Genomic DNA, 57,671 nt, shown 5'->3' on the forward strand with positions numbered 1-57,671 from the left:
ATGGGCCGCAGCGCTTGACGGGCATCCATGCCCGTCACCTCCCTTCGCAAGACCTGCGCTCGGCCTCCTGAAGTCGCAATCTGCGGTGCCTGTACTACCGCGCTCTGAAAAGCAAAAGCAAAAGCAAACAACGGCAACGGCAACGGCAACGGCAAGCAAATCGTGACCTACGATTGACGCAAACCCTGCCCCGTGCTCTCCTTGCACCTTGCGTTCAGGTGCCCCCTCTGGGGGTGAAACGGGAAACCGGTGCGTCGCAGGCCCTCGATCAGGGCCGGACAACCCCGGTGCTGCCCCCGCAACGGTAAGCGAGCGAAGCGTCTAGACCACTGTGCCACAGCGTACGGCATGGGAAGGTGACGCTTTACCAGGAGCCCTGCTCCTCCTCGCAAGCCCGGAGACCGGCCTGGCGTTCATGAACACCCCGCGGTGGGCGGGCGCTGTCGCATTTCCCTGGGCCATTCAAGCCCGGGGTTGCCGCGCTTGCCTGTTGCTCAATCGGCACAATGCCCTACAAAGCAGAGGAATGCGTCATGCCCGTCACCAGCGCCAAACACGGTATCGCCACCCCCGTCACCCTCAGCCAGCGCGTGGTCATCGCCGCCGCTGCCAGCCTGTTGGGCCTGTGCCTGATCTACTTTGCCGGCTTCTCACACATCGAAGCCGTGCACAACGCTGCCCACGACACCCGCCACAGCGCCGCGTTCCCTTGCCACTGAGACCGCCCCATGATCAAGCGCATTGCCCGCACCGCCGGGTTCAGCGGGCTGCTCGCAGCCTTGTTGTTGACCTTGCTGCAAAGCTTCTGGGTCGCACCGCTGATTCTTGAGGCGGAGACCTATGAATCGACAGCCCCCTCCACCGAGCACCACAGCCACGATATCAAGGCATCCGTTGGGCATGAACATGCTACGGCGCACGAACACAGTGCCGATGCCTGGTCACCGGAGGACGGCTGGCAGCGTATCCTCTCCACCACCGGTGGCAACCTGGTCGTAGCCGTCGGCTTCGCCCTGATCCTTGCCGCGCTGTACAGCCTGCGTGAGCCCAACCGCGTCACCACCGGCGCATTATGGGGCTTGGCCGGGTTCGCCGTGTTCTGCCTGGCACCCACCTTGGGCCTGCCGCCAGAGCTGCCAGGCACCGCAGCCGCAGACCTCGGCCAGCGCCAGAACTGGTGGATTGGCACCGCCGCCGCCACCGCGCTGGGGCTTGCATTGCTGGTGTTCGCTCGTCATTGGCTGCTCAAGGCCCTCGGGGCAGTATTGCTGGTAGTGCCGCATGTGATCGGCGCTCCGCAACCCGAAGTCCATGAAAGCCTGGCCCCAGAAGCCCTGGAAACACAGTTCAAGATCGCTTCGTGGGCAACCAACGCTGCCTTCTGGCTGGCTCTGGGCCTGCTCAGCGCCTGGCTGTACCGCCGTTCCAGCCAGGCTTGATGGCAAGCCACCACCCGCTGCCGGCGCTTTACGCCGGCTTTGGTTGCCGCCGGGGCTGCCCGGTTGAGGTGCTGGACGAGCTGCTGCACCAGGCACTTCATGGCCACGGGCTGACGCTGTCGGCGTTGCGCGGCATCGCCAGCATCACGTCGAAAGCCGACGAACCTGGCCTGCAACAACTCGCCGAACGTCACAACCTGCCCCTGCTGGTGTTCGACACCTCGCAACTACAGGCTTACGAGCCACAACTGAGCCACCGCTCTGCGGTGGCATTCGCCCACAGCGGTTGCTGGGGCGTCGCGGAGAGCGCAGCCCTGGCAATGGCCCATCATGAACGCGGCAACGCCGCGCTTGTGGTGACGCGGCAAACGCTCGGCGCCGCTACCCTGGCCCTTGCCTGCGGCGGATAATTGCCCCACCCATTCACCTGCAAGGATTTTCCATGACGGTCTACTTCATCGGCGCCGGCCCCGGCGACCCGGAATTGATCACGGTCAAAGGGCAACGCCTGATCCGTCAGTGCCCAGTGATCATCTACGCCGGCTCCCTGGTGCCCGCGGCAGTGCTCGACGGGCACCAGGCCGAGACCGTGATAAACAGCGCGGAACTGCACCTGGAGCAAATCGTGGAGGCCATGCACGCGGCCCATGAAAAAGGCCAGGATGTCGCCCGTGTTCACAGTGGCGATCCCAGCTTGTACGGCGCAATCGGCGAGCAGATCCGCCATCTGCGCGACCTGGGTATCGATTACCAGATCATTCCGGGTGTAACCGCTACCGCTGCCAGTGCCGCGTTGCTGGGCTGCGAGCTGACGCTGCCTGAGGTGGCGCAGACGGTCATTCTAACCCGCTACGGGGACAGCTCACCCATGCCGGCAGGCGAGCAACTGGGCGACCTGGCGCGTCATGGTTGCACCTTGGCGATCCACCTCGGCGTGAAACACCTGGCTCGAATCGTCGATGAGCTTGTCCCCCATTACGGCGCAGACTGCCCGGTGGCCGTTGTTCACCGCGCCACTTGGCCCGATCAGGACTGGGCACGGGGCACCCTCGAGGATATCGTCGAGAAGGCAGCCGCGAAGGGTTTTCGTCGCACCGCGCTGATTCTCGTCGGGCACGTACTGGGCGATGCTCCGTTCGCCGAGTCAGCCCTGTACCGCGCCGGGCATGCGCACCTTTATCGCCGGGGCAGTTGAACATTGCCAAGCTGATACAGACCGTAGCAGACTCCAGGCTCCATCCCGCGGACCGGAGTCGCGCCCATGCTGGAACTACGCCCCAATTGCGAATGCTGCAATAGCGATCTGCCGGGCGACAGCCCTGACGCGCTGATCTGCTCGTTCGAATGCACATTCTGCAAAAGCTGTGCAGAAACCCACTTCAATGGCCGCTGCCCCAACTGCTCAGGTCAATTGGTCGCACGCCCCACCCGGGTTGGCACGGCCTTGAGCAACAACCCACCTGCCACTGAGCGCGTGCTCAAGCCCCACGCCCGCTGTGCTTGAACAACTTGCAGCCACAAGCATCGGCGAAAAAATACCCTGGCGATGCTTGTACCCAGACGATTTTGTAGGACTTTTCAACAAAGTCGTCCTCCTAACTCAACAGATCTATACTCGCCATTACCAAGGAACCGGAATGGACGTATCGTGCTGCGCTGCAGAAAGACCTTGCAGACGTATTCCTGATTAGCCTTAGGAAACGGACCACATTCCGACAGGAGTTAGCCTCATGACAACCGTGCTGATCGTTGACGATCACTCTACCGTTCGATTCGCGCTGCGCATGCTGCTTGAGCGCGAGCGCTTCAAAGTTGTGGGGGAAGTCGAGAACGGTAGCGAAGTGGCGCAGGTAGCACGCAACCTACGACCCGACGTCGTGATCCTGGATATCGGGCTTCCTGGCCTCGACGGCATGGAAGTCATCAAGCGCCTGCAGCAACTCGAACAGGTCCCCAGGATCATGGTATTGACCGGACAGGCCACCGAGTTGTACGTCCGCCGTTGCCTGGATGCCGGTATAGGCGCATTTGTAACCAAAGATGAAGATCTCGATGCCGTTGTCTTTGCCATGAAAGCCTTGGTCAAGGGGTACTCGACTTTCCCGCAGATGTCGGTGAACAGCAACACTCTGGACAGCGAGCACGGGCGCCTGGGCAGCCTGTCAAATCGGGAGATGGAAGTGCTTCGGCGTCTGGCCCGTGGTGAAAACAACAAGAACATAGGCCATTGCATGAACCTCAGCGCCAAGACCATCAGCACCTACCGTGGCCGCATCATGGACAAGCTCAAGACTGAATCATTGGTAGAAATGGTTGATCTGGCCAAACGCAATAACGTCAATTAGGCGCGTGATCGGCATGAAGTGCGTACTGGTTGCGCTGTTGCTGGCCATTGGCATGGCTGGCTCCGCGCTCGCCGCACCGGCAGATGTCGAAACGCGGCGCTTGTTGGCACGTGCTGTCAGCACCGCTTCACCACTGCAACTCGATGCCCAGGACCGCCAATGGTTGCAGCAGCGCAAAGTTCTGTTGCTGGGCAGCTCGCGTCCCGATTATCCCCCGTTCGAGATCAACATCAGCCCGAGCGACTATGAGGGCCTGAGCGCAGACTATGCCGGGCTAATATCCGAACTTCTGGAGATACCGATAGAGGTCAGGCGCTTTCCCAGCCGCCATGCGGCGATTGCAGCCTTGCGCGACGGCAAAATCGATTTGCTGGGCAGCTCCAACAGTTTCGAAGCGGCCGATGCCCAGCTGAACCTGAGCCAGCCCTACGCAGACGATTTGCCAGTCATCGTCACCCGCGAAGGGCGCACCCTGAAAAACAACACAGACCTCACAGACGTGCGCCTGGGCATGGTCGATCACTACCTGCCGAGCGAAACGGTCCGTTCGCTCTACCCCAAAGCACAGTTGAGCCTTCATCGCTCAACGCTGGCAGGGCTGGCAGCGGTGGAAATGGGAGAGGTGGACGCCTATCTGGGCGACGCTATCAGCACCGACTTTCTTATTGGCAAAAGTTACCAGGGTACGGTGAAGATCGACCATTTCTGCCGTGGGCCAGCGGGCACCTTTTCCTTCGCCCTGGCCAATGACAACCCGCGCCTGCGCCGCCTGATCGACATGGCCCTGGCAAGGATCACAGAAAGCGAGCGTTTGAACATCCTGCGCCGTTGGACAAGTGGCAACACCAGCCTGTTGCTCGAACGCCATCTGTCAGCACTTACCGCGGAAGAACAGACGTGGATAGACCAGAATCCTACTGTCAGTGTACTGATCGACGCCGCACTTGCGCCCCTGACCTTCAACGATGCCCAGCAGCAGCCCAGCGGGATTACCATCGACCTGCTCAAGCAGATAACCCTGCGCACCGGGCTGACATTCAAGCTCATCGAGCGTAACACCGTGCAGACCATGATCGAACAAGTGGCACGCGGCGAGGCGCAGATGATCGGGGCCCTGGGTTATGGTGCGAAGCGCCAGACGCAACTGCGCTACACCCGCCCCTACCTCGTCAGCCCGAGGGTTCTGGTCACACGCAGCCAGACGCCCTGGCCGCCACAGTCCAGGGGGCTGGAGGGCAAACGTATCGCCCTGCTGCGGGGCTCACCCCTGCGAGCAGAAGTGCAACGCCAGCACCCCAAGGCGGTAGTGGTAGAAGTGAACAATCCGCTAGGCTTGATGGAAGCAGTCGCCAATGGCAATGCTGACGTCGCCTACAGCAGTCATATCAACGCGAAGTACTACATTACTCATGTTTTCAAGGACCAGCTACGCATAGCCGCAGTGCTCGGTGATGACCCGGCGACCGCGGCATTCGCCGTCGCCCCTGACCAGCCGCAGTTGCAGGCCATTCTCGACAAAGCCCTGTTGAGCATTCCTCCTGAAGAACTCGACCAACTGATCAATCGCTGGCGTATCAGCACCGTGGTCAGCGACAGCCCATGGCGCAACTACCGCACACTGGCATTGCAAGTGCTGGTGCTTTCTGCGCTGTTGCTGGCCGGCGTGGTGTTCTGGAACAGCTACCTGCGCAAACTGATAAACCAGCGTACCGAGGCGCAGCGCGCCTTGCAGGAACAATTGTCGCTGAGCCGCGGCCTGCTCGAACAGCTGCGCCAGGCCAAGGACGATGCTGAACGGGCCAGCCATACCAAAAGCACCTTTTTGGCGACCATGAGCCACGAGATCCGCACGCCCATGAATGCGGTGATCGGCCTGCTCGAACTGGCGCTGGAAGATAGCCGTAAGGGCCGTTGCGATACTCAGGTCCTGCAGACCGCGCATGATTCGGCCATTGGCCTGTTGGGGCTGATTGGCGACATCCTCGATATTTCCCGGATCGAATCCGGCCACATGAGCCTGCAGCCAGAAGCCACCGACCTGGTCGAACTGGTCCGCACCACCCTGCGGGTCTTCGACGGCAATGCACGAGTCAAGGGCCTGCGCCTGCACTGCGAACTACCAGAAGGGCCCGTCTGGGTGTTGGCAGACGCCCTGAGGATCAAGCAAATCCTCTCCAACCTGCTGAGCAATGCAATCAAGTTCACCGATCGGGGCGAGGTTCACGCAACCTTGGCACTTGAGCCGACAACCGCCGGCAACAGCGTGCAAGTGCAGCTGAGCGTGCGCGACACCGGTATTGGCATTGGTTTGACAGACCAGGCTCGTCTCTTCAGCGCTTTTGCCCAGGCTGATGGCCCACGGGCGCGACAGGGCGCAGGGCTGGGTCTGGTGATAAGCCGCACCCTTGCCAAACTGATGGGCGGCACCCTTAACCTGCAGAGCGTCGAAGGTGTAGGCACCAAGGTATCGGTCGAGCTGCAGCTGCCGACCTGCGAAGCCCCGCTGCCTGCCGAGCACGCTGTACCCAGCCAAGGTAGTGAAAGCGGGCCCCTGAACATCATGGTGGTGGATGATTACCCGGCCAACCTGCTGTTGCTGGAGAAACAGCTCAATACTTTGGGCCATCGAGTGACGTTGGCCGAAAATGGCCAAACGGCGCTGGCCCTCTGGCAGGCTGAAGAATTTGACCTGGTCATCACCGACTGCAGCATGCCAGTGATGGACGGCCACCAACTGGCCCGCAGCATTCGTCTGCAGGAGCATGAATTGGCCAGGTCAGCCTGTACGATCATCGGGATCACCGCCAACGCCCAGGCCCAAGAACATGAGCGTTGCCTGGCCAGTGGCATGGACGACTGCCTGTTCAAACCTGTCGGCCTCAGCGCCCTCAAAGCCCATTTGCCGCAGAACCAAGCCACACCTATTGCGCCGCAGCCAAAGGCCAGCGGCTTCAACCTCGACGAGTTGCGCCACCTGACCCAGGACGATGAACAGCTTGTCCGCCGCCTGCTTGAACAGCTTTCGCAAAGCGCCAGCGAAGACCTTGCGGCGCTACGCGGCCTGGGCAGTACACCGGACGGCGATGCGGTGCGCGCCGTCGCCCACCGTATAAAGGGCGGCGCCAAGATGCTCAAGGTGCGCGGCGTGGTCACGGATTGCGAAGCCATCGAACAGGCCCAGGCGCGGGGCGTGCCCACCGACGCCCTGCGCCTGCAACTGGAAACCAGCCTGCAGACCCTGCAGCGCGAACTCTCCGACGCCCTCAGTGCAATTGCAACGTAGAATTGATCTGGCTGATCGCGTCAACCACGTGGCGTGACCCCTGCTGGATCTCCATGATCACAGTCCCTGCCTCGTTAGCCAGGGCAACACCTCGCCCCGTGCGTGTCAGGCTCGATTGCATGCTGGCCACTGCCGTGAGCGAAAGATCATGGTTCTGCCGTACCACATCGACGATCTCCAGGGTCGCCTTGCTGGTGCGTGCGGCCAGGCTGCGCACCTCGTCGGCGACCACAGCGAAACCGCGCCCATGTTCACCAGCACGTGCCGCTTCGATCGCGGCATTCAAGGCCAGCAAGTTGGTCTGATCGGCGATGCCGCGAATGGTCAGGACAATCTGCCCGATCACGTCCGATTGTTTGCTGACGGCATCGATGCTGCGCGCCGCGTCATTGAGCTCCTGGGAAATCTGCTCGATGACTTGCACGGTTTGCTGTACCACTTCGGTGCCCTTTCGTGCGCATGCATCAGTCTGTACCGAACTGGCATGGGCCGCTTCAGCGGCGCTTTGCTGCGTACTGACCTGCGCGGTGATGTCGCTGGCGAACTTGACCACCTTGTATAGCCGGCCCTTGCTGTCGAAGATCGGATTGTATGAGGCCTCGAGGTATACCGTCTGGCCTTGCTTGTTGACCCGTTCGAAACGATGGGAGTGATACTCGCCACGGTTCAGCGAAGCCCAGAAATCGCGGTATGCAGACGACTCCCGCTCATGGGCCAGACAAAACAAGCCGTGGTGGCGGCCCACTACCTCTTCCAGGCGATAGCCCATGGTAGTCAGGAAATTCTCGTTAGCCTTTATCACCCGCCCCTGCGGCGTGAACTCGACCACCGCCATGGAGCGACCGATGGCCTTGAGCAGGCTTTCGCTCTCGTGTTCATCCTTGATCCGCTGACTGATATCGGAAGCCACCTTGATCACACTGATGACCTGCTGACGCTCATCGAGCACCGGCATGTAGCTGGCCTCCAGCCAGACTTCACGGCCGGCCTTGTCGATACGCTCGAACGTGCCGCTGATTGGCTTGCCCTCGCCCAACTCGCGCCACAACTGCTGATATTCGGCACTGTTGCTGTAATCAGGGTCGCAGAACAATCGGTGGTGCTTGCCCCGCAACTCATCGACGCTATAGCCCATTGCCAGGCAGAACTGCGCATTGGCATCGAAAATGGTGCCGTCAGGGCCAAACTCGATCATCGCCATTGAGCGGCTGATCGCCGCGAGTTTTGCCTGGGTTTCTGCCAGAGCCTGGCGAGCGCGCTGAATCTCGAGCAAATCTGACTTGCGATGGAAATCGAACATGGCGCCGGGGTCCTTTATGCGCAGGGTTTTCTGAGCATAGATCGGCGCCGACGGCGTGCAAGCAAACTGCTATCACTTAGTGATTAGTGTATTCGTGCGGCCCATCCCCGCCCCATGCGTGCGGGCTCAGGAACTTTCTCGCACCATCAGCTCAAACCCCAGATCCTGCTGCTCGGTAGCCACTCGCTTGCCATCGAGCAACGCCAGCAGCGCCTGTGCCGCGCCCCGACCAACGGCGGCACGCGGTGTGCGAATGGAGGTCAGACGGGGGACCATATGCGCCGAAGCCGGCAGGTCATTGAACCCGACCATGGCTACTCTCCCTGGAACTTCGATACCTTGGCGCAAGGCCTGCAGCACAGCACCTTGGGCAAGGTCGTCGTTGCAGAAAAAAATGCCATCCACATCCGGTGCCTGCGCCAACAGTTGGCTGAACAGTTCACTGCCCAGAGCAATGGACGAGGGTTGCGGCGACAGGACCTCCAGTTCGGTAGCGTGCATGCCGGCTTCAGCCAGCGCCTGGCGGAACCCTTCGGCACGCTGCATCACCCGTGGGTCAAGTTGCGCGGCGATAAACGCCAGGCGCCGCCGGCCTCGCTCGAGCAGGTGCCTGGCAGCAGCCCGACCAGCCTGCTGCTGGGAAAACCCTACCGACAACATGCCAGGCGTGCCACCCAGCTCCATCATGTGGACGCAGGGCACGCCGCTGGCCACCAGCATCTGCCGAGAAGCCTCACTACGCTCGAAACCGGTGAGCAATATGCCGCACGGTTGGTACGCCAGGTAATTGCGGATCAGATTCTCTTCTTCGTCGATATCGTAGTGATAGTTACCGATCAGCACCTCGAGCCCGCGGGGGCGCATCACTTCGTGGATGGCCTCCAGAGTGTCGATGAACAGCTGGTTGGACAACGACGGAATCAGCACAACCACCGACTGGCTGCGTGCAGAAGCCAGCGCCCGGGCAGCGGGGTTGGCGATATAGCCAAGGCTCGCTGCCGCGGCCACCACCTTTTCCACCAGTGCCGGAGCCACGGTGCTGACACCGCGCAAGGCGCGGGAAGCGGTAATCGGGGAAACCCCGGAGAGCCTGGCCACTTCTGCCAGGGTGGGTCGACCGGTAGTGCGGGAGCCTGAGCGGGACATGAGTGTTGTAATTTTACTACTTGCCAAGGGAGGGGAACGGCCACTAAGGTAGCGCTGTCTCAGGACGCAAGCAATGTAATCTTTGGTGGTGGCCACTACGCGCTTTCTGCCGAGCGTCCATACTGCGTAACGACAAGATCAACAACACCGGGGAGTTCGCGTTTCGTCAGCGACGAGACAGCGCTATCTCACCCCGCAGGAGGTACTGATGAATTCTCCCCTGTCCGCCATCGTGGTGATGGGCGTGGCCGGTTGCGGCAAAAGCTGCATCGGCGCTGCCATAGCCGCCAGAAGCGGCGGCCGCCTGATCGAAGGCGACGCGTTTCACCCTGCCGAAAACATCCGCAAGATGAGCGCGGGCACGCCGTTGAACGACGACGACCGAGCCGGTTGGCTGGTGCGCCTGGGCCAAGAGTTGCAAGCCACGGTGCAGGCGGGCGAACGCCCGATTCTCACCTGTTCCGCACTCAAGCGCCGTTACCGCGATACCTTGCGCCAGGCCATGCCGGAGCTGGTATTCGTGTTTCTCGAACTCACCCCTGCCGAAGCCGAGAAGCGCGTCCTCGCCCGCCCCGGGCATTTCATGCCGGCGAGCCTGATCGACAGTCAGTTCGCCGCCCTCGAGCCCCCGCATGGCGAGCCTCTGACCCTGCCCCTTGATGCCACGCAGCCGATAGACACGCTGGCCGAGACGGTAGACGCCTGGCTAAAGCCCTGCGGTGAGCGGAACCTGGCGCGGACCGCATGAACCTGGCGGTTTTTCCGGCTCACCAAAGACAGCGCTGTCCCGACGCCTGAAAGCGCCGATAGTTCAATTTCAAGCAACGCCAAAAAACAACGATAAGACCGAGGCCTTAAAACCATGTTCGGACTGGCTACAGATACCTTCCTGCTGCTCGACGCCCTGGTGACCATCATCGGGCTGATCCTGCTGATCACCCATTTCAAAGTCCACCCCTTCGTCGCCCTGACCATCGCCGCCGGTTTCCTCGGCCTGACTTCCGGTATGCCGGTGGCCAAGGTCATGAAGTCATTCCAGGATGGTTTCGGTGGGGTACTGGGCTTTGTCGGGATCGTCCTCGCCCTGGGGACCATGCTCGGCAAGCTGATGGCCGACTCCGGTGGCGCCGACCAGATCGCGCAAACCCTCATTCGCGCCTTCGGCAAGAAGAACGTGCATTGGGCCATGATGTTTGCCGCGTTCCTGGTCGGCATCCCGCTGTTCTTCGAAATCGGCTTCGTACTGCTGATTCCGCTGGTCTTCATCGTCGCCAGGCGCTCGGGTGTATCGCTGATCAAGATCGGTATCCCCCTGCTGGCGGGCCTTTCGGTGGTGCACGGCCTGGTGCCTCCGCATCCGGGCCCACTGCTGGCGATCGGCATTTTCAATGCCGACATCGGCAAGACCATCTTCTATGGCCTGCTGGTGGCACTGCCCACTGCCATCATCGCCGGCCCGCTGTACGGTAACTTCATTTCCCGCTATATCCCGGGCAATCCGTCACAGGAACTGATGGACCAGATCGCCAAGGAGTCCGATCAGGGTAACCTGCCGAGCTTTACCGTCACCCTGGTCACCGTGCTGCTGCCGGTTGTGCTGATGTTGCTCAAGACGTTCGCTGACGTCGTGCTACCGGCCGAGCACATCGTTCGCCAGTGGATGGACCTGATCGGCCACCCGATTACCGCCCTGCTCGCTGCCCTGCTGCTGGCCTTCTACACCTTCGGCTCGGCGCGCGGCTTCAACCGCCAGCAGATCATGAAGATGCTCGACCAGAGCCTGGCGCCGACGGCTGCCATCGTGCTGATCGTCGGTGCAGGCGGCGGTTTCAAGCAGATGCTGGTCGATACCGGGGTCGGCAATGTGATCGGCCAGATGGCGGTACAGGCAGAAATTTCACCGATCATGCTGGCCTGGCTGGTGGCTGCGGTCATCCGCATCGCCACGGGGTCGGCGACGGTCGCCACCATTACCGGCGCAGGCATCGTTGCCCCGGTGATCGACCTGGTGCCCGGCGTCAACCGTGAGCTGCTGGTGCTGGCCACCGGCGCCGGTTCGCTCATTCTGTCCCATGTCAACGACGCCGGCTTCTGGCTGGTCAAACAGTACTTCAACATGACCGTGGCCGAGACCTTCAAGACCTGGAGCATGATGGAGACCATCCTGTCGGTGGTCGGCATCATCTTCATCATGATGCTGTCAACGGTGGTGTGACCGCTTATCGGGGTAATGGCACCTTGGCGTTTTGAGTAGGGCCCAACGTAAGTACGTGCCCTACCTTCGCAAAGGAGCCTGCCCATGATGCGCACAAGCCTGTTACTCGCTGCCCTGCTCGCCTCCCCCCTGGCCCTGGCGGTCGGCACCGGGCCGACCCATCCGGATGATCCGCACAACCCGGCGCCCCAGCCGGGCGCGGACAGCACCCTCAACCCGATCGAGGAGCCCATGCCACGGGATACCGACCCGCGAATACAGGGCAGCGACCCTGAAAGCCCGCCCGCCAGGCAAAATGACAATCGTGATTTGCCTGGGATGGAAGGCAGTGGGTCGGAGGGCGCGGGTGGCCAAGGTGGTAACGGATCGGACGGCGGTCAGCGCTGAGCGGTACCGCCCTCTTCCCGGGCTTGCCCCGTGAAGAGGGCGCAATTGGCAACGCAGGAACGCCGCTTCGAACCGCTCACCACTGGCGCTTTTCAGGCCGTGTCAGCCCCAGCTTTTCTATCTTGTAACGTAGCATATCGCGCGACAGCCCCAGCATCCGCGCCGACTTGGTAACGTTCCAATCAGTACGGTCCAGCGTCCTGCACACCAAATCCCGTTCCATGTCCGGCAAACTGGTCCCAGGCTCAGGCTCATGCCGCGGCATCTCGTACACCGTGGCCATCGGCTGCGTGAGGGGTTCATCGACCAGGGTCAGGCATAGATTCAACTGGTGCGCCTGCACCACTTCATTAGGTGCCAGCAACACCGTCTGTTCCAGCATGTTGCGCAACTCGCGCACGTTGCCAGGCCAGCTGTAATTGAGCATCAAGTTCTGTGCCTCGGTACTGAAGCGCAGGTTCGGTTTACCGTACCGACGCCCGTGATGGGCCAGGAAGTGCCGCGCCAACAGCAGGATGTCCTGGCCGCGGGCGTGCAAGCGCGGTACCTTCAGCGCGATGATGCGCAGCCGGAAGAACAGGTCCCGGCGAAACTTGCCCTGCTGCACCATCTGTTCGAGATTGCAGTTGGTGGCGCTGATCACCCGCAGGTCAACCTTGCGCTCCTTGACCGCACCTATGCGGCGGATACTGCGATCCTCCAGCAGTTTCAGCAGCTTGGCCTGTAGCACAAGGTCCATTTCGCCGATCTCATCGAGGAACAGTGTGCCGCCGTCCGCGGCCTCCACCAGCCCCACGCGACGTTCCTTGGCGTCGGTGAATGCCCCCTTCTCATGGCCAAACAACTCAGCCTCCAGCAGGTTGGCCGGGATCGAGGCGCAGTTGAACTCGATGAACGGGCCTTTGCTGCGCGAACCATCGAAATGCAGGGCACGCGCAACCAGTTCCTTGCCGGTACCCGTCTCGCCTTCGACCAGCACCGGCGGCAGGTCGTCATTGGCCATGCGGCGTTCAGCATCGAGCACCTGGCGCAGCGTGTGCTTGAGGGTGAGCATCACCGGCGAGTCGCCAATCAGCGCCTGCAGCCCGGACTTCTGCGCCTCGCGCTCCTGGTAGAACGACAGCGTGCGCTCCATCCGCTCGGTGGCCAAAGCCTTTTCCAGTGTCAGTTTGAGCTCGGCCAGCACCACGGGCTTGGTCAGGTAATGGAAAGCCCCCTCTTTCATCGCTTGTACGGCATCCTCTACGTTACCGTAGCCGGTCATCATGATTACCTTGAGCTCCGGCATCTGCGCCACCAGCGTGCGCAGCAGGTCATGCCCATTCATGCCGGGCAGCGAGTTGTCGGTGAGTACCGCGTCGGGCTGGAACCGCTTGATCTGCTCAAGGGCAAGCTCCGCACTGTTACACACCGTCACCTCAAAGCCCTTCAGGTTCAAATAGGTGCGAATGTTGTTGGCAAGGATTTCATCATCCTCGACTACCAGGATGCTGTGCTCCATGTTCCCCTCCCGCTGCGATATTGAAAGTGAGGCTGACGCGGGTTCCTTCCTCTTCGCGGCTGCTCAGGCTGACCGAGCCGCCAAAACGTTCCATGATGCGCTGAACCAGCGCCAGGCCTACACCGAGGCCGCCCTGCTTGGTGGTAAAAAACGGTTTGAAGACCATGCGTTGCTGCTGCCTGGTCATGCCCTTGCCTGTGTCACTTAGCAGCAATGCAGCGCGCTGACCTTCCTGTATGCAGACCATGGCCCGCAACTCGCCACCCATTGGCATGGCTTCGATGGCATTGGAAAACAGACTGTTGAGGATCTGCGTCAATTGCAGAGGCTGGCTGGCTACCCACTGCGTCTGGGGCCCGTCGAAGGAAAAGCGGATGCCGTTACGCTCGATCTGCTGGGCAAACGCCAGGCGGGTATCCTTGATGGCGGCGACCAGGTCCACAGCCTCGGGCATATCGCTGGTCGGGCGCAGTGACACCAGCAGTTCGCGCACCCAGCGTGACATACGGTCCACCTGGCTGATGATGTCGACAATGTTCTGCTGGGCCTGCGGGTTGGCGATTTCCTGTGCCAGCTCTGCGCTGGAGCGGATATTGGCCAATGGGTTGCGCAGGCTGTGGGCCACCGCCGAGGACATCTCGCCGAGGGCGACATAGGTTTCACTCGCCACCAGCCGATCCTGTTGCTGGTGCAGCATCGACGCTGCGCGACGCACGATCCAGAACAGGCCGAAGTAGATCAGCGCCCCGCCCACCAGGGTCGAGGCCCAGATCAGCACATAACCGCGCTGAATGCGTCGAATGAGGTCCTGTGGCTCTTTGTAAATCTCGACCATAGACAGCACCTGCTCACCTTGGCTGTCGAACAGGGGAATGTAGTTTTCGATGAACAGGTAATTGGGCTCACGCTCGAACTTCTGTTCCTCGCGGTGCTCTTCGACCTTGTGGTAGCTGGCAGACACCGCCTTGCGCGAGCGGAAGGCGTGATCCAGGTCGCCGTCGGCCTCGATGCGCTTGCCAACCAGATCGGGGTTGGTGGACCAGACGATGGTGCGGTCACGGGCATAGACATTGGCCAGCAACGTGTCCGGAAGATGCTCGACATGATCGAGGAACTCGACCCGGGTCGCCATGGCCAGCTGCGGGCTCACCTGCAGATGCTGCTGGTCCAGGCGCGGATCGAGCAGCTCACCCATGGTGGTGCCAGGTGGCAATTGCGAATGGCGCACTTCGGCCTGGGCCATGGCCTGGATGAATTGGGCGGTGAGCATGGCGTCTCGCTCCACGCTGTCGCGGACCACGAAGCGGGTCGATACATAGCCCAGACCACCTGCCACCGACGTGATGATCAGCAAGCTGATCACGGAAAACCAGCGCAGCAAATTGAATTCGCGAAGGGGCGTAGCCAGACCACTGCCGGGCTGGGCGAGGAGCTTGTCGGGAACATCGGTTTCCAGCGTCTGCATCGCGAGGTTCCCGCGCAAGGATTCCGTTCAGAAGGCTGTCACTCATTGCCTTGCCGTGCGTAGCTAACTGATAGCACTTCGCCACGCCGGCCGCAGCCGCCATTTATCGCCTATGTCTTCCTGCAAAAAGTCAGCCAAGGATGTCTTTCTAAACCAATTTGAATCTAATCAATCGGTTAGCAACAGAATCTAATCTTTAATCTAGAATAGATCCCCAGTTTTGGGGAATTTGTACCCAATAATAAAATGTTCTTTTAAAAACAATATCTTAGCGTCTACTTCTAGATTTTTATGAAGGTCGCGCAAGCCGAAAGTTGAGCGAAACCTGAGTGCCAAGGCCTTCGCGGCTACTCAACCGAACCGACCCACCAAAACGCTCCATGATCCGTCTGACCAGTACCAACCCCACCCCCAGCCCACCTTGTTTGGTTGTGAAGAAGGGCTTGAACGCCATGCGCTGCTGCTGTTCATTCATGCCTTTTCCGGTGTCGGTCAGGCGCAGGGTGACGCTGCGCCTGTCCTGCTTCACCACCTCGACACGCAGCCGCCCACCCTGCTCCATCGACTCCAGAGCGTTGGCGATCAGGCTGTTGAAAATCTGCCCGAGCAATTCCGGCTGCCCCATCACCTGCAGTGCCGGAAGCGGCTTCAGGTCCAGGGTCACGCCACTGCGTGCCAGCGCTATGGCAAAGGTCTGCAAGCTGTCCTGCAGGACTTGGGGAAGGTCGACCGGTATCGTCTTGTCATCCAGTGGCCGCAGCGACTGCAGCAACTGGCGGATCCACTGCGACATGCGGTCGACCTGGCTGATGATCTCGTTGATATTGCGCTGCGCCGGCCCTTCGTCGTACACCTGAGCCAGTTCGGCGCTGGAGCGGATACTGGCCAACGGATTGCGCAAGCTGTGCGCCACGGCCGAGGACACCTCGCCAAGGGCCACGTAGGTTTCATTGCTGATCAGCCGCTTCTGTTGCACCGCCATCACCCGGGCGGCGCGGCGCATGATGCCGTACAGGCCGATGTAGACCACCCCGGCACCCACCGTGGTGGCCAGCCAGATGAGGACCAGGCCATGTTCGATGCGCACGATCAGGTCATGGGGTTCCTTGTATATCTCCACCATCGCTACGACGTGTTCGCCATCTGCGTCGAACAGCGGAATGTAGTTCTCGATGAACAACTGCTCAGGTGGCGTCACGAACTTCTGCTCGGAGCGGGCCTCTTCGAAGCCGTGGTAACTGGCCGAGACCCGCATTTTGTGCTCGAACGCCCGATCCAGGTCGTCATCGCCCTGAATCAGCTTGCCCGTCAGCGCCGGATTGCTCGACCAGATCACTGTGCGGTCCGGGGCATAGATGTTGGCCAGCAGCATGTCTGGCAAGTGCGCGATGTGGTCAAGGAATTCGCCGCGGGCCTTGCGCCGCGCCACAGGGTCAACGCCTGGCAAAGGATCAAGGTCCGTACGCGGGTCCAGCAGTTCGCCCATGGTGCGCACATTGGGGATCGCCACATGTCGTACTTCAGCGTCGGCGATCGAGGTGATGAACTGCGCGGTAAGCAGCGCGTCACGCTCGACGCTTTCGTCGATGATGAAACGGCTGGATATCAACCCCAGGCCGGCGGCCACCGACAGGATGATGGCCAGGCTGACCCAGGCGTACCAACGCAGGAGGTTGAACGGCTTGCGCGACGTGCCAGCGTCAGGGCTGGCGGGTGACTCGAGTGGGTCGGAACGGGAGGCGATGTCCATGGCGGCTACCACTGCTGAGCACCTTTGAAAGGTTATAGCCCAGAGTTGGGGAACCCATGGCATTGATTTTCGCAAGGCCGATGCAAGGCTGCCTGCCATCAGGTGCCCATCACAACGGCGAGTCCGCTGCCAGCCCCTGTAACTTGCGGTATTCGCGCAGCACACTGGGCACATACCGTCGGGTTTCGGCGAAGGGCGGCACCGCGCCACGTCGGCGCACAGCATCCGGGCCGGCATTGTAGGCGGCCACGGCCAGGGTGATGTCGTTGTCGAACAGGTTCAGCATGCGTTTGAGGTAGCGGGCCCCGCCCTGCACGTTGTCCTCCGGATCAAGCACATCCTCAACACCCATCTCCTTCGCCGTACCCGGCATCAGTTGCATCAGCCCAAGCGCCCCGGCGGCCGAGCGGGCCTTTGGGTTGTACCCCGATTCTGCCTTGATCAGCGCATGCAGCAATGCTTGCGGCACGTTGTGCATGCGCGCCGCTGCTGCCACCAGGTCGGCGTAGGGCCGCCCGGTGATCAATTGCGCATTGGCCGGGCCAGCCTGCGCAACCGGCTCGCGGATGACCCGTTCATAGTTGCGCCCGGGCCGGTGGACGTTGGTCAGCACGTAACCGCCCTTGTCATCGATGGCAATGTACACATCAGCCTGGGCGGTAGCCCCAGCCAGCCAGATCAGCCCCAAGATAATTCCACGCATGTCGGTCGCCTCCCCGCCGTGCCCCCCGATATGGGGGAAATACCCCGGAAAACCCGGGCTTTTCTGCTACGACGCAAGCACTGTGCCGCTTGCCATGGCGCATGGCGCAAGGCCCCGAGGCAGACGTGCACGGCTGTTGCATGGCAGATGAAAACCTGAAAAGGCATGTCCCCATGCAGGAGGGCTTCACCATGCAGCGCAAACCCAATCGCCAATGTGGCTTCACCCTGCTCGAACTTCTGGTGGTCCTGGTGGTGCTCGGCTTGTTGGCCGGTATCGTCGCGCCCAAGTACTTCAGCCAGCTGGGCCGTTCCGAGGCCAAGGTGGCACGGGCGCAGATCGAAGGGCTGGGCAAGGCCTTGGACCTTTATCGCCTGGAAGTCGGCCACTACCCCAACAGTGAGCAGGGCTTGCAGGCACTGGTAGCCGCCCCCAGTGGCGAAGCCCGCTGGTCAGGCCCTTACCTGCAGAAAGCAATTCCACAGGACCCGTGGGGCCGTGCCTACATCTACCGCCAGCCAGGTGAAAACGGCGGCGAGTACGACTTGCTGTCCATGGGCAAGGACGGCCAGCCCGGTGGCGATGGTGAAAACGCCGAAATTACCAGTTGGCAATGAGGAGCAAGGCCATGCGCTACAGCCTCAAGGCCCTGGGTAGAGAGGGCGTGGTTCAATTGCACATCGATGCCGAGGATGCCGAACAGGCTCGGCGCAAAGTGGAAGACCAGGGCCTGCGTGTCGTCAGCGTACGCAGCCAAGGCGGCACTCTGGTCGGTGTGCCCTGGCGACGCCAGGTCGCCTTTGACCTGTTGCTCTTCAGTCAGGAACTGACCACGCTGCTGCACGCCGGCCTACCCTTGATCGATGCGCTGGAAAGCCTTGCGGAAAAAGCCCCGACCGCGGCAACCCGTAAAGTGCTGGCGGCGCTGGTTGGCCAGTTGTACGAAGGCCGCTCGCTGTCCCAGGCCCTGGCCCAGCAGCCGCGGATATTCCCGCCGCTATACGTGGCCCTGGTGCAGTCCAGCGAGCGTACCGGGGCGCTTGGCGACGCCCTGCACCGCTATATCGGATACCGGCAGCGCTTGGACCTGGTCCGGCAAAAACTGGTGGGGGCTTCGGTCTACCCGCTGCTACTGCTACTGGTGGGCGGTGGCGTCGTGCTGTTCCTGCTCGGCTACGTGGTGCCACGCTTCAGCCTGGTGTTCGAGGGCATGGGCAGCGAACTGCCCTGGCTTTCGCGCATGCTGATGCAGATCGGCCTGTTCCTGCATGCTCAACAGTTGCCCCTGGCCCTGGCTACGGCTGGCGGCATCGGCGCCTTGGTGCTGCTGCGGCGCAACCCCGTTCTGCGGCGTTGGGTGTCGCGCCAGATACGGCGAATGCCAGCCTTGCATCAGCGCCTGATGATGTATGAGCTGGCGCGTTTCTATCGCTCGCTGGGCATTCTGCTGCAAGGCGGCATACCCATCCTGACGGCCATGGGCATGGCCCGCGGGCTGCTGGGAAGCGCTGCGGCACAAGGCCTGGAGCAGGCCAGTCGCGGGGTGGGTGAAGGCCTGCCGTTGTCGCAAGCGCTGGAAGCCGGGCAGTTGGTCACGCCAGTGTCGCTGCGCTTGCTGCGGGCAGGTGAGCAATCGGGGAACCTGGGCGAGATGCTTGAACGCTGCGCAGACTTTCATGACCAGGAAATAGGGCGCTGGGTAGAGTGGTTCGTGAAGCTGTTTGAACCGCTGCTGATGACCTTCATCGGGTTGTTGATCGGGGTGATCGTCATTCTGATGTACATGCCGATCTTCGAGCTGGCGTCGAGTATCCACTAGCCGTCACCGACCACGTTGACGGCCGGCTTGCCGACGATCAACGGCGCGGCTGGTGCCATCTGACACGGTGCTGGCCTGATGGGTGAACCCGCTCGCTCAATAGTCGAACCGGTCCACCGCCCGCCGCCGCTCATTGTCATCGCGCCGATCGTAGCTGGCAGTGGTCTGGATGTTGGCGTGATGCGCCAGCTTCTGCGCGATCGACAGGTCGTGCTCTTCGATCACCCGGGTGATGAACGCCCGGCGAAAATCATGCGGCATGATCTTCACCCCCACCTGCGCCCCGCGCTGACGGGCGATGTAGTAGATCGCATGCTTGGTGATGCGCGCACGGGTAATGTGGTTGCCACGGCGGATGCGGTTGAACAGGAAGGGGTCGTCCGAGGCGCCCTCTGGCAGCGACTGCCGTCGCAGTTCAAGCCAGGCCTGCAGTTTTTCGAAGGCCCAGGGCGGGGCATACTTGATCAGTTGCCGGTTGCCTTTGCCCAGCACCTGCAGGCTGCGCGCCTGGAAGTCGACTTGCTCCAGGTCGATGTCTACCGACTCCGATTTGCGCATGCCGGTGCCATACAGCAGCGCGATGATCGCCGCATCACGAACACCCTGCGGGCGCGGGTCGGCGGTGCACACATCCATCAATTCGCGAATCAGGCTACGGCGCAGGTTGCGCCCAGGCGGCAGGCGGCTGCCGGTTGCCGGCTTGACCTCACGAATACGCAGCAACTGCTCGTGATCGATCAGGCCCTGGCGCCAGGCTTCATTCACCACGCCGCGTATTGCGTTGACATAAAGCGACGAACTGTTGGGCGCATAGCCATCGGTGCGCAGTGCTGCAACCAGGCCGATCACATGTCCCGGCTCAAGCTTGTGCCATGGCACATCGGCGAGGTTGCAATCAATGAAACCCAGCCGGTCGGCAGCGTCCTGCAAGATGTAGCGCATGGTTTGCTGGCTGGAAGGCGCCAGCCTGGCGAGGTACTGCAGCAGCGGATTTTGCGAAAGGTCGGACAAAACGTGAATCCTGTAGCGAAGCCCGGAGCGCCATCGGGCCCTCCAGGCGTAAAGCGGCCTGCGTCATTGCCTTGAAGATCAGGGATCTTGGCCACTGACATGAGCTGAAATGGGGGCACATAGGCTATCACTGGTAGGCCTCGTGTCCAACTCGGCAATCCTCGGCTTCACCTTCGATATCCCTGGCGGCCTGCTCGGCCAGTACACGCCTGGCGCAGGCAGCGATGCGGCAGCACACTTCTTCCAACTGTTCGACCGCAAGCACCAGCCCCATGCGCACATGCCCCGTTGCGCTGGGCCCGAATGCATCGCCCGGCAGCAGTGAAACGCCCTCCTCAATCAACAGCCGCTGGGCGAAAGCCTGGGCGCTCAGCCCGGTTTCGCGGATATCAAGCATCACGAACATGCCGCCCGCCGGCCGGTGAGGGCGCACCCCGGGGCAATCGCGCAGGGCCCTGCACACCAGATCACGCCGCTGACGATAAGCCTCGCGCATCTGTTGTACCGCAAGCAGGTTCTGCTCCAGCGCTACGCAGGCCCCCTGCATGACAAACTCCGGCAAGCCAAACAGCATGGCCATTGCCAGATTGGCCAAGTGCGCGATCAGCGCCGGGGGGCCGACCACCCACCCCACGCGCCAGCCGCTCATCGCATGCGACTTGGACACACTGTCGATGATCACGCAACGCTCGCGCATGCCGGGCAGTTGCGCCGGGGCAACCGCTTGGCCGTCGTACAGCAGGCCACTGTAGACCTGGTCGCACACCAGCCAAAGATCATGGTCGCGACAAAGCTGCGCGAGTTGCACCATGTCCTCAGGGGAGATGGCGCTGCCGGTCGGATTGTGCGGTGTGTTCAGCAGCAGCCCTCGGGTACGCGGGGTTATTGCTTGCGCCACGGCCTGCGGGTCGAGCCGAAAGCCCTGCTCCGGGCTTACCGCCACCTGTACCGGTTGCGCCCCGCAAGCGCCGAATACAGCGTGGTAAGTGACATACATGGGCTCGGCGACGATCACTTCGTCCCCCGCTCCAAACAGGCATTGGCAGACGGCATACAACGCACACTGTGCACCAGCGAGCACCATCACCTGCTCGACACTGACCTCAGGGCCACCACGGCGTGCAATCGCCTGGCGCAGCGCAAGGTTGCCACGCACATCACTGTAGTGGGTGTCGCCGCGGCGAAGGCTCAAGACCGCAGCTTCGACAATGGCCGTTGGCGTATCGAAGTCAGGATCGCCCACCGACAGCAGGAAGATTTCGCGCCCTTCGCGACGCAGGGCCTGTGCCTGGTAGTGGATATCCCAGGCAGCAGCGCCATCACCGGCAATGCGTTGGGTGAGCGTGGAATAGCGCATGACTGTCTCCCTGTCTGCCCAACTCGCACCGCTGGTCTGAAAACGCTGTGCGCCGAATGAGGTTAAAAATAGCAGAACCCTTCTGCAGCTCTGGCAACACCCGCCAACGAAAACGTTTGCTTGGCCATTTGCCGCCAAACGGCGAAGGAGCCATGTTTGTGACCGGGGTCAAGCGTAGGTGCATTTATCGTTTTTTCGGCAGAACAGCAGCCTGACGGATGCTATCTTTAGTTTCCCGACGGCCGCGCTCGCGGGGCCCCGTTCACCGCGTCCGGGTACGGACAAGGAGGCTGGCATGAACAAGATGACGTTCCCCAACGCCTGCCAGGTGATGCGCTGGCACTTCCACCCGCTGGGCTTCGAGGCCACCATGGATGCGCCACGCAGCATGATCGCCCGCCTGTTCGACCGTGCCACGGGCGAAACCTTGCTGGCGATCGCTGGCATCCCCTGCACTGCGATAATGGCGGCAGCCGATGTCGAACGTATCATTGAGGCGGTAGAAGCTGAAATGGATGCTTTCGTACCGGTTCTCGCCCTGCGTGACGCCGGCTAGGCGACCGCCTCGGGGCTTTTGCGCAATACCTGCAATGTCCCCATGAACTGCTCGGCCGGTACCGGCTGGCCCAGCAGGTAACCCTGTAGCGAATCACAGCCCAGACGGGTCAGGAAATCCTGCTGCCCGCCGGTCTCCACGCCCTCGGCAACAATACGCAAGCCCAACGCCTGGCCCAATGCAACGATGGCCGAAACAATGGCTGCATCGTCGCTGTCCTGCTCCAGGTCACGGACGAAACCGCGGTCGATCTTAAGCTCATTGGCGGGTAAGCGCTTGAGGTACATCAGGCTCGAGTAGCCGGTACCAAAGTCATCGATGGACAGGTCCACGCCCATATCGGACAGGCGCTGCAAGACTGCCAGGCTGGCATCGGCATCGTGCATTGCCGTCGTTTCGGTGATTTCCAGCGTCAGGCGGTTGGCCGGCAAACCGTTCTCGCGCAGGGCGCGGGCAACGCTGTCAACCAGGCCGGCATGGCAGAACTGGATCGCGGACAAGTTGACCGCCATGCGCCAGTTTTCATACCCCTGATCAAGCCACTGGCGCATCTGCCGGCAGGCCTCGTCCAGCACCCATTCGCCAATCGGGATGATCAGGCCGGTTTTTTCCGCCAGGCCAATGAAGCGGTCCGGCAGCAGCAGCCCGTGCTGCGGATGCTGCCAGCGCAACAAGGCCTCGGCGCCGATCGGCTGGCAAGCCTGCGCGGCGAACTTGGGCTGGTAATGCAGGCGGAACTGGCGTTGCTCCAGGGCCATGCGCAGGTCCTGCAGCAGCTGCAGCTGCTGGCGGGCGTTGCTGTTCATGGAAGCATCGAAGAAGCTGTAGCCATTCTTGCCGGCGCTCTTGGCGTGATACATGGCAGCATCCGCGTTGCGCAGCAACTCCAGCTGGTCTTGGCCATTACCCGGATACAGGACAATCCCCAGGCTCGCCGTCAATTGCAGGTCATGCTCGGCCACGCGGAACGCCCGCGACACCAGGTTGACCTGTTTGGCTGCCACATCCATGGCATCCGCGGGCTCCTGCAGTTCCACCAGCAACACAAACTCATCACCGCCAATGCGCGCCAATGTGTCCTGGCTGTGCAAGTGGCCGCGCAAGCGTGTTGCCACTGCCTTGAGCAGCAGGTCGCCCACATGGTGACCAAACGCATCATTGACCGGTTTGAAGCCGTCCAGGTCGATGAACATCAGCGCAAAACAGCCGCCCTGCTCCGCCACCTTGCCGATCGCCTGCTCGATACGGTCAGAAAGCAGCGTGCGGTTGGGCAGGCCGGTCAGCGTGTCATGCAGCGCCAGCTGGGTGAGTTCCTGGTTGGCGAGGGTCAGCGAACGCGCAAGCTCCGCAGTGCGTGCCTCCAGGCGAGCATCGAGAACCGAGGTCAGCAAGGCCACTGCGAGCACCGCCAGGGTAGTGATCAGAACCAGATAGACCAGCCCGTCACCTTGCAACCCGCCTGCCAGCGCGCCGCAGAAACTGCCTTGGGGGAAGTTGGCTGCGGCCATGCCGGTGTAGTGCATGCCGACGATGGCGACGCCCATCAGCACAGCCGCCAGTCCGCGGATCTGGCGAACGTAAGGGGTATGCTGACGCAGCCGGAAGGCTATCCACAACGCTGCCGCCGAAGCGCCCACCGCGATCGCCAACGAGGCCCCGAACAGCGTTGGGTCGTAGTCAATGCCCGGCAGCATACGCAACGCCGCCATGCCGGTGTAATGCATGCAACTGATGCCAGCACCCATGAAGAGCGCGCCAAACACCAGTTGTAGCCACGGCAGGCTCGGTTGGCTAACCAGCCATAGGGCAAACCCCGAAGACAGCACGGCGATCAGCAATGAGAAGGCGGTCAGGCCAATGTCATAGCCCAGTTCGACCGGCAGGCTGAAGGCGAGCATGCCGATGAAGTGCATCGACCAGACGCCAGTACCCATCGCCAGCGCCCCACCGCCCATCCACAGGTGCACCGCCCTGCCCTGGGCGGTAGCGATGCGGCCGGTCAGGTCGAGGGCGGTATAGGAGGCTAGGATGGCCACGCACAGTGAAATCAGCACCAGCGAAGCAGAGTAACTACCGGTCAGCATTGAGAGTTCCAGCGACGGGACAGGGGCCCGAAAAAGCCGACGATTGTACTCAAGCTTTGGCGAAACGCACGGGATTTCTGAGCGCTCAAATGGATCTGTAATTATCTGCGAGAGTCCACCAGCCCCGCGATAGAGCCCCCCGACGAACCACTGACATCAAATTGCCATTGGTCGGCTTTTGTCGCGCCTGAAGGGCAGGTGAAAAAAGGTGTTGGCTCATGCCTGAGCGGGCATTTTTTCGACACTAGACCGCGCCTTCACTCCTGACTGGCAAACGCTTGCCCGGCATCCCAGCCGCCGCCCAACGCAGCGATCAGCTGCACACTGGCCACCAGACGCCCCTGTAACAGGTTCAACACACTGCGCTCATTGCTCAGCGCCGTGGTCTGTACATTGACCACGTCCAGATAGCCGATCAGCCCGGCCCTGTACTGGTTGTCGGTCAGGCGCAACGACTCACGCGCGGCATCCAGAGCTTCCTGGCGCACGAGCGCCTCTTCGCCGTAAACCTTGAGTTGCACCAGGTAATTCTCGACCTCCTTGAAGCCGTCGAGCACGGTCTGGCGGTACTGCGCCACGGTCTGGTCGTATACCGCGACAGTGCGGTCAACCTCGGCGCTGCGCTTGCCGGCATCGAAGAGTGTCAGCGCCAGTTGCGGCCCTACCGACCAGTAACGATTGGGCAACTGAATCCAGTCATTGAAGGTACTGCTGGAATAACCACCGCTCATGCTCAGGCTCAAGTCAGGGAAATAGGCGGCCCGTGCCACGCCGATGTTGGCGTTGGCCGCCATCACGTTGCGCTCGGCCGAAGCGATGTCCGGGCGGCGCTCCAGCAGTTGCGACGGTAGGCTTACCGGAATCTGCGGCAAGGCCGGGATGCTTTTGCTGTCGGCGAGGGCAAACTCGGCGGGTGCCTTGCCCAGCAGCACGGCAATAGCGTTTTCGAACTGTGCACGCTGCCAGACCAGATCTATCAGGTCGGCTTGGGTAGTCTTGAGCTGGGTACGTGCCTGGGCCACTGCGTCGGGGCCGGAGACGCCTGCACGGTACTGGTTCTCGGTCATGCGCAACGAACGTTCATACGTCGCGACGGTGGCTTCCAGCAGGCGCTTCTGCTCATCGATAACGCGCAACTGCAGGTAATTCTGCACCAGCTCAGACTGCTGGCTGAGGCGGATCGCGGCGAGGTCGGCGAAGCTCGCTTGAGCACTGGCCTCGTTGGCGTTCATGGTCTCGCGCAACTTGCCCCACAGGTCGATTTCCCAGCTCACGCCAAGCTGCGCGTTGTAAGTGTTGCGAATACCGCTGCTGTTGTTGGAAAGGCTGGAGCTCGAACTGCCTGTGCCCTGAGCCGAGCGGTTCTTGCTGGTGGTCAGGTCCAGGCTTGGGAACAACGACGCACGGCTGCTGCGCACCAGCGCTTGGGCCTGGCGGTACTGGGCTTCGGCCTGCGCCACACTCTGGTTGCTGCGGTTGAGCTCCTCGACCAGAGCGTTGAGCCCCACGTCACCATAGATTTCCCACCAGGCGCCACGGGCGATGGCATCGGACGGGTTGGCCTGGGTCCAGCCCTCGGCCTGTTTGAACTGCGCCGGTGTGCTCAGCTCCGGGCGATGGTAGTCCGGGCTCAGGGTACAGGCGCTTAGCAGCGCCGCACACAGACCGGCACCGACCAGGCGTGAGCCACGCCCGCGGGTCAGCAGTTGCAGGGCGCGGTGGAGTGGGGACTGGGCAAAATTCATAGCGGGGTATCCAGAGCGGCATCGGTGCGCACGCCGCGCCAATGGTTGAATCGGTGGCGCAGGCGGTCGAGGTACAGGTACACCACCGGCGTCGTATACAGGGTCAGGACTTGGCTGAAGACCAGGCCGCCAATGATGGTCAGGCCCAACGGCTGGCGCATTTCCGCACCCTCGGCGCGGCTGAGCAGCAGTGGCAAGGCGCCGAGCATGGCCGCCAGCGTGGTCATCAGGATCGGCCGCAGGCGCAGCAGGCAGGCACGGCGGATCGACTCTTCCGGCGTCAGCCCCTGATGGCGCTCCAGTTGCAGCGCCAGGTCGATCATCAGGATGGCGTTCTTTTTCACCACGCCAATCAGCAGGAACAGGCCCAGCAGGGATATCAGGCTGAATTCGCCCCCGGTGACATAGAGCGCAAGCAAGGCACCGACGCCAGCCGAAGGCAAGGTCGAAAGGATGGTCAGCGGGTGAATGTAGCTTTCATACAGTATGCCCAGCACCAGATACACCAGCACCAACGCGCCAAGAATCATGAACGGCTGGCCCTGCTGGGTCTTGGCGAAGGCGTCTGCCGTGCCGCCCAGCTTGGCAATCACCTCCTCGGGCAGGCCCAGCTTGGCCACCGCCCGCTCCACCGCCGCCATGGCCTGGTCGGGGCTGTAGCCTTCGGCAACGTCGAAGGCGATGTCTTCGGCAGCGAACTGGCCCTCATGGCTGACCCGGTCGTTTGCCAGGCTGTTCTCGTAATGGGCGATGGTCGACAAGGGCACACGCGCCCCGTCACTGGTGATCACCTGCACCTGCTCCAGGCTGCTTGGGTCCCAGGCGTATTTCGGGTTGATTTCCAGCACCACCTGGTACTGGTTGAGGCTGTCGTAGATGGTCGAGATCTGCCGTTGACTGTAAGCGTTGTTCAGAACGGTGGTGACCATGTCCATGTCGATACCCAGGCGCTTGGCCTGGTCGCGATCGACTACCAGTGTCACCTGCTGGGTACCGGAGCCGTCGCGAGCATCGATGGCGGTCAGCTCGGGCAGCGCGCGCATGGCTGCGACCACCTTGGGGAACCACTGGCGCAACGCTGCCAGATCGCCGCTCTGCAGGGTGTACAGGTACTGCGACGAGGTCTGGTCACGGCCACCGCCGCCCAGCTGCAGGTCCTGGTCAGCCATCAGGAACAGCCGTCCGCCAGGGACCTTGGGCATTTCCTTGCGCAAACGCTCGATGACCTGCTGCGCATCGATCTTGCGCTCGCTGATCGGCTTCAGGCGCACCAGCACCATGGCGTTGTTGGTACCACTGTTGCCACCAATGAAACCGGCAACACTCTGCACGGCCGGGTCGGCCAGCAAGGCACGGCGGTAGATTTCCATCTTCGGCTGCATCACGGTGAACGACAGCCCGTCGTCACCGCGGATGAAGCCCATCAGCTGGCCGGTGTCCTGCTGCGGGATCAGCGTTTTCGGCACGACCACATACAGCACGATGTTCAGGCCGATGGTTGCCAACAGGCTGATCAAGGTCAGGCGCTTGTGGCGAAGGGCCCAACTCAGGCTGCGATCGTAGCCTTCGACCATGCGCTTGTGCACATTGTCGCTCCAGCGCTGCAGGCGCGTCTGTTCGGCGCGGTGGGGCTTGAGCCAGCGGGCACAGAGCATCGGGGTGAGGGTCAGCGAAACCACCAGCGAGACGATGATCGCCGCCGCCAGGGTAATCGAGAACTCCTGGAACAGGTTGCGCACGATGCCGCCCATGAACAGGATCGAAACGAACACCGCAACCAGCGAGACGTTCATCGACAGCAAGGTGAAGCCAACTTCCTTGGCGCCGAGGAACGCCGCACGCATCGGCGGCTGGCCGTCCTCGATATGCCGCGAAATGTTTTCCAGCACCACGATGGCATCGTCCACCACCAGGCCTGTGGCCAGGATCAACGCCATCAGCGACAGGTTGTTCAGCGAAAAACCGCACAGGTACATCACCGCGAAGGTCCCCACCAGCGATACCGGTACCGCCAGGCTGGGGATCAACGAGGCGCGCAGGCTGCCGAGGAACAGGTAGACCACGAGGATCACCAGCACCACGGCGATCAGCAGCGTGTGCTCGGCTTCCTTGAGGGTGGCCTTGATGACCGGCGAACGGTCCATGGCCACGTTCAGTTGCACGCTGGCCGGCAGCAGCGACTGCAGGGCCGGCAACTGCGCGTGGATCTGGTCGACGGTCTCGATGATGTTGGCGCCGATCTGACGGTTGACCACCAGCAGCACGGCACTCTGATCGTTGAAAAAGCCGCTGTTGTAGCGGTTCTCGACGCTGTCTGTGATGGTCGCCACGTCGGACAGGCGCAGTATCGTACCGTTCTGCTGCCGGATCACGATCGGTTCGTAATCCTTGGCTTTTTCCAGCTGGTCGTTGGCCCGTACCTGCCAGTTGCGCTCGCTGTCCTCGACGAAACCCATCGGCCGGCGCTGGTTGGCGTTGGCCACCGCAGTGCGCACTTCGTCCAGGGACAGGCTGTACTGGTTGAGCAGTTGCGGCTCGACGGAAATGCGCACAGCCGGCAGCGAACTGCCGCCGATCTGCACTTCCCCTACCCCACTTACCTGAGCCAGGCTCTGCGACAGGATGGTGTCAGCCAGATCGTACAACTGGCCTTTCTGCAGCACATCAGAGGTCAACGACAGCACCATGATCGGCGCCTGCGACGGGTTGAGTTTCTTGTAGGTCGGCATGCTGCGCATGCCGCTGGGCAGCAGGTTGCGGGTGGCGTTGATCGCCGCCTGCACCTCGCGCGCGGCGCCGTCGATGTCCCGGCCTTGCTCGAAGCCGATGATCACCCGGGTCGAGCCCTGGTTGGAGCTACTGGTCAGGGTGGTGACACCGGCGATACTGCCAAGCTTGCGTTCCAGCGGCGTGGCTACCGTGGAGGCCATCACCTCGGGGCTGGCGCCAGCCAGGTTGGCTTGAACCACGATCACCGGGAAGTCCATCTGCGGCAACGGCGAAACCGGCAGCAGGCCGAAGCTGACGCCACCAAGCAGCATGATTGCAAGGCTCAGCAGCATGGTCGCCACAGGCCGGCGAATGAAAGGGCCGGACAGGTTCATGCCTCGGCCTGCGTGGTGTCAGTGGCCGGGCGCCAGCGCCGTGCCAAGCGGTCGAAGTACAGGTAGATGACCGGCGTTGTGAACAGGGTCAGCACCTGGCTTACCAGCAAGCCGCCGACCATGACCAGCCCCAGCGGCTGGCGCAACTCGGCACCGGAACCTGTGGCCAGCATCAGCGGTACTGCGCCGAACAGCGCAGCCAGGGTGGTCATCAGGATCGGCCGGAAACGCAGCAGCGCCGCCTGGTAGATCGCGTCGTGCGGGCTCATGCCTTGGTTGCGCTCGGCCTCGAGGGCGAAGTCGATCATCATGATCGCGTTCTTCTTGACGATGCCGATGAGCAGAATGATGCCAATGATGGCGATCATGCCCAGGTCGTTGCCGCTGAGGATCAACGCCAGCAAGGCACCGACCGCCGCCGACGGCAAGGTCGAGAGGATGGTGATCGGGTGAATGTAGCTCTCGTACAGCACGCCGAGCACGATGTACATGGTCACCACGGCGGCAAGGATCAGCAGCAAGGTGCTCGACAGGGACGCCTGGAAGGCCTCGGCAGCGCCCTGGAAGCGGGTCTGCACGCCGATGGGCATGCCGATTTCCTGCTGGACCTGCTCGATCACCTTGACCGCTTCGCCCAGCGACGCACCATGCGCCAGGTTGAACGACATCATCACCGCGGGGAACTGGCCGATGTGTGAAATCGCCAGCTGCGCCTGGCGCTGCTCGATGCGCGCCAGTGCCGACAGGCGTACCTGACCACCGTCACTGGCCTTGACGTGGATCGACTCCAGCGCCTGTGGGCCGATGCTTGCTGCATCGCGCGACTGCAGCACCACCCGGTACTGGCTGGCCTGGGTATAGATGGTCGAGATCTGCCGCTGGCCGAAGGCGTCATACAGGGCGTTGGTGATTTGCGATACATCGATGCCCAGGCGGCTGGCCATGTCACGGTCGATCACCAGGTACACCTGCAGCCCCTTGTCCTGCAGGTCGCTGGCCACATCCTGCAGTTCCGGCCGCTGTTGCAGCGCATTGACCAGCTTGCCGCTCCACTGCGCGAGCAGGTCGGCGTCGGGCGAGGACAGGCTGAACTGGTACTGCGTGCGGCTGACCCGATCCTCGATGCTCAGGTCTTGCACCGGCTGCATGAACAGGCGGATGCCGACCAGCTTGTCGAGCTGAGGCTGCAAGCGGCTGATCACCTCGCCGGCCGTCACGTCGCGCTCGCCGTGGGGTTTGAGGTTGATCAGCAGGCGACCACTGTTGAGCGTGGCATTGTCGCCGTCCACGCCGATGTAGGACGACAGGCTCTGCACGGCCGGATCCTGCAGGATGATCGTGCTCAGCGACTGCTGGCGTTCGCTCATGGCGGCGAACGAGGTGGACTGCGGGGCTTCGGAGATACCCTGGATCACCCCGGTGTCCTGCACCGGGAAGAAGCCCTTGGGCACCACCATGTACAGGAAAACGGTCAGTGCCAGGCTGGCGACCGCCACCAGCAAGGTCAGCGGCTGGTGCCGGAGCACCCATTGCAGGCCACGGCCGTAGTAGTCGATCAGCCAGTCGATCCAGGCACCACTGGCGCGGTAGAAGCGGCCTTGCTCTTCTTCTTTGGGTTCACGCTTGAGCAGGCGTGCGCACATCATGGGTGTCAGGGTCAGCGAGACCACCAGGGAAATCAGGATAGCCACCGCCAGCGTGATGGCGAATTCGCGGAACAGCCGGCCCACCACATCGGCCATGAACAGCAGCGGGATGAGCACGGCAATCAGCGAGAAGGTCAGGGAGATCAGGGTGAAACCGATCTGCCGCGCGCCCTTGAGCGCAGCCTGCATGGGCGTTTCGCCCTCCTCGATGTGCCGCGAGATGTTCTCCAGCATGACGATGGCGTCATCGACCACAAAACCGGTGGCGATGGTCAGGGCCATCAAAGTCAGGTTGTTGATCGAGAAGCCGGCCAGGTACATCACGCCGAAGGTGCCGATCAGCGACAGCGGCACGGCAATCGACGGGATGATGGTGGCACTGATGCGGCGCAGGAAGACGAAGGTCACCATCACCACCAGGACGATGGCGATCAGCAGTTCGTGCTGCACATCCTTGACCGCGGCGCGGATGGTCTGGGTGCGGTCGGTCAGCACCGACACCTCGAGGCCGGCGGGCAGGTTGTCGGTGATCGACGGCAGCAGGTCCTTGATGCGGTCGACCACCTCGATGACATTGGCACCGGGCTGGCGCTGGATGTTCAGCAGTACCGCCTGGTTCTGGTTGGCCCAGGCAGCGAGGCGTTCGTTCTCGGCTCCGTCGACGATTTCGGCGACGTCCTTCAGGCGCAGCGGCGCACCGTTGTTGTACGCCAGGATCAGGTTGGCGTACTCCTCGGGGGAACGCAGCTGGTCATTGGCATCGAGCATCGACACCCGGGTCGGGCCATCGAAGTTGCCCTTGGGCTGGTTGACGTTGGAGGCGCCAACCAGGGTACGCACGTCATCGAGGTTCAGACCATTGGCGGCCAACGCATCGACGTTGACCTTGATGCGTACAGCCTGGCGCTGGCCACCGGCGATGCTGACCATGCCCACGCCGCCGATTTGCGCGAGCTTCTGCGCCACGCGGGTGTCGACCAGGTCGTTGAGCTTGGGCAGCGGCATGGTTTTGCTGGAAATGGCCAGGGTCAACACCGGGGTATCGGCAGGGTTGACCTTGTTGTACACAGGTGGTGCCGGCAGGTCGCTGGGCAGCAGGTTGCTGGCGGCGTTGATCGCGGCCTGTACCTGCTGCTCGGCAACGTCCATGTTCATGTCCAGGCTGAAGCGCAGGGTCAGCACCGAGGCACCGCCAGAACTGGTCGATGCCATCTGGGTCAGGCCCGGCATCTGGCCGAACTGGCGCTCGAGCGGCGCGGTCACGGCGCTGGTCATCACCTGCGGGCTGGCGCCCGGATACAGGGTCATGACCCTGATGGTCGGGTAATCGACCTGCGGCAAGGCCGAAACCGGCAGCAGCTTGTACGCGATCAGGCCGGCCAGCACGATGGCCAGCATGCTCAGCGTGGTGGCGACCGGGCGAAGGATGAACAGGCGCGAAAGGTTCATGCGCCCGCCTTGCCTGCCGTTTCACCGGTCTGGGCCGAGCCTTTGCCGTCCTGCCCCTGCAGGTGCTGGCCGGGGGTGGCCGGTACTTGCGAGCTGTCTTCGACCACTTCGACCTTGGAACCTTCGCGCAGGCGGTCGGTGCCTTCGAGCACCAGGCGGTCACCGGCCTTGAGGCCTTCGAGGATCACACTGTTCTCACCGTCACTGGGGCCCACCTTGAGCTTGCGCACATTGACCGTGTTGTCGGCAGTGACGACATAGGCGAAGGTGCCGTCGTTGCCGAACTGGATGGCCGCCGCCGGTGCCATGACGACCTGCTTGAGGGTGTCGGCCAACAGGCGCACGTTGACGAACTGGTTGGGGAACAGGGCCATGTCCTTGTTCTCGAAGCGGCCTTTGAACTTCAGGGTACCGGTGGTGATGTCTATCTGGTTGTCGATGCTGGCCAGCACGCCAGTGGACTGCAGCTTGCTGTCGCCGCGGTCCCAGGCCTCGACCGGCAGGCTGGCACCGCTGCGGTAACGTTCCAGCACGGTAGTCAGCTCGGTTTCCGGCAAGGTGAAGGCAACGCTGATCGGTTCGGTCTGGGTGATGACCACCAGGGCGGTAGTGTCATTGGCCGCCACCAGGTTGCCCAGGTCGAGCTGACGCAGGCCCACCCGGCCACTGATCGGCGCGCGGACCTGGGTGAAATCAAGGTTCAGGCGGGCATCATTGACCTGAGCCTGGTTGGTTTTCACCAGCCCCTGGAACTGCGCCACCTGGGCTTCGGACGTATCGAGCGTCTGCTTGGCGATGCTGTCTTCGGCGTACAGGCCTTTATAGCGCGCCAGGTCGACTTGGGCGTTCTTGAGTTGCGCCCGGTTTTGCGCCAGCGTGCCTTCGGCCTGCTGCAGCGCGATGCGGTAGGAACGCGGGTCGATCTCGGCGAGCAAGTCGCCAGCCTTGACCTGCTGGCCCTCCTTGAAGTGGATTTTCACCAGCTCACCGGCAACACGGCTACGCACGTTGACGGTATTGGTCGCGGTAACCGTGCCAAGCGCCTTGTAGTAGAGCGGAAAGTCGCCCACCCGTGCAGGTTCCACACGCACTGGCACCGCTTCGGTGGAGCCGCCGAAGCCGGGACGGCCCATACCGATGCCCATGCCCTTGCCCGGGCGACCCCCGCCCGCTTCTTTTGGGGCAGGCGTTGCAGCGGGCCACAACCACCAGGCCAGCAGGGCCACCAGCAGCAGGATCAGCAGGCCAACGAGCCAGCGACGAGGGGATCGGGAGACGGAAACTCGCATGGGTTGAACGAACCTTGTTCGGAATGACGACTTGGGAAGGTGAACGATAAGCACTGGCACTCTTTTAGCAAAGGCCCTTTACCAGAGGTTTACCTTTGCCTGACGTTGCCAAGAGGCTGAACTTTAAATGAAAACGGCCCGGAAAGCGTTCCGGGCCGTTACAGGGTGTTGCTTGGAGAGGCAGCGTACTGAAGAGTTCCGAGGCCGAAACCTTCGATAAAGGCCTTCGTTACGCTCAATGCCAGCCAGCTAAGCGATTTAGGGCCGCTTTGCGGCCCTGACAAGCCCAACTGACTGGCATCAGCCCTGCACCATTCTTACTTCAACACCGCCAGTGCCGCGTCATAGTTCGGCTCGTCAGCGATTTCGCCTACCAGCTCGCTGTGCAGCACCTTGTCGTTTTCGTCCAGCACCACCACGGCGCGGGCAGCCAGGCCGGCCAGCGGGCCGTCGGCAATGGCAACACCGTAGTTTTCGAGGAACTCGCGACCACGCAGGGTCGACAGGTTCTTCACGTTCTCCAGGCCTTCGGCGCCGCAGAAGCGCGCCTGGGCGAACGGCAGGTCGGCAGAGATGCACAGCACCACGGTATTGGCCACATCGTTGGCCTGGGCGTTGAACTTGCGCACCGAGGTAGCGCAGGTCGGGGTATCGACGCTTGGGAAGATGTTCAGCACCTTGCGCTTGCCGGCGAAGTCCTTCAGCGACTTGTCGGCCAGGCCTTCACCTACCAGGGAGAAGGCCGGAGCCTGGGCACCGGCTTTTGGCAGCTCGCCGTTGACCTGAACCGGGTTGCCTTTGAGAGTCACTTGAGCCATGGACGAAATCCTTATGCGGGGTTTGAAAAGGACACTGAGTTAAGCATGAAGGCGGCCGGGTGCCTATGGGGTTCAGTGAAATTGTTCTATTGCCTGACAGTTTTTGTGGACAAAAAAATGTCCGGGTTGCTACAAGCAGCCCGGACATTTCTCAAAGCGAACGACGGATCAGCCCAACAGGCCGTACACCACAGAAGTCAGCGCAACCAGGCCAACCACCACTACGAAGACGTTAGACAGCGCGCCACTGTACTTGCGCATCGACGGCACGCGGCGGATGGCGTACATCGGCATCAGGAACAGCAGCACGGCGATGATCGGGCCACCCAGCGACTCGATCATGCCCAGGATGCTCGGGTTCAGGGTGGCGACGATCCAGCACACCACCAGCATCAGCGCGGCAACCACACGGTCCAGCGCCTTGGCGCCCGGGCGTGCACCGGTTTTGGCGATGATGCCCTTCAGGCCTTCGCTGGCACCGATGTAATGGCCCAGGAACGACTTGGCGATGGCGATGAAGGCGATCAGCGGCGCGGCGAAAGCGATCGTCGGGTTGCTGAAGTGGTTGGCCAGGTACGACAGGATCGACAGGTTCTGCGCCTTGGCCTCAGCCAATTGAGCGCTGTCGAGGGTCAGTACGCAGCTGAAGACGAAGAACAGCACCATGGCCACCATCAGCAGGTGCGCGCGTGCCAGGATCTGGCCGCTGCGCTCGTCGGCGTGTTCGCCATACCGGCGCTTCTGGTCCACGGCGAAGGCCGAGATGATCGGCGAGTGGTTGAACGAGAACACCATCACCGGGATCGCCAGCCACACGGTGTGCAGGAAGGCCGAACCCGATGGCAGTTGGGAAGCGCCGTCGAGGATACCCCCGGTCCAGTGCGGGACCAGGTAAAGGCCCAGCAGCGCCAAGGCGACGATGAACGGGTAAACCAGCAGGCTCATGACCTTCACCGTGGCCTGCTCACCGCAGCGCACGATGGCCAGCAGGCCCAGGATCAGCACGAACGACAACAGCGCCCGCGGCGGCGGGGTCATGTGCAACTGGTGCTCCATGAAGCTGGTGACCGTGTTGGTCAGCGCCACGCTGTAAATGAGCAGGATCGGGAAGATGGCGAAGAAGTACAGCACGGTGATCAGTGCACCGGCCTTGATGCCGAAATGTTCTTGCACCACCTCGGTGATATCCCCGCCACTGCGCCCGGACAGGACGAACCGGGTCAGGCCGCGGTGGGCGAAGTAGGTCATCGGGAAGGCCAGTGCGGCGAGGATCAATAGCGGCCAAAAACCACCGAGGCCGGCGTTGATCGGCAGGAACAAGGTACCTGCACCGATAGCGGTGCCAAACAGGCCCAGCATCCAGGTAGTGTCATGACGGGACCAGCTGCCAAGGGCAGCCGGGGTCGATTCGAAGCGTTGTTCAACGCTTGGGGCCTGCTCGTTCATTCCGGGTGCAACTCCACTCGCAAGACTGCAACAGGGCTGGGAGTGGCGAAACAGAGGCTTCGAGCACCCCAACCAGAAAAGAGGGGCGCGATTGTGCACTGAAAGTGGGCGGTTGCGAAGCCCCGCCCGAGGGACGGTTGCACTTGTCTTTACAAGCGGGGTTGCACCATGGGGCCGCCTTGCGGCCCTTTCCGACCGGTCCGGCGCCCCGGCAAGGCCGCTCAGACGTTCGCGAAGCCTTGCAGGAGCGGCACTGTGCGGTGTTACTTCTGAACGGCAGCGAACGCTTCGGCAACCCGTTGCAGGTTGGCCGGGCGCAGGCCGGACATGCACACCCGGCCGCTGTCGATCAGGTACACACCGAACTCGTCGCGCAGGCGGCGGACCTGCTCGACGCTGAAACCTGTGTAGCTGAACATGCCACGCTGGCGCAGGAAGAACTGGAAGTCCTGGCCTGGCAGCAAAACGGCCAGCGCATCGACCAGGGCCTGGCGCATATCGAGGATGCGCTTGCGCATCACCTCGACTTCAGCGGCCCACTGCGCATTCAGCGCAGCATCGCCGAGCACACCGGCTACCAGCTGTGCGCCGAAGTTGGGCGGGCTGGAGTAGTTGCGGCGCACAGTCGCCTTGAGCTGGCCAAGCACGCTTTGGGTGGTGTCTTCATCGTCGCAGACCACCGACAGGCCCCCTACCCGCTCGCCATACAGCGAGAAGATCTTCGAGAACGAGTTGCTGACCAGGCACGGTACGCCGGCACGGGCCATTTCGCGGATGGCGTAGGCGTCTTCCACCAGGCCCTCGCCGAAACCTTGGTAGGCGATATCGAGGAACGGAATCAGTTGGCGCGCCTTGACCACTTCCACCACGTGCTGCCACTGCTCCTGGGTAAGGTCGGCACCGGTGGGGTTATGGCAGCACGGATGCAGCAGCACGACGCTGTTGGCCGGCAGGCCCTGCAGGGTCGCCAGCATGCCGTCGAAGTCCACGCCTCGGCTGGCCTGGTCGAAGTACGGATAGCTGTGCACCTTGAACCCGGCACCTTCGAAGATGGCGCGGTGGTTGTCCCAGGTCGGGTTGCTGACCCAGACTTCGGACGTAGGGAAGTAACGCTTGAGGAAATCGGCGCCAACCTTGAGCGCGCCGGAGCCGCCGACGGTCTGCACAGTCGCCACGCGCTTGCCGGTGACGGCTGGGTGATCGGCACCGAACAGCAGTGCCTGGATCGCCTGGCGGTAGCTGGCCAGGCCTTCCATCGGCAGGTACAGCGAAGCCTCGTGGGCCACGCCGGCGATGCGTTTTTCAACCGCATCCACCGCTTTGAGCTGCGGCACCACGCCGGCCTCATCGTAATAAAGGCCGATACTCAGGTTGACCTTGTCGGCGCGCGGGTCGGCCTTGAAAGTTTCCATCAACGAGAGGATCGGGTCGCCGGCATAGGCATCGACATGTTTGAACACAGCGTGCAGCTCCTTGGATCAGGACAGTTCGGAAAGGCTCAGGTGAGGATACCCGGACTCGGCGGGCAGGAACATCACCTATTGTGCAAGGTTGTCTATGCAAGATTGCACAGCGGGCATTTGCAGCGTGTCAGCCGGCCAGCGCCTTGAGCTCCTGCAGCTCAACCTCAGTCACCGCCACCCCTTCACGCTGTGCAATTTCCCGCTCCCGGTAGCGCCGCTCGCCCGGCATACGCGACAACCCCACCGCCTGCATCTGCTCGACCAGCTCCCGGCTGCGTTGGGCAAACCGGTCGCCTTCGGCCTTGCTCGGGTCGATGACGATGATCAGTTGCCCGGTCCACGGCGTTTTCGCCCCAGGGTGGCTCGCCCAGTCGAATTCCCAAGAGAAATGCCCACCGGTCAGCGCCGCCGCCAGCAACTCGACCATCATCGACAGTGCCGAGCCCTTGTGCCCGCCGAAGGGCAGCAGCGCACCGCCTTCCAGGATGGCCTTGGGGTCGGTGGTCGGCTGGCCATCGGCGTCCACGCCCATGCCCTCCGGCAGCTGCTGGCCGGCCCGCGCAGCAATCTGTACGTCACCATGGGCCATGGCGCTGGTGGCCATGTCAAAAACGATAGGGTCGTGCCCCGCACACGGCGCGGCAAAGGCAATCGGGTTGGTGCCGAACAGCGGCTTGCGCGCCCCGTGTGGCACGACACAGGTCATGCTGTTGACCACGCTCAGGGCCACCAGGCCCTCATCGGCAAACGGCTCCACATCGGGCCACAGCGCTGCGAAATGGTGGGAGTTGTGGATCGCCAGTACCGCGATGCCGGCACTGCGGGCCTTCTCGACCAGCATTGCACGCGCCGCGGCCAGGGCCGGCTGGGCAAAGCCCCCGCCAGCGTCTACCCGAACAAAGCCCGCCGCCACGTCAGTCACCTGCGGTATGGCACAACCGTTCACCCAGCCGCTGGCCAGGGTCGAGACATAGCCAGGCATACGAAACACCCCGTGGCTATGGGCGCCATCGCGCTGAGCGCTGGCGCAATTGTGGGCGAGCACGCCGGCCACCGCCGCACTGCAGCCGTGACGCTGGAAGATCGCTTGCAACAACCCCTGCAGTTCGGCAAAAGGCATGCGTACGACAGGGTGGGTGGAAGGTGCAGACATCTGAAGCTCCTTTCTTGGAATTGGAATGGCAACAGCGTGGGCCGCGACAAAAACTTTCCCGCATGTGACAGCTATCTGTCAAATGTTGACTCTATGACAGAAAACATTCATTTTCTATTCACGCCTCGCCTGGAGCAACAGCATGAGCCAACCGATCAAACAACGCCTGGAACACAGCCTTCAAGCCGCGACTGCTTCAGGCCACAAGATCGCCAGCTACATGCTCGCCAATCTCCAGGAATTGCCGTTCCAGACCTCGGCCAGCATTGCCGCCAAGCTCGGCGTCAGCGAATCCAGTGTCGGGCGTTTCTGCCGCTCACTCGGTTATGCCCATCTCAAGGCGCTCAAGCAAGACCTCCAGAGCGACCTGGGTGATGGCCCATGGCTGGTGGGAGACCGCCTGGAGGAATACCGCCAGCAGCACGACGACAACACCCGCGCAGGCAGCCTTGAGCTGGAAATTGCCGCGTTGGTACGGGTGCACGAATACAGCCGCAGCGAGGCCTGGCACATAGCCGCCCAGCGCCTGGCAGACAGGCCGCGGGTATTCATTGCCGGTTTTCAGACCGAGCGTGGTGTGGCCCAGTGCATGGCCCACCTGCTGCACTACCTGCGCGACGGCGTCCAGGTGGTCGATGGCAGTGCCGGGCACTTCGGCGAGGTGCTGCTCGGGCGCCCGGAAAACAGCGCGCTGGTGGTGTTCGAGGCACGCCGTTATTCCCGCCATGCCTTGCTGCTGTGCCAGAAGGCACGCCAGGCCGGTATCCCGGTCACGCTGGTGACCGACACCTTCTGCGACTGGGCCGATGCCAATGCCGACGAGGTGTTCCGCATCCCCACCGAATTCAATCTGTTCTGGGAGTCCACCTCGGCAATGCTGTCGTGGGTGCACCTGATGGTCAACGAGGTCTGCAAGAAGCTCGGGCCTGATGTTGAAAAACGCTTGGAAGCGACTGCCGCTCTACATAACGAATTCGTCGGCTACACGACGGGAAAACAACAATAGCAAGAGTGCAAGAGGTGCGAGATGAACAAGACCATGGCTATGGTGGGTGCATGTGCCCTGCTGCTGGCGGCTAACGCCAGCGCCGAAACCCTGCGCTTCGCCACCGAAGGGGCCTACCCGCCCTTCAACTATGTGGATGCCGACAACCAGTTGCACGGTTTTGACATCGACATCACCCACGCTCTGTGCGAGCAGATGAAAGTCGAGTGCACCCTGGTGGCGCAAGACTGGGAAGGCATCATCCCGGCCTTGATGGCACGCAAGTACGATGCGGTGGTGGCTTCGATGATCGATACCGAGGAGCGCCGCAAGAAAATCGCCTTCACCGACCATTACTACCGCACGCCGCTGACCGTCGCCGTGGCCAAGGACAGCAAGATCAGTGATGCGCAGAACACCTTCGAAGGCTACACGGTGGGTGCCCAGTCGTCCTCGACCCAGGCGATCTATGCCGAAGATGTGTATGCCAAGGCGGGCGCTGACGTGAAGCTCTACCCGACCATGGACGAGGCCAATGCCGACCTCGCCGCCGGCCGCCTGGACGGGGTGATCGCCGACAAGTTCCCGCTGCACGAGTGGATGAACAAGAACGGCCAGGACTGCTGCAAGGTGCTGGGTGACGTGGCCGGCACCAAGGCCGATGCCGCCATCGCCGTGCGCAAGGACGATGAAGCACTGCGCCAGCGGCTGAATACCGCGTTGGCGCAAATCGTCGCCAACGGTACCTACCAGAAAATCGCCAGCAAGTACTTCGACTTCGATATCTACAACTGATTCCGCCTGCAACGACGCGCTCCTCCGTAGGAGCGGCCTTGTGTCGCGAAAGGGCCGCAAAGCGGCCCCAGGCTTGTGCAGCGCCACCAGAACCTGTGGGGCTGCTGCGCAGCCCTTTCGCGACGCAAGGCCGCTCCTACAGCGCTCGCGCGTGGAGCAGTCAATTCTAGGGATATGTCATGCTCGATCAATTGTCCTTGCTGTCCTTCGCCAGTGGTGGCTGGGGCCAGGCGCTGCTGGCAGGCGCGCTGGTGACCGTGTCACTGGCCCTCGCCTGCCTGCCCATCGGCTTGCCACTGGGCCTTGTCGTGGCCCTGGCGGCGCGCTCGCGCAAGCGCCTGCCGCGTGCCTGGTCAACCACATTTTCCACCGTGTTCCGCGGCCTGCCCGAGCTGCTGACCCTGCTGATCATCTATTACGGTTGCCAGATCGCCGCACAGCAACTGCTGGCCGCCATGGGCTATCAAGGTGAGTTCCTGATCAATACGTTCCTCGCGGCGATGATCGCTTTCAGCCTGGTGTTCGCCGCCTTTTCCAGCGAGATCTGGCTGGCTGCTTTCAAGACCCTGCCCAAAGGCCAGCTTGAGGCCTGTGCGGCATTGGGCCTGGGCAAGCGCACCGCCTTCTTCAAGGTGGTACTGCCACAACTGACGCGCATCGCCCTGCCGGGGCTCTCCAACAACTGGCTTTCGTTGCTCAAGGATACCTCGCTGGTATCGACCATCTCGCTGGTCGACCTGATGCGCCAGACCAACCTTGCGGTCAGCGTGACCAAAGAGCCGATGTTCTTCTACGGGGTGGCCTGCCTGGGTTACCTGCTGTTCTCGGCGCTATCGGGGCGGGTGTTCGCCTACATCGAACGGCGCAGCAACCGCCACCTGCAAGGAGCACGCGCATGAGTGCCGAACAATGGCTGAGCCTGGTACTGGACCCCGACCTGCTGGAGCGCTACGGGCCACGGTTCATCGACGGGCTGCTGGTAACTGCCAAGCTGGTAGCGATTTCCTTCACCCTCGGCGCCATGCTCGGCCTGCTGCTGGCGCTGGCCCGGATGTCGCGCAACCTGCCGCTGCAGCGCCTGGCGGCCGGCTACATCTATTTCTTCCGTGGCTCCCCCCTGCTGGCACAACTGTTCCTGCTGTACTACGGGCTTGGGTCGCTGAAGGGGTTCTGGCAGGACGTCGGCCTCTGGTGGTTCTTCCGCGAAGCCTGGCTCTGCACCCTGCTGGCCTTCACCCTGAACACGGCCGCCTACCAGGCCGAAATCTTCCGCGGCAGCCTGATGGCCGTGGCGCCAGGGCAGTATGAAGCAGCCAGGGCTCTGAACCTCAAACGCTCCACCACCTTCTTCAAGGTCATCTTGCCGCAATCGTTGCTGGTGGCCATCGGCCCGCTGGGCAACGAACTGATCCTGATGATCAAGGCCAGCGCCATCGCCTCGCTGGTGACCATCTACGACCTGATGGGCGTGACCAAATTAGCGTTCTCGCGCAGCTTCGACTTCCAGATCTACCTGTGGGCCGCCGTCCTCTACCTGGTGATCGTCGAACTGGTGCGGCGCCTGCTGAAACACCTGGAGGCCCGCCTGGGCCGCCACCTGAACTGACCGAAGGATACAATCATGCATTGCCAGACCCTTGTCCTGGGCGCCGGTATCGTCGGCGTCAGCACCGCGCTGCATCTGCAGGCACGCGGGCGCCAGGTGATCCTGATCGACCGCAATGAACCCGGTTGCGGCACCAGCCATGGCAACGCCGGGCTGATCGAACGCTCCAGTGTCATCCCCTATGCGTTCCCCCGCCAATTCGGCAAGCTGCTGCGCTATGGCCTCAATCGCCAGCCGGACGTGCGCTACAGCCTGCTGCACTTGCCCAAGGCCGCGCCCTGGTTGCTGCGCTACTGGCGGCAGTCGGCACCGGGGCGGCTGGCCGGGGCCGCGGCCGACATGCTGCCGCTGGTACAACGCTGCGTAGAGGAGCACGACGCCCTGATTTCCGCCGCCGGCCTCGAAGGGCTGGTGCAGGCCAAGGGCTGGATCGAGGTGTACCGCGACCCGGCGTTGTTCGAGCAGGCCAAGGCCGAGGTCAAGGGCCTTGCGCGCTATGGCCTGCACTACGAACTGCTCGAACGCGGGCAACTGCAGGCACGCGAGCACCAGCTCGACAGCACCGTAGTCGGCGGCATCCATTGGCTCGACCCCAAGACCGTGAACGACCCCGGCGCCCTCACCCGTGGTTATGCTGCGCTGTTCGTCCAGCGCGGCGGGCAGTTCCTGCACGGTGATGCGCGCAGCCTGCGCCAGGTCGGCAGCCAATGGCGGGTCGAAAGCCAGCGCGGGCCGGTCACCGCCGACGAAGTGGTGGCGTGCCTTGGGCCACAGTCGGCCGACCTTTATGAGCGCCTGGGCTACACGATCCCGCTGGGTATCAAGCGCGGCTACCACATGCACTACGCCACCCGTGACGGCGCTCAGTTGCAGCACTCGATCTGCGACACCCAGGGCGGCTACGTACTGGCGCCGATGGCCGCCGGCATACGCCTTACCACCGGCATCGAGTTCGCCGCCAGCAGCGCCCCAGGCAACGAAATTCAGCTCAAGCGCTGCGAAGCGCTGGCGCGCACATTGTTCCCGGCACTGGGTGAGCGCCTGGATGACACCCCCTGGCTGGGCCGTCGCCCCTGCCTGCCGGACATGCGCCCCGTGATCGGCCCGGCGCCACGGCACAAGGGCCTGTGGTTCAACTTCGGCCACGCGCACCACGGCCTGACGCTGGGCCCGGTCAGCGGTCGCCTGGTGGCTGAACTGCTGACCGGCGAGCGCCCTTTCACCGACCCTGCGCCTTACAGCGCGGCACGTTTCAACTGACACCACGCGGGAGAACAACAACATGACCGCCCCTTTGAGCGTTGCCAGCCTTGCCCCTGAAAACGACCCACGCCCGGTGCTGATCCGCATCGAGGGCCTGAACAAGCACTATGGCGCTTTCCATGTATTGCGCGACATCGACCTGCAGGTGCGCGAAGGTGAACGCATCGTGCTGTGCGGCCCCTCCGGCTCAGGCAAGTCCACCTTGATCCGTTGCATCAACCGCCTGGAAATTGCCGAACAAGGCAGCGTTCAGGTAGCCGGCACCGACCTGGCCAGCAGCACGCGCCAGGCCGCCCAGGTACGCAGCGACATCGGCATGGTGTTCCAGCACTTCAACCTGTTCCCGCACATGAGCGTGCTCGACAACTGCCTGCTGGCTCCCACCAGCGTGCGCGGCCTGTCCCGCAAGGACGCCGAGGAGCGTGCCCGGATGTACCTGTGCAAGGTCGGCATCGAAAGCCAGGCGCACAAATACCCCAGCCAGCTCTCTGGCGGCCAGCAGCAGCGGGTGGCGATCGCCCGCGCCTTGTGCATGAAGCCGCGGATCATGCTGTTCGACGAGCCGACCTCGGCGCTGGACCCGGAAATGGTCGCTGAAGTGCTGGATGTTTTGGTGCAACTGGCGGGCACCGGCATGACCATGCTCTGTGTTACCCATGAAATGGGCTTTGCCAGGCAGGTTGCCGAGCGGGTGCTGTTCCTTGAAGGCGGGCAGATCATCGAAGACAGCCCGCCGCAGGTGTTCTTCAACCAGCCGCGCACTGCACGTGCCAAAAGTTTCCTGGCGCAGATCCTTCATTGAAGCCACTGCCCCCTTCATTGCACGGCTGCAATGACCCAACTGCGTCGTTAAATATAATTGACCTCGTCCCCTGTCAAACCCTTGCCGCCTGAGGCTCGCAAGGGTTTCAGCCCCCGAATTCAGGCGCTTCAGCCCATTTCAGTCGTTTGACATATCGAACGGCTCTGGCAAGCTATCTACAAGCCCCGACCGGCATCGTCGCCTCTGACGAGCCGGCAGTGCTCGGGGCTTCAGGTAGCACACCAGGCCCCGCGCCGTGCACCTGCACAACAACGGCAGGTCGAACCTGCCATAAGGTGACATATGTCCAACAGCAACATTGGCAACAAGCAACCTTCCCTGCGCAAACCCGTCGTCCTGATGACCATGGGCAGCCAAGAGCGCAAAGGCCATGACTACCAGGTCATGACCCACAAATACATCACCCCGCTGGTCGATTTCGCTGATTGCGTCCCGGTACTTGTGCCCACCTGCTGTGGCACCGAAGACCTCGAGACCTATCTGGACATGGCCGACGGCGTATACCTGACCGGTGCCGGCAGCAACATCGAGCCGAGCCTGTATGGCCAGGAAAACCAGACCCCAGGCAAAGGCCAGGACGTCAACCGCGACCTGTTCGATATTCCGCTGGTCAAGGCAGCGCTAAAGCGTGGCCTGCCCATCTTCGGCATCTGCCGCGGCATGCAGGAAATCAACGTCGCCCTGGGCGGCGATATCTACCAGAAGGTTTACGCCGAACCAGGCTACAACGACCACCGGGAAAACCCGGAAGATCCGGTCGACGTGCAATACGCTCAGGTGCATGGCGTGAAGATCAAGGCGGGCAGCTGGCTTCACGACGCCCTTGGCACCGACGAGATCCGCGTCAACTCGCTGCATGGCCAAGGCCTGCGTAACCTGGGTACCGGCATCGAACCGATCGCCCACGCCGAAGACGGCCTGGTCGAAGCGATTCACGCCCCGAGCATTTCGCCGTTCCTGTTCGCTGTACAGTGGCACCCGGAGTGGCAAGCGGCCAAGAACCCTGATTCGATCAAGATCTTCCAGGCCTTCGGCGATGCCTGCCGCGCCCAGGTGCGCAAATCCCAGATCAAGCGCCAACAGGCCGCCTGACACTCAGCTTCGTCAGTTTTGATCGCGGGGCGGCGCAAGGCCGCCCCCCGCTTCCCCGGTCACCCTCTGCTGGTCCCAGAACACTTCCCGTGGCTGCGGGCGGCGGGCTTGTGCCTGTCTCCGCGATCGTTTTTCCCCTCCCGAGAGATACGATGACTGTTTAGATGGTTGTCGTCAGGTTTTCTGCGCCTGGGATATCGAGCGCCGCCGCGCCGCACATCGCGATCTGCGCGATTCAGCCCCACCAAAAATCCCCCGATTGGCCACGTGCCCCAAAAATTTTCCACGGAGGGACTAGTCATCACACTAGTTGTACGATAACTTACCTCCAACGCAAAACAACACACTTCACCCAAGCGCCACAGGATGCCAATAACAATGAATCCACAAGAACTGAAATCCATCCTCTCCCACGGCCTGCTGTCTTTCCCGGTCACAGACTTCAATGCCCAGGGCGACTTCAACCAGGCTGGCTACATCAAGCGCCTGGAATGGCTTGCCCCGTACGGCGCCAGCGCCCTGTTCGCCGCCGGTGGCACCGGTGAGTTCTTCTCCCTGGCCGCCAGCGAGTACAGCCAGGTAATCAAGACCGCCGTCGACACCTGCGCCACGTCTGTACCGATCCTCGCCGGCGTCGGTGGCTCCACCCGCCAGGCCATCGAATACGCACAGGAAGCCGAGCGCTTGGGTGCCAAGGGCCTGCTGTTGCTGCCGCACTACCTGACCGAAGCCAGCCAGGACGGTGTAGCCGCCCACGTCGAAGCGGTGTGCAAATCGGTCAACATCGGGGTGGTGGTGTACAACCGCAATGTCTGCCGCCTGAACGCCGACCTGCTGGAAAAGCTTGCCGAACGCTGCCCTAACCTGATCGGCTACAAGGACGGCCTGGGCGACATCGAGCTGATGGTGTCGATCCGTCGCCGCCTGGGTGACCGTTTCAGCTACCTGGGTGGCCTGCCGACCGCCGAGGTGTATGCTGCCGCTTACAAAGCCCTGGGTGTGCCGGTGTACTCCTCGGCGGTTTTCAACTTCATTCCGAAGACCGCGATGGACTTCTACCACGCCATCGCCCGCGACGATCAGGCCACCGTTGGCAAGCTGATTGACGACTTCTTCCTGCCATACCTGGACATCCGCAACCGCAAGGCCGGTTATGCCGTGAGCATCGTCAAGGCAGGCGCGAAGATCGCCGGTTACGACGCAGGCCCGGTGCGCACGCCGCTGACCGACCTGACTGGCGAAGAATACGAAATGCTCGCAGCCCTGATGGACAAGATGGGCCCGCAATAAGCGGCCCCCGCGGCCTGCCATCGCCGCACCCGGAGTGGGCCATCCCACTCCGGCTACAACTCGTGAGCCCGCACAAAAATAACTAGTGGGAGTATTACCAGCATGCAAGCGACTAAAAAGACGCATGTGCGCTACCTGATCCTGTTCATGCTGTTTCTGGTGACCACGATCAACTATGCCGACCGCGCCACCATCGCCATCGCAGGCTCCAGCCTGCAGAAGGACCTCGGCATTGACGCCGTAACCCTCGGTTATATCTTCTCCGCCTTCGGATGGGCTTACGTTGCCGGCCAGATTCCTGGTGGCTGGTTGCTGGACCGCTTCGGCTCCAAGAATGTCTACGCCTTCAGCATTTTCACTTGGTCGCTGTTCACCCTGCTGCAGGGTTTTGTCGGTGGCCTGCCGGTCGCCTGGGCGGTCGTCACCTTGTTCACCCTGCGTTTCCTGGTTGGTTTTGCCGAAGCACCATCGTTCCCGGGTAACGCCCGCATCGTTGCGGCCTGGTTCCCCACGGCAGAACGTGGCACAGCATCGGCGATCTTCAACTCGGCGCAGTATTTCGCCACCGCACTGTTCGCCCCGATCATGGGTTGGATCGTGTTCAGCTTCGGCTGGGAACACGTATTCGTGGTGATGGGTGCACTGGGTATCGTGTTCTCCATGGTGTGGCTGAAGACCATCTACAACCCGCGCCAACACCCACGCATCAGCCCCAGCGAACTTGAGCACATCGAGCAGAACGGCGGCCTGGTGGACATGGACCAGAAGCGCGGCAATGACGGCCCTAAATGGGGCTACATCAAGCAACTTTTGACCAGCCGCATGCTGCTGGGCGTTTACCTGGGCCAGTACTGCATCAACGCCATCACCTACTTCTTCCTGACCTGGTTCCCGGTGTACCTGGTGCAGGAGCGCGGCATGACCATCCTCAAGGCGGGCATCATCGCCTCGCTGCCGGCAATCTGCGGCTTCATCGGCGGTGTGCTCGGTGGTGTGCTGTCTGACTGGCTGCTGCGCCGCGGCAATTCGCTGACCTTCTCGCGCAAGCTGCCGATCGTCTGTGGCCTGCTGCTGTCGACCACCATGGTCTTCTGCAACTATGTCGAGGCGGAGTGGATGGTGGTCGGCTTCATGACCCTGGCCTTCTTCGGCAAGGGCATCGGCGCACTGGGCTGGGCCGTAGTCGCCGATACCTCGCCCAAGCAGATCGCAGGGCTGTCCGGCGGCCTGTTCAACACCTTCGGCAACATTGCTTCGATCACCACCCCGATCGTCATTGGTTACATCATCAGCGCAACCGGCTCCTTCAAGTGGGCGCTGGTGTACGTGGGCGCCAACGCCCTGGTAGCGGTGTTCAGCTACCTGGTCATCGTCGGGCCGATCAAGCGTATCGAGTTGCGTGAGGATGCAAAGCCAGACGCTGAGCCTGCCGCCCCGGGCGAACTGGCCAGCGCACGTCACTGAGTGAACACGCCCGCGCCGGCAATCCCGGTGCGGGCGGATGTACAAAGCCTGAGACCATCACAAACAGGGCCCGAACATGCAGTTGATCGAACATTCCGACTCGCCCCGCTACGTCCGCCTGCACGACGACGATAACGTCGTGGTAGTGGTCAACGATGGCGGCCTGGGCGAAGGCGCGCGCTTCCCCGATGGGCTGACCCTTGTAGAAGGCGTGCCGCAGAGCCACAAAGTGGCCACCGTACGGATCGCCAAGGGCGAGCCGGTGCGGCGCTATGGGCAGATCATCGGTTACGCCCTGGAAGACTTGCGCCAGGGCAGCTGGGTGCAGGAGAGCCAACTGGCCATGCCGTCTGCCCCGGAACTGGACAGCCTGCCGCGCTGCGATGCCGTACCTGCGCCCCTGCCTGCGCTGGATGGCTTCACCTTCGAGGGCTACCGCAATGCTGACGGCACCGTCGGTACCCGCAACATCCTGGGCATCACCACCACCGTTCAGTGTGTGACCGGTGTGCTGGAACATGCAGTCAAGCGCATCCGCAGCGAATTGCTGCCCAAATACCCCAATGTCGATGACGTGGTCGCCCTCACCCACAGCTATGGCTGCGGCGTGGCGATCAACGCCCGTGATGCCTACATCCCGATCCGCACCGTGCGCAACCTGGCACGCAACCCCAACCTGGGTGGCGAAGCGCTGGTCATCAGCCTGGGCTGCGAGAAACTGCAGGCCGGCCAGGTGATGCACGACAACGACCCGTCGGTAGACCTCAGCGAGCCCTGGCTGTATCGCCTGCAGGATGCCAGCCTTGGCTTCACTGAAATGATCGAGCAGATCATGGGCCTGGCCGAGACGCGCTTGCAGAAGCTCGACAAGCGCCGCCGCGAGACCGTACCGGCCAGTGAGCTGATCCTGGGCATGCAGTGTGGCGGCAGCGATGCATTCTCCGGCATCACCGCCAACCCGGCGCTGGGCTATGCCGCCGACCTGCTGGTGCGGGCCGGCGCTACTGTGCTGTTCTCGGAAGTGACCGAGGTGCGCGACGCCATCTACATGCTTACCTCCCGCGCTGAAAACCAGGCAGTCGCGGATGCGCTGGTGCGCGAAATGGACTGGTACGACCGCTACCTGCAGCAAGGTGCGGCCGACCGCAGCGCCAACACCACGCCAGGCAACAAGAAAGGCGGCCTGTCCAATATCGTCGAAAAATCCCTGGGCTCGATCGTCAAGTCCGGCAGTGGCGCCATCCAGGGCGTGCTCGGGCCGGGCGAGCGGGTAAACCGCAAGGGCCTGATCTTCTGCGCAACGCCCGCCAGCGACTTTGTCTGCGGCACCCTGCAGCTGGCGGCCGGGATGAACCTGCACGTATTCACCACTGGCCGCGGTACCCCGTACGGCCTGGCCATGGCGCCGGTCGTCAAGGTGTGCACCCGTACCGAACTGGCCCAACGCTGGCCGGACCTGATCGACATCGACGCCGGGCGCATCGCCAGTGGCCGCTCAAGCATCGAGGAATTGGGCTGGGAGTTGTTCCACTACTACCTGGACGTGGCCAGCGGCCGCAAGCAGACCTGGGCAGAACAACACCGGCTGCACAACGACATCACCCTGTTCAATCCGGCGCCAATCACCTGATGGTTCGGCCTTGCCCGGTACTTCAATGGCACACGCCCGCCTGTGGGAGCCAGCTTGCCGGCTTGCACAGGTCATGCGACACCCACTGATCAACCCTTCCACACACAGGAGCACACCATGCCTGAGATTCTTGGCCACAACTTCATCGCCGGCCAGCGCAGCGCCGCTGGCGAGCAACGCCTGCAGAGCCTGGACGCCACCACTGGCGAGGCCCTGCCCTACAGCTTCGCCCAAGCCACCGAGGCCGAGGTGGATCAGGCGGCCCAAGCGGCGGCAGCGGCCTTTGCCGAATTCCGCCAGCTGGCCCCGGCACGTCGTGCCGAGTTCCTCGACGCCATTGCGGCGGAACTGGACGAGCTGGACGACGCCTTCGTCGCCGTGGTCTGCCGTGAAACCGCCTTGCCCGCCGGGCGCATCCAAGGTGAGCGTGGCCGCACCAGCGGTCAGATGCGCCTGTTCGCCCAGGTGCTGCGCCGTGGCGACTACCTCGGTGCACGCATCGACCTGGCCTTGCCCGAACGCCAGCCGTTGCCCAGAGTTGACCTGCGCCAGATGCGCATCGGCGTGGGCCCGGTCGCCGTGTTCGGCGCCAGCAACTTCCCGCTGGCCTTCTCCACCGCAGGCGGTGATACCGCTGCAGCCTTCGCCGCCGGTTGCCCGGTGGTGTTCAAGGCGCACAGCGGGCACATGGCCACGGCCGACCTGGTCGGTGCGGCCATCGTCCGCGCTGCCGAACGCACCGGCATGCCCAAGGGCGTCTTCAACATGGTGTTTGGCGGTGGCGTCGGTGAGTGGCTGGTCAAGCACCCGGCTATCCAGGCAGTCGGCTTCACCGGCTCGCTCAAGGGCGGGGACGCTCTGTGCCGCATGGCCGCCGAACGCCCGCAACCCATCCCGGTATTCGCCGAGATGTCCAGCATCAACCCGGTGATCATTCTGCCGGGCGCGCTGGCCAAGCGTGGCGACGCCATTGCCCGCGAGCTGGCCGGCTCCGTGTGCCTGGGTGCTGGCCAGTTCTGCACCAACCCTGGCCTGGTGATCGGCCTGCAATCGCCACAGTTCAGCCAGTTGCTCGCCGACCTCGGCCAGCACCTGGACCAGCAAGCCGGCCAGACCCTGCTCAACGCCGGTGGCCTGCGCAGCTACGTGGGCGGCCTGGAGCACCTGCAGGCCCATGCTGGCATCGAACACTTGGCAGGCCAGCCTCAGGAAGGTAGCCAGGCGCGGGCACAACTGTTCAAGGCGGATGCCCGTTTGCTGGTGGACGCCGACCCGCTACTGCAGGAAGAAGTGTTCGGCCCGACCACCGTTGCCGTTGAAGCTCAGGACAACGCGCAGCTGCGCGCCGCCCTGCTCGGCCTGCGTGGTCAGCTGACCGCCACGCTGATCGGTGAGCCCGAAGACTTCGAAGCATTTGCCTGGCTGGTACCGCTGCTGGAAGAAAAGGTTGGCCGCATCCTGATCAATGGCTACCCGACCGGTGTGGAAGTGTGCGACGCCATGGTCCACGGCGGGCCTTACCCGGCCACCTCCGACGCCCGTGGTACGTCCGTCGGCACCCTGGCCATCGACCGCTTCCTGCGCCCGGTGTGCTACCAGAACTACCCGCAGTCGCTACTGCCTGAGGCACTGCGTGACAACAACCCGCTGGGCCTGCGCCGGTTGGTGAATGGGCAGTGGAGTGACGGGGCGATCTGAACGCCCTGATGCGATGAAAGCCCCGTATTTGCGGGGCTTTCTTTTGAGTCTTGCATTGGATTTACCGGCCCTGTCGCCGGCAAGCCGACTCCCACTGGGTTAGCGCTGAGCTTGAGAGCAGCGGGGTATCTGTGCGAGCCGGCTTGCCGGCGATAGGGCCAGCACAGCCACCGGTGAATTCAAACCCCTTGCGCCTCAGCCTCCGCATGCGCCTGGCGCAACCGCTCACGGCTGTTGCTCAGGTGCATGCGCATGGCCATCTTGGCCCCTTCGCTGTCGCTTCGGGCGATGGCTTCGTAGATCGCCTCGTGCTCATGCATCAATCGGCCCATGTAGTGCGCCTGGTCATCATGCGCCAGGCGCGCCGAGTTGAGCCGGGTACGCGGGATGATGCTGGTACCGAGGTGGTTGATGATGTCGGCAAAGTAGTGGTTGCCGCTGGCCTGGGCGATACGCAGGTGGAACTGGAAGTCCGCCGACACCGCATCGGTGGCATGGGCGGCACCCTCGTTGAGTTCGTCCAGCGCCGCACGCATGCCTGCCAGCTCTTCATCGCTGCGCCGTTGCGCCGCAAGGCCTGCCGACTCGATCTCCAGGGCGATGCGCAGCTCCAGTACCGCCAGCACCTCACGCAGCGTGACCACGGTGGCCGGGTCGATGCGAAAGCCCCCCGTGGCAGGCGTGTCCAGCACAAAGGTGCCGATGCCATGGCGGGTCTCGACCTGCCCGGCGGCCTGCAGCCGCGAGATCGCCTCACGCACCACGGTACGGCTCACGCCCTCCTCGGCCATGATCTGCGATTCGGTCGGCAGCTTGTCGCCGCGCTTGAGCTGGCCGCTGCGAATACGCTCGGTCAGCACCGTGACCAGTTCCTGGGCCAGACTGCGCGGCTTGCGCCGGGTCTTTGCCTGTACCTGTTGCTCTGTCATGCCCTGTGTTTCACCTTGAAAGACAGCCGACATCATAGCGCAAGCAGTTGTACGATCACATACACCCGACGGGGTATTTATCAACACAAGGCGGCCGGCATAGAGCGTTGCCCGAAATAAGGAGTGTGGCAGCGGACCCGCCTGCGAAGAGGCCAGGACAGACGGCATCCATCTCGGTACTGTATACGCATCGATTGGTCACTCCATGGAAGGAAAACCGCTGATGAATACCTTCGACCGCTGCCTGCTCTGCTGCGGGCTGATCATCCCGTTCTGGCTGCTGCTTGGCGTTTGGTTCACCGCCCAAGCCTACCCAGGCTACGATCATCTGCAGCAGGCCATGAGCCAGCTGGGCGCGGTGGGCGCCCCAACCCAACGCTGGTCACCCCTGCTCAACAACTTCCCGCTCGCTGTGCTGTTTACCCTGTTCGCCTGGGGTCTGGCCCGGCGCTGGCGAGGCTCGAAGCTCGCCCTTGCCAGCGCGGCACTGGTATTGCTGCATGGGCTCGGCAGCCTGGGCACCGGCTTTTTTCCCTGCGATCAAGGCTGTGCGCCTGCGCAACCCTCCCTGTCCCAGCAACTGCACAACGCGTCCGGCTTGCTGATGTTTCTCTCGTTGACCCTGGCCAGTGCGCTTTGGGTATGGGGCGGGAAAGGCGTGGCCGGCTCGCGTGCGTTAGGGGCATTTTCCCTGATTTGTGTGGTGGCTGCGGTAGCCACTGTCGTCCTGATGGCCCAGGCGGCGCAGAGCGGTCGACTGTTCGGCCTGTTCCAACGGCTGAACTATGCCGTTTCCGTGCTCTGGGTCACCGGACTTGCCCTGCACAGTCTGCGGACCACGCTGGCAAATCGCCTGCGCATCGCCACCACCTGACCTGAAAAATACTGGCCCCCCGGCACTTTAAGCGAAGGCAAACTCCGTTCTTCTTCAGATGCTTAGGACAGCAACATGCGAGTATTTCTAGCAACGGTGGCCGGCTGCCTGCTGGCCACGACTGCCTTCGGCGCCCAGGCCAGAGCGCTGAGCCAGAATGACCGCCATGTTTGTGGTTGGGGTTCGCAGATCGCCGCCGAGGCCCAGCAGGCCAAGCTTTCCGGCGTGACCCTGTATGCCACGCGCAAGAAACTACAGGTGCGCCGGTTCGCCAAACCATGGATGCGCATGACCGCCTTCGGCATCACTGAACAGACTTACAACAGCCGCTCACGGCTCAAGCCGGCAGCCATCAAGCAGACCTACTACGAGCAGTGCGTACAGCATGCAATTGCAAAGCGATAAAACTATATATATCAGTAACTTATATAGCTTATTTAATGCTTTATCTGGAGCAGGTCAGCCCTAGCGCCGCCATGGCGGGCCCTCCTTGAACTGCTCCGCGACCCATGCCTTGAACGCCCCCAACGAGGCCGTGTTCAAGCGTGCCGATGGTCGCACCAGATAGATCCCGGCCGCCGCATCCAACTCCCATTGCGCAAGTACCCGCACCAGGCGACCGGCGGCCAGGTCCTCGCCCATCAACCAGTCACCGCCAGCGAGTATGCCTACGCCACGACGCGCCGCCTCTAACAGGGCTTCGTTGTCGTTGCCGCGCAATGACCCACTGATCTTCACACTCACCTGAAGGTTTCCACGGGTGAGCCGCCATTCAGGGAATGATCGTAAGCCACTGAATCCCAAGCGATTGTGTTTTGACAAGTCTTCTGGTTTTGTCGGTTCGCCCTGGCGGGACAAGTAGGCCGGTGAGGCGCAGAGGATGCGGACGTGATCACAGAGCTTAGTGGCCACCAGGCGGTTGTCGGCCAGTTCACCGATGCGTATGGCAGCATCAAAACCTTCCCCAACCAAGTCGACGAAGCGGTCGGCATACTCGGCTTCCAGGGTCACCTGCGGATGGGCCAGGACAAAGTCCGCCAGCATGCCGCTCAACCAGCGCCGCCCCATCGCCGCAGGCAAGGCCAGGCGCAGGCGCCCGCGCACCGACGCCGCACCCTCGGTAGCCTCCTGCTCTGCCTCTGCTATCAGCCGGCTGGCCTCGCGCACACGCACCACCAGGCGTTCGCCCTCATCGGTGAAGCGCAGTTGCCGAGTGGTGCGTTCCACCAGGCGAATGCCAAGGCGCTGTTCCAGTGCGCTGAGGCGTTTGGACAGTACTGTGGGGTGGCGCGCCAACTGGCGGCCGGCGGCCGAGAAAGAGCCCTGCTCGTGCAGGGCCAGCAAGGTGGCAAGTTCATCGGCGCGGCGGCTGTCAAAGGCGTCCATGGCAAGGCTCTGTGGCTGGGTCAGTCAAGTGGTGAGAATCAGCGCCCCTTCCGACAGCCCCTGTTCCAGGTCTTCTTGGGCCCTGGCTGCTTCGGCCAACGGGTAGCGGCGCCATACCCGTGGCTGGATGATACCTTCGGCGACTGCCGACAGCACGTCGCCTGCGCGCTGCTGGTATTCCTCCACTGTGCGGGTATGGGCGGCCAGCGATGGCCGGGTCACGTACAACGAGCCTTTAGCGTTGAGGGTGCCAACCTCGATCGCTGCCGGGGTGCCCGTGGTCGCACCGAACGATACCAGCAGCCCACGCAGGCGCAGGCTGTCCAGGGACGCTTGCAGCGAGACCTTGCCGACACTGTCATACACCACATCCACGCCTTGGCCCCGGGTGAGTTCATGCACCTGACCAGCCAGCGTCGCAGCATCGAATACCAGCACATGGTGACAACCCGCTGCCTGCGCGCGCGCCATGCTTTGTGGTCGAGATACCACGCCAATCACCGTTGCGCCCAGGTGCCGCGCCCACGGTACCATTAGCTGGCCGAGCGCGCCGGCGGCGCCATAAAGCAGTATCTGGGTGCCGGGCCCGACCGGGTAAGTCGTCTTGAGCAGGTATTGTGCAGTGATCCCCTTGAACAGGATGGCAGCGGCAGCTTCATAGCTTACCTCGTCCGGCAGATGCACCAGACGCTCGGCAGGATACAACCGGCCGCTCGCATAGCCGCCCACGGGGCCTGTGGCATAACCGACACGGTCGCCGACCTTAACATTGTGTACACCCTCACCCATCGCGACGACGCGCCCGGCACCCTCCAGGCCTAGCCCCGATGGCAGTAGCAGCGGTGCACCGCCTTGACGCTGCAGCACATCCAGCGGATTGACGCCTATGGCGGCTTGCTCCAGCCAGACCTCGCCAGGCCCTGGTCGTTGGATTTGCAGGGGTTGCAGGCGCATGACGTCGGTAGCGCCGGTAGCGCTCAACACAATTCGGGTCGCCATGTTCGATTCCTTGAGGGAGTGAAAGACCGACTCAGGCTAATTAGTCGGCAGGAATCGAACAATCAGGTTGGGTGCAGATGATTCCTGCACCCGATGAAGCAAAGTGTTATCAGCAGCCCGTCAGTGCCGCTGGCCGGCGCTCACCGGCAAAGAACAATGGGCGCAGACGCACGCCGATCATGTTCCCGGTGTAGGCCGCAATCAGCCACAGCCAGCCATGCACGCTACCCGAAGCGATGCCGCTGAAGTAAGCGCCAATGTTGCAACCATAAGCCAGGCGCGAACCGTAGCCCAGCAGCAGGCCACCGAGCACTGCGGCTATCAGCGAGCGCAACGGGATGTTCAGGCTCGGCGCAAAACGCCCGGCCAGGCCAGCCGCCAGCAGCGCACCCAGCACGATGCCAAGGTCCATGACGGTGGTCACGTCTTGCCACAACGGGGCTGCCAGCGCCTTGGCGTTGGCCGGCGACTGCCAGAACACCCAGCTGCCGACGTCCACACCCAGGCTGGAGAGGGTCTTGGCGCCCCACAGGGCAAAAGCGGAGGTAATGCCCCACGGGCGCCCGGCCAGGGCCAGGGTGGCGTAGTTCAGCAAGGCCAGGGCAATAGCGCCCCACAGCAACGGCCATGGGCCACGCAGGAAGCGTCGCAGGCCTTGGTGCTCACTGCTCACAGGGGCTTCGAGGCCGCCGTGGCGGCGCTTTTCCAGTACCACCGTGGCCCAGGCGATCATCGCGAACACCGCCACGCTGGCCAGCAGCGCCGGCGCTACCCCCCAGGCCTGGACGATCGAGGTGGCCGGCAACGATGGCAAGGCGAACCACCAGTCAGCATGGTGCGTGGCAGTGACCGAGCCGATGATGAAGAACAGCAGCGTCACCAGCATTCTGGCGTTGCCCCCGCCGACGGTGAACAGCGTGCCCGAGGCACAACCGCCGCCCAGTTGCATGCCGATACCGAAGATGAACGCGCCAAACACCACAGAAACCCCGGCTGGCGCCACCAGCCCGGTCACCGGGTTGCCAAACAGGCTGCCAGCCGACAACGCCGGGAAGAACAGCAGCACGGCCAGGGTCAGCATGACCATCTGCGCACGCAGGCCGGCGCCTCGTCGTTCGTTGATGAATACGCGCCAGGCCGAGGTGAAACCGAACGCTGCGTGGTAGAGCGTCAGCCCCAGGGCGGCGCCGACGATCAGCAGCAGTACCTGCTTGAACCCGGCATTGAGGTTGAGGAACCAGGCACCAGCCAGCAGCAGGGCCAAGGCAATCAAGGGGGCGCCCAGGCGGCGCGGTTCGGGTGTTGCGGTTGCGGAAAGACCCATCGGAATGCTCGGATTACTGTAAAACGGGGGGCGATTATAGCGCCGGGGTTCGATCAATGCTGCTTTGGGTGGCCTTCATCTGTGGCAGGGGGGCTGCGCGCTCGGCAGTGCGCACATCTGTTAGGCTGATACGAAGCCCCCAAAAGCCAACCTGGCCATTCGCACCATGGATGAACTGCGCAAGATCGACCTCAACCTGCTGCTGGCCCTGCATGCACTGCTCAGCGAAAAACACGTGACCCGCGCTGCCATCCGCCTGCACCGCAGCCAACCGGCAGTCAGCCATGCCTTGGCGCAACTGCGCGCACATTTCGACGACCCGCTGCTGATCCGCCAGAACGGCCACATGGCCCTGACCGCACGCGCCCAGTCCCTCATCAAACCCTTGCAGGACGCGCTGGGCAGCCTCAACAGCCTGCTGGCCACACCACGCTTCGAACCCGCTCTGGCTCAGCGCAGGTTCCGCCTGTCGTTGTCCGATTACGCCTCGCGGATCATCCTGCCGCCACTGGTCCGTCACCTGCGCCAGGCAGCACCAGGCGTAGACCTTGCCATCAGCCAGGCCAGCCGCGAGGCGATGATGGCGCAGTTGCTCGATGGCGAACTTGACCTCGCCTTGGGCATCTTCCCCGAGCTGCCGCAGGGCATTACCGCGCAGACACTGTTCGAGGACAGCTTCGTCAGCATCGCCGACCGTCAGGTGCTGCCGGCCAAAGGTGGCCTTGCACTGGATGACTGGTTGGCACGGCCGCACGTGCTCATGGCCATGCGCCCGGACGCCCATGACGAGATCGAGCGCGCGCTGGGTGAACGGGGCCTGCGCCGGCGCATTGCCCTGGCGCTGCCGCACTGGAGCGCCGCCGTCGAAGTGCTCGGCGGCACCGACCTGATCCTTACCGTGGCCAAGCGCGCGGTGGGCCCGATGCGGCCACACAAGGGCCTGCGCCAGTTCGCTCCGCCCTTGCCAATTCCGAACCTGGCCTATCAGCAGGCATGGCACACCAGAAAAGACAGTGATCCAGGGCATCGCTGGCTGCGG

48 protein-coding genes, 1 pseudogene and 1 riboswitch (1 of these 50 running past the window's edge) are annotated in these 57,671 nt (G+C 62.7%); of the genes and pseudogenes, 27 read left to right on the forward strand and 22 right to left on the reverse strand.

What is annotated here, in order from left to right; genetic code table 11:
* The first annotated feature begins 199 nt into the window (after window positions 1-199).
* Window positions 200-425, forward strand: a riboswitch (cobalamin riboswitch).
* 108 nt (window positions 426-533) lie between these two features.
* From EGJ09_RS22965 to EGJ09_RS22995, 7 genes are all read left to right on the forward strand, one after another.
* Entirely contained in the window at window positions 534-719 is a 186-nt protein-coding gene (locus EGJ09_RS22965) for a CbtB-domain containing protein (protein WP_115274697.1), read from the forward strand.
* 9 nt (window positions 720-728) lie between these two features.
* Window positions 729-1,439 carry a CbtA family protein gene (locus EGJ09_RS22970; protein ID WP_125924862.1) on the forward strand — a complete coding sequence of 237 codons (711 nt, stop codon included), beginning with the start codon at window positions 729-731 and terminating at the stop codon, window positions 1,437-1,439.
* A gap of 17 nt (window positions 1,440-1,456) precedes the next feature.
* Window positions 1,457-1,849, forward strand: a complete 393-nt coding sequence (locus EGJ09_RS22975; protein WP_125924895.1) for a cobalamin biosynthesis protein — start codon at window positions 1,457-1,459, stop codon at window positions 1,847-1,849.
* Window positions 1,850-1,881: 32 nt separating this feature from the next.
* Complete coding sequence (cobM, locus tag EGJ09_RS22980; protein WP_115274695.1) at window positions 1,882-2,634, forward strand: precorrin-4 C(11)-methyltransferase; 753 nt, start codon at window positions 1,882-1,884, stop codon at window positions 2,632-2,634.
* A gap of 66 nt (window positions 2,635-2,700) precedes the next feature.
* Window positions 2,701-2,943, forward strand: a complete 243-nt coding sequence (locus EGJ09_RS22985) for a DUF1272 domain-containing protein (protein WP_046786105.1) — start codon at window positions 2,701-2,703, stop codon at window positions 2,941-2,943.
* A 226-nt stretch (window positions 2,944-3,169) separates the two neighbouring features.
* Entirely contained in the window at window positions 3,170-3,784 is a 615-nt protein-coding gene (locus EGJ09_RS22990; protein WP_046786104.1) for a response regulator transcription factor, read from the forward strand.
* A 13-nt stretch (window positions 3,785-3,797) separates the two neighbouring features.
* Window positions 3,798-7,067, forward strand: coding sequence for a transporter substrate-binding domain-containing protein (locus EGJ09_RS22995; RefSeq protein WP_125924863.1), 3,270 nt, complete (start codon window positions 3,798-3,800; stop codon window positions 7,065-7,067).
* Here the strand turns inward: EGJ09_RS22995 and EGJ09_RS27080 are convergent.
* The 3 genes and pseudogenes from EGJ09_RS27080 to EGJ09_RS23005 all read right to left on the reverse strand — a co-directional run bounded on the left by EGJ09_RS27080 (window position 7,048) and on the right by EGJ09_RS23005 (window position 9,513).
* A complete protein-coding gene (locus tag EGJ09_RS27080) occupies window positions 7,048-7,506 on the reverse strand; it encodes a methyl-accepting chemotaxis protein (RefSeq protein WP_256658456.1) in 459 nt (152 codons plus the stop codon). The genes EGJ09_RS22995 and EGJ09_RS27080 overlap by 20 nt on opposite strands.
* A gap of 78 nt (window positions 7,507-7,584) precedes the next feature.
* Window positions 7,585-8,367, reverse strand: a pseudogene (locus tag EGJ09_RS27085) (PAS domain-containing protein); the annotation flags it as partial.
* A 126-nt stretch (window positions 8,368-8,493) separates the two neighbouring features.
* Window positions 8,494-9,513 (reverse strand): LacI family DNA-binding transcriptional regulator, encoded by a 1,020-nt coding sequence (locus EGJ09_RS23005; protein WP_046786101.1) that lies wholly within the window; start codon window positions 9,511-9,513, stop codon window positions 8,494-8,496.
* Between the two features lie 208 nt (window positions 9,514-9,721).
* Between EGJ09_RS23005 and EGJ09_RS23010 the strand changes: the two genes are divergently transcribed.
* From EGJ09_RS23010 to EGJ09_RS23020, 3 genes are all read left to right on the forward strand, one after another.
* A complete protein-coding gene (locus tag EGJ09_RS23010) occupies window positions 9,722-10,261 on the forward strand; it encodes a gluconokinase (protein WP_115274693.1) in 540 nt (179 codons plus the stop codon).
* Between the two features lie 114 nt (window positions 10,262-10,375).
* A complete protein-coding gene (locus tag EGJ09_RS23015; protein ID WP_046786099.1) occupies window positions 10,376-11,728 on the forward strand; it encodes a GntP family permease in 1,353 nt (450 codons plus the stop codon).
* Window positions 11,729-11,812: 84 nt separating this feature from the next.
* Window positions 11,813-12,115, forward strand: a complete 303-nt coding sequence (locus EGJ09_RS23020; RefSeq protein ID WP_125924865.1) for a hypothetical protein — start codon at window positions 11,813-11,815, stop codon at window positions 12,113-12,115.
* Between the two features lie 76 nt (window positions 12,116-12,191).
* On the opposite strand, the gene EGJ09_RS23025 is transcribed toward EGJ09_RS23020, so the two are convergent.
* The 4 genes from EGJ09_RS23025 to EGJ09_RS23040 form a co-directional block, all read right to left on the reverse strand.
* Entirely contained in the window at window positions 12,192-13,616 is a 1,425-nt protein-coding gene (locus EGJ09_RS23025) for a sigma-54 dependent transcriptional regulator (protein ID WP_115274691.1), read from the reverse strand.
* A complete protein-coding gene (locus EGJ09_RS23030; protein ID WP_046786096.1) occupies window positions 13,585-15,081 on the reverse strand; it encodes a sensor histidine kinase in 1,497 nt (498 codons plus the stop codon). The genes EGJ09_RS23025 and EGJ09_RS23030 overlap by 32 nt, the downstream gene beginning before the upstream one ends.
* Before the next feature lie 289 nt (window positions 15,082-15,370).
* Window positions 15,371-16,831, reverse strand: a complete 1,461-nt coding sequence (locus EGJ09_RS23035) for an ATP-binding protein (protein ID WP_125924866.1) — start codon at window positions 16,829-16,831, stop codon at window positions 15,371-15,373.
* 109 nt (window positions 16,832-16,940) lie between these two features.
* Window positions 16,941-17,534 (reverse strand): lytic transglycosylase domain-containing protein, encoded by a 594-nt coding sequence (locus EGJ09_RS23040; protein WP_125924867.1) that lies wholly within the window; start codon window positions 17,532-17,534, stop codon window positions 16,941-16,943.
* 191 nt (window positions 17,535-17,725) lie between these two features.
* On the opposite strand from EGJ09_RS23040, the gene gspG reads away from it, so the two are divergent.
* Window positions 17,726-18,151: a type II secretion system major pseudopilin GspG gene (gene gspG, locus EGJ09_RS23045; RefSeq protein ID WP_039603405.1), complete on the forward strand. Its 426-nt coding sequence runs from the start codon at window positions 17,726-17,728 to the stop codon at window positions 18,149-18,151.
* Window positions 18,152-18,162: 11 nt separating this feature from the next.
* Window positions 18,163-19,353, forward strand: a complete 1,191-nt coding sequence (locus EGJ09_RS23050; protein WP_046786094.1) for a type II secretion system F family protein — start codon at window positions 18,163-18,165, stop codon at window positions 19,351-19,353.
* Between the two features lie 96 nt (window positions 19,354-19,449).
* Here EGJ09_RS23050 and xerC read toward each other — a convergent pair whose 3' ends face one another.
* Both xerC and EGJ09_RS23060 read right to left on the reverse strand, forming a co-directional pair.
* Complete coding sequence (gene xerC / locus EGJ09_RS23055) at window positions 19,450-20,364, reverse strand: tyrosine recombinase XerC (protein WP_125924868.1); 915 nt, start codon at window positions 20,362-20,364, stop codon at window positions 19,450-19,452.
* A gap of 127 nt (window positions 20,365-20,491) precedes the next feature.
* The gene (locus EGJ09_RS23060) at window positions 20,492-21,721 is read right to left on the reverse strand and encodes a pyridoxal phosphate-dependent aminotransferase (protein WP_125924869.1); all 1,230 of its coding nucleotides are present in this window, start codon (window positions 21,719-21,721) and stop codon (window positions 20,492-20,494) included.
* Between the two features lie 295 nt (window positions 21,722-22,016).
* Here EGJ09_RS23060 and EGJ09_RS23065 point away from each other — a divergent pair, with 295 nt between their 5' ends.
* A complete protein-coding gene (locus EGJ09_RS23065) occupies window positions 22,017-22,277 on the forward strand; it encodes a DUF1652 domain-containing protein (RefSeq protein WP_012314647.1) in 261 nt (86 codons plus the stop codon).
* Here EGJ09_RS23065 and EGJ09_RS23070 read toward each other — a convergent pair.
* From EGJ09_RS23070 to EGJ09_RS23110, 9 genes are all read right to left on the reverse strand, one after another.
* Window positions 22,274-24,361 (reverse strand): bifunctional diguanylate cyclase/phosphodiesterase, encoded by a 2,088-nt coding sequence (locus EGJ09_RS23070; protein WP_115274687.1) that lies wholly within the window; start codon window positions 24,359-24,361, stop codon window positions 22,274-22,276. The two genes, EGJ09_RS23065 and EGJ09_RS23070, sit on opposite strands and share 4 nt — an antisense overlap.
* Window positions 24,362-24,618: 257 nt before the next feature.
* Complete coding sequence (locus tag EGJ09_RS23075) at window positions 24,619-26,106, reverse strand: efflux transporter outer membrane subunit (RefSeq protein WP_125924870.1); 1,488 nt, start codon at window positions 26,104-26,106, stop codon at window positions 24,619-24,621.
* A complete protein-coding gene (locus EGJ09_RS23080) occupies window positions 26,103-29,210 on the reverse strand; it encodes an efflux RND transporter permease subunit (RefSeq protein WP_125924871.1) in 3,108 nt (1,035 codons plus the stop codon). The genes EGJ09_RS23075 and EGJ09_RS23080 overlap by 4 nt, the downstream gene beginning before the upstream one ends.
* The gene (locus EGJ09_RS23085) at window positions 29,207-32,305 is read right to left on the reverse strand and encodes an MdtB/MuxB family multidrug efflux RND transporter permease subunit (protein WP_125924872.1); all 3,099 of its coding nucleotides are present in this window, start codon (window positions 32,303-32,305) and stop codon (window positions 29,207-29,209) included. Before EGJ09_RS23085 ends, EGJ09_RS23080 begins: the two co-directional genes overlap by 4 nt.
* Window positions 32,302-33,594: an MdtA/MuxA family multidrug efflux RND transporter periplasmic adaptor subunit gene (locus tag EGJ09_RS23090; RefSeq protein ID WP_125924873.1), complete on the reverse strand. Its 1,293-nt coding sequence runs from the start codon at window positions 33,592-33,594 to the stop codon at window positions 32,302-32,304. Before EGJ09_RS23090 ends, EGJ09_RS23085 begins: the two co-directional genes overlap by 4 nt.
* Before the next feature lie 317 nt (window positions 33,595-33,911).
* Window positions 33,912-34,412 (reverse strand): thiol peroxidase, encoded by a 501-nt coding sequence (tpx, locus tag EGJ09_RS23095; protein ID WP_012314653.1) that lies wholly within the window; start codon window positions 34,410-34,412, stop codon window positions 33,912-33,914.
* A gap of 168 nt (window positions 34,413-34,580) precedes the next feature.
* A complete protein-coding gene (locus EGJ09_RS23100) occupies window positions 34,581-35,858 on the reverse strand; it encodes a serine/threonine transporter (RefSeq protein WP_046786087.1) in 1,278 nt (425 codons plus the stop codon).
* A 263-nt stretch (window positions 35,859-36,121) separates the two neighbouring features.
* Complete coding sequence (locus EGJ09_RS23105; RefSeq protein ID WP_125924874.1) at window positions 36,122-37,318, reverse strand: amino acid aminotransferase; 1,197 nt, start codon at window positions 37,316-37,318, stop codon at window positions 36,122-36,124.
* A 130-nt stretch (window positions 37,319-37,448) separates the two neighbouring features.
* Window positions 37,449-38,474, reverse strand: a complete 1,026-nt coding sequence (locus EGJ09_RS23110; protein WP_125924875.1) for an Ldh family oxidoreductase — start codon at window positions 38,472-38,474, stop codon at window positions 37,449-37,451.
* 142 nt (window positions 38,475-38,616) lie between these two features.
* Between EGJ09_RS23110 and EGJ09_RS23115 the strand changes: the two genes are divergently transcribed.
* The 11 genes from EGJ09_RS23115 (at window position 38,617) to EGJ09_RS23165 (ending at window position 51,120) form a co-directional block, all read left to right on the forward strand.
* Window positions 38,617-39,480 (forward strand): MurR/RpiR family transcriptional regulator, encoded by an 864-nt coding sequence (locus tag EGJ09_RS23115; protein ID WP_125924876.1) that lies wholly within the window; start codon window positions 38,617-38,619, stop codon window positions 39,478-39,480.
* A gap of 21 nt (window positions 39,481-39,501) precedes the next feature.
* The gene (locus tag EGJ09_RS23120; RefSeq protein ID WP_046786083.1) at window positions 39,502-40,254 is read left to right on the forward strand and encodes a transporter substrate-binding domain-containing protein; all 753 of its coding nucleotides are present in this window, start codon (window positions 39,502-39,504) and stop codon (window positions 40,252-40,254) included.
* A gap of 179 nt (window positions 40,255-40,433) precedes the next feature.
* Complete coding sequence (locus EGJ09_RS23125; RefSeq protein ID WP_046786082.1) at window positions 40,434-41,153, forward strand: ABC transporter permease; 720 nt, start codon at window positions 40,434-40,436, stop codon at window positions 41,151-41,153.
* Window positions 41,150-41,860 (forward strand): ABC transporter permease, encoded by a 711-nt coding sequence (locus tag EGJ09_RS23130; RefSeq protein ID WP_046786081.1) that lies wholly within the window; start codon window positions 41,150-41,152, stop codon window positions 41,858-41,860. The genes EGJ09_RS23125 and EGJ09_RS23130 overlap by 4 nt, the downstream gene beginning before the upstream one ends.
* Before the next feature lie 15 nt (window positions 41,861-41,875).
* Window positions 41,876-43,120 carry an FAD-binding oxidoreductase gene (locus EGJ09_RS23135; protein ID WP_125924877.1) on the forward strand — a complete coding sequence of 415 codons (1,245 nt, stop codon included), beginning with the start codon at window positions 41,876-41,878 and terminating at the stop codon, window positions 43,118-43,120.
* Between the two features lie 22 nt (window positions 43,121-43,142).
* Window positions 43,143-43,925 (forward strand): amino acid ABC transporter ATP-binding protein, encoded by a 783-nt coding sequence (locus EGJ09_RS23140; RefSeq protein ID WP_046786079.1) that lies wholly within the window; start codon window positions 43,143-43,145, stop codon window positions 43,923-43,925.
* Window positions 43,926-44,228: 303 nt separating this feature from the next.
* Window positions 44,229-45,038, forward strand: a complete 810-nt coding sequence (locus EGJ09_RS23145) for a gamma-glutamyl-gamma-aminobutyrate hydrolase family protein (RefSeq protein ID WP_046786078.1) — start codon at window positions 44,229-44,231, stop codon at window positions 45,036-45,038.
* 378 nt (window positions 45,039-45,416) lie between these two features.
* On the forward strand, window positions 45,417-46,328 hold the full coding sequence (gene kdgD / locus EGJ09_RS23150) for a 5-dehydro-4-deoxyglucarate dehydratase (RefSeq protein ID WP_125924878.1): 912 nt from the start codon (window positions 45,417-45,419) through the stop codon (window positions 46,326-46,328).
* Window positions 46,329-46,430: 102 nt separating this feature from the next.
* Window positions 46,431-47,792: an MFS transporter gene (locus tag EGJ09_RS23155; RefSeq protein ID WP_115274677.1), complete on the forward strand. Its 1,362-nt coding sequence runs from the start codon at window positions 46,431-46,433 to the stop codon at window positions 47,790-47,792.
* Window positions 47,793-47,868: 76 nt separating this feature from the next.
* The gene (gene garD, locus EGJ09_RS23160; RefSeq protein ID WP_115274676.1) at window positions 47,869-49,422 is read left to right on the forward strand and encodes a galactarate dehydratase; all 1,554 of its coding nucleotides are present in this window, start codon (window positions 47,869-47,871) and stop codon (window positions 49,420-49,422) included.
* A 117-nt stretch (window positions 49,423-49,539) separates the two neighbouring features.
* Complete coding sequence (locus tag EGJ09_RS23165; RefSeq protein ID WP_046786074.1) at window positions 49,540-51,120, forward strand: aldehyde dehydrogenase (NADP(+)); 1,581 nt, start codon at window positions 49,540-49,542, stop codon at window positions 51,118-51,120.
* Between the two features lie 179 nt (window positions 51,121-51,299).
* Here the strand turns inward: EGJ09_RS23165 and EGJ09_RS23170 are convergent, their stop codons facing one another.
* Window positions 51,300-52,049, reverse strand: coding sequence for a FadR/GntR family transcriptional regulator (locus EGJ09_RS23170; RefSeq protein WP_046786073.1), 750 nt, complete (start codon window positions 52,047-52,049; stop codon window positions 51,300-51,302).
* 223 nt (window positions 52,050-52,272) lie between these two features.
* On the opposite strand from EGJ09_RS23170, the gene EGJ09_RS23175 reads away from it, so the two are divergent.
* Both EGJ09_RS23175 and EGJ09_RS23180 read left to right on the forward strand, forming a co-directional pair.
* Window positions 52,273-52,923 (forward strand): DUF998 domain-containing protein, encoded by a 651-nt coding sequence (locus EGJ09_RS23175; RefSeq protein WP_125924879.1) that lies wholly within the window; start codon window positions 52,273-52,275, stop codon window positions 52,921-52,923.
* 75 nt (window positions 52,924-52,998) lie between these two features.
* Window positions 52,999-53,328: a hypothetical protein gene (locus EGJ09_RS23180; protein ID WP_125924880.1), complete on the forward strand. Its 330-nt coding sequence runs from the start codon at window positions 52,999-53,001 to the stop codon at window positions 53,326-53,328.
* Between the two features lie 60 nt (window positions 53,329-53,388).
* Here the strand turns inward: EGJ09_RS23180 and EGJ09_RS23185 are convergent, their stop codons facing one another.
* The 3 genes from EGJ09_RS23185 to EGJ09_RS23195 all read right to left on the reverse strand — a co-directional run bounded on the left by EGJ09_RS23185 (window position 53,389) and on the right by EGJ09_RS23195 (window position 56,632).
* Window positions 53,389-54,309, reverse strand: a complete 921-nt coding sequence (locus tag EGJ09_RS23185; protein WP_125924881.1) for a LysR family transcriptional regulator — start codon at window positions 54,307-54,309, stop codon at window positions 53,389-53,391.
* Between the two features lie 24 nt (window positions 54,310-54,333).
* Window positions 54,334-55,308 carry a quinone oxidoreductase gene (locus EGJ09_RS23190; RefSeq protein WP_125924882.1) on the reverse strand — a complete coding sequence of 325 codons (975 nt, stop codon included), beginning with the start codon at window positions 55,306-55,308 and terminating at the stop codon, window positions 54,334-54,336.
* Window positions 55,309-55,417: 109 nt separating this feature from the next.
* Window positions 55,418-56,632: a YeeE/YedE family protein gene (locus EGJ09_RS23195; RefSeq protein WP_125924883.1), complete on the reverse strand. Its 1,215-nt coding sequence runs from the start codon at window positions 56,630-56,632 to the stop codon at window positions 55,418-55,420.
* Window positions 56,633-56,798: 166 nt separating this feature from the next.
* Between EGJ09_RS23195 and EGJ09_RS23200 the strand changes: the two genes are divergently transcribed.
* On the forward strand, window positions 56,799-57,671 hold the 5' portion of the coding sequence (locus EGJ09_RS23200; RefSeq protein ID WP_125924884.1) for a LysR family transcriptional regulator. The gene runs 36 nt beyond the window's last position; the window shows 873 of its 909 coding nt (coding positions 1-873); it begins with the start codon at window positions 56,799-56,801; the stop codon falls past the right edge of the window.

Origin of the sequence: Pseudomonas sp. p106 (genome assembly GCF_003936645.1) — a bacterium.
GTDB classification, from domain to species: domain Bacteria; phylum Pseudomonadota; class Gammaproteobacteria; order Pseudomonadales; family Pseudomonadaceae; genus Aquipseudomonas; species Aquipseudomonas putida_E.

Excerpts from the sequence above, each read along its gene's own strand:
- EGJ09_RS22965 (WP_115274697.1), top strand. The coding sequence starts at position 534 with ATGCCCGTCACCAGCGCCAAACACGGTATCGCCACCCCCGTCACCCTC.
- EGJ09_RS22970 (WP_125924862.1), top strand. The coding sequence starts at position 729 with ATGATCAAGCGCATTGCCCGCACCGCCGGGTTCAGCGGGCTGCTCGCA.
- cobM (WP_115274695.1), top strand. The coding sequence starts at position 1,882 with ATGACGGTCTACTTCATCGGCGCCGGCCCCGGCGACCCGGAATTGATC.
- EGJ09_RS22985 (WP_046786105.1), top strand. The coding sequence starts at position 2,701 with ATGCTGGAACTACGCCCCAATTGCGAATGCTGCAATAGCGATCTGCCG.
- EGJ09_RS22990 (WP_046786104.1), top strand. The coding sequence starts at position 3,170 with ATGACAACCGTGCTGATCGTTGACGATCACTCTACCGTTCGATTCGCG.
- EGJ09_RS22995 (WP_125924863.1), top strand. The coding sequence starts at position 3,798 with ATGAAGTGCGTACTGGTTGCGCTGTTGCTGGCCATTGGCATGGCTGGC.
- EGJ09_RS23005 (WP_046786101.1), bottom strand. The coding sequence starts at position 9,513 with ATGTCCCGCTCAGGCTCCCGCACTACCGGTCGACCCACCCTGGCAGAA.
- EGJ09_RS23010 (WP_115274693.1), top strand. The coding sequence starts at position 9,722 with ATGAATTCTCCCCTGTCCGCCATCGTGGTGATGGGCGTGGCCGGTTGC.
- EGJ09_RS23015 (WP_046786099.1), top strand. The coding sequence starts at position 10,376 with ATGTTCGGACTGGCTACAGATACCTTCCTGCTGCTCGACGCCCTGGTG.
- EGJ09_RS23020 (WP_125924865.1), top strand. The coding sequence starts at position 11,813 with ATGATGCGCACAAGCCTGTTACTCGCTGCCCTGCTCGCCTCCCCCCTG.
- EGJ09_RS23025 (WP_115274691.1), bottom strand. The coding sequence starts at position 13,616 with ATGGAGCACAGCATCCTGGTAGTCGAGGATGATGAAATCCTTGCCAAC.
- EGJ09_RS23030 (WP_046786096.1), bottom strand. The coding sequence starts at position 15,081 with ATGCAGACGCTGGAAACCGATGTTCCCGACAAGCTCCTCGCCCAGCCC.
- EGJ09_RS23035 (WP_125924866.1), bottom strand. The coding sequence starts at position 16,831 with ATGGACATCGCCTCCCGTTCCGACCCACTCGAGTCACCCGCCAGCCCT.
- EGJ09_RS23040 (WP_125924867.1), bottom strand. The coding sequence starts at position 17,534 with ATGCGTGGAATTATCTTGGGGCTGATCTGGCTGGCTGGGGCTACCGCC.
- gspG (WP_039603405.1), top strand. The coding sequence starts at position 17,726 with ATGCAGCGCAAACCCAATCGCCAATGTGGCTTCACCCTGCTCGAACTT.
- EGJ09_RS23050 (WP_046786094.1), top strand. The coding sequence starts at position 18,163 with ATGCGCTACAGCCTCAAGGCCCTGGGTAGAGAGGGCGTGGTTCAATTG.
- EGJ09_RS23060 (WP_125924869.1), bottom strand. The coding sequence starts at position 21,721 with ATGCGCTATTCCACGCTCACCCAACGCATTGCCGGTGATGGCGCTGCT.
- EGJ09_RS23065 (WP_012314647.1), top strand. The coding sequence starts at position 22,017 with ATGAACAAGATGACGTTCCCCAACGCCTGCCAGGTGATGCGCTGGCAC.
- EGJ09_RS23070 (WP_115274687.1), bottom strand. The coding sequence starts at position 24,361 with ATGCTGACCGGTAGTTACTCTGCTTCGCTGGTGCTGATTTCACTGTGC.
- EGJ09_RS23075 (WP_125924870.1), bottom strand. The coding sequence starts at position 26,106 with ATGAATTTTGCCCAGTCCCCACTCCACCGCGCCCTGCAACTGCTGACC.
- EGJ09_RS23080 (WP_125924871.1), bottom strand. The coding sequence starts at position 29,210 with ATGAACCTGTCCGGCCCTTTCATTCGCCGGCCTGTGGCGACCATGCTG.
- EGJ09_RS23085 (WP_125924872.1), bottom strand. The coding sequence starts at position 32,305 with ATGAACCTTTCGCGCCTGTTCATCCTTCGCCCGGTCGCCACCACGCTG.
- EGJ09_RS23090 (WP_125924873.1), bottom strand. The coding sequence starts at position 33,594 with ATGCGAGTTTCCGTCTCCCGATCCCCTCGTCGCTGGCTCGTTGGCCTG.
- tpx (WP_012314653.1), bottom strand. The coding sequence starts at position 34,412 with ATGGCTCAAGTGACTCTCAAAGGCAACCCGGTTCAGGTCAACGGCGAG.
- EGJ09_RS23100 (WP_046786087.1), bottom strand. The coding sequence starts at position 35,858 with ATGAACGAGCAGGCCCCAAGCGTTGAACAACGCTTCGAATCGACCCCG.
- EGJ09_RS23110 (WP_125924875.1), bottom strand. The coding sequence starts at position 38,474 with ATGTCTGCACCTTCCACCCACCCTGTCGTACGCATGCCTTTTGCCGAA.
- EGJ09_RS23115 (WP_125924876.1), top strand. The coding sequence starts at position 38,617 with ATGAGCCAACCGATCAAACAACGCCTGGAACACAGCCTTCAAGCCGCG.
- EGJ09_RS23120 (WP_046786083.1), top strand. The coding sequence starts at position 39,502 with ATGAACAAGACCATGGCTATGGTGGGTGCATGTGCCCTGCTGCTGGCG.
- EGJ09_RS23125 (WP_046786082.1), top strand. The coding sequence starts at position 40,434 with ATGCTCGATCAATTGTCCTTGCTGTCCTTCGCCAGTGGTGGCTGGGGC.
- EGJ09_RS23130 (WP_046786081.1), top strand. The coding sequence starts at position 41,150 with ATGAGTGCCGAACAATGGCTGAGCCTGGTACTGGACCCCGACCTGCTG.
- EGJ09_RS23135 (WP_125924877.1), top strand. The coding sequence starts at position 41,876 with ATGCATTGCCAGACCCTTGTCCTGGGCGCCGGTATCGTCGGCGTCAGC.
- EGJ09_RS23140 (WP_046786079.1), top strand. The coding sequence starts at position 43,143 with ATGACCGCCCCTTTGAGCGTTGCCAGCCTTGCCCCTGAAAACGACCCA.
- EGJ09_RS23145 (WP_046786078.1), top strand. The coding sequence starts at position 44,229 with ATGTCCAACAGCAACATTGGCAACAAGCAACCTTCCCTGCGCAAACCC.
- kdgD (WP_125924878.1), top strand. The coding sequence starts at position 45,417 with ATGAATCCACAAGAACTGAAATCCATCCTCTCCCACGGCCTGCTGTCT.
- EGJ09_RS23155 (WP_115274677.1), top strand. The coding sequence starts at position 46,431 with ATGCAAGCGACTAAAAAGACGCATGTGCGCTACCTGATCCTGTTCATG.
- garD (WP_115274676.1), top strand. The coding sequence starts at position 47,869 with ATGCAGTTGATCGAACATTCCGACTCGCCCCGCTACGTCCGCCTGCAC.
- EGJ09_RS23165 (WP_046786074.1), top strand. The coding sequence starts at position 49,540 with ATGCCTGAGATTCTTGGCCACAACTTCATCGCCGGCCAGCGCAGCGCC.
- EGJ09_RS23170 (WP_046786073.1), bottom strand. The coding sequence starts at position 52,049 with ATGACAGAGCAACAGGTACAGGCAAAGACCCGGCGCAAGCCGCGCAGT.
- EGJ09_RS23175 (WP_125924879.1), top strand. The coding sequence starts at position 52,273 with ATGAATACCTTCGACCGCTGCCTGCTCTGCTGCGGGCTGATCATCCCG.
- EGJ09_RS23180 (WP_125924880.1), top strand. The coding sequence starts at position 52,999 with ATGCGAGTATTTCTAGCAACGGTGGCCGGCTGCCTGCTGGCCACGACT.
- EGJ09_RS23185 (WP_125924881.1), bottom strand. The coding sequence starts at position 54,309 with ATGGACGCCTTTGACAGCCGCCGCGCCGATGAACTTGCCACCTTGCTG.
- EGJ09_RS23190 (WP_125924882.1), bottom strand. The coding sequence starts at position 55,308 with ATGGCGACCCGAATTGTGTTGAGCGCTACCGGCGCTACCGACGTCATG.
- EGJ09_RS23195 (WP_125924883.1), bottom strand. The coding sequence starts at position 56,632 with ATGGGTCTTTCCGCAACCGCAACACCCGAACCGCGCCGCCTGGGCGCC.